The organism is Streptomyces sp. NPDC058231 (assembly GCF_042882275.1).
GTDB lineage: Bacteria > Actinomycetota > Actinomycetes > Streptomycetales > Streptomycetaceae > Streptomyces.
Genome location: NZ_JBHVWN010000019.1, coordinates 56,753 through 114,423, shown reverse-complemented (window position 1 = coordinate 114,423; position 57,671 = coordinate 56,753). Strand labels below are relative to the sequence as shown.

The window sequence follows — 57,671 nt, the reverse complement described above, 5'->3', positions numbered from 1 at the left end:
TGCGGAGTTGCCTCGGACGTCGATGTCATGATCTGAAGCGTGCGGCCGACCGCATACGGGTAACGAGAGCCCGCTGATGCTGGTATCGGCAGCACCTGGCAACTCCGGGGCGGGGCACCGACCATGGGGGTGTGACGACGGTGACGGCACAGCAGAACACACAGCACGCAGACGACCACCAGCGGCATACGGACCGGCAGGACCAGCGGGACCAGCGGGACCAGCGGGACCAGCGGGGCAGGCAGGACCAGCAGTCCCGGCAGAACGGGCAGGACGAGCGGCGGTACCGGTCGCCCCGGCGGCGCCCCGAACTCGCCGCCTTCCTGCGCAGCCGGCGGGCACGGGTGACCCCCGCCGACGTGGGCATGCCCCCGGGGCTGCGCCGTCGCACTCCCGGCCTGCGCCGCGAGGAGGTGGCCCAGCTCTCCGGGGTCGGCGTCACCTGGTACACCTGGCTGGAGCAGGGCCGCCCCATCAACGCGTCACCGCAGGTCCTGGACGCCGTGGCGCGCACACTCCGGCTGGACGGTCCCGAGCGCGAACATCTCTACCAGCTGGCGGGGGTGGCGTACGCGCCGGGCAGGCAGGCCGACGCGATCGAGGTCGGCCAGGAGATCCAGGGCATCATCGACGCCCTCGACCCGCACCCCGCGGTGGTCTACAACGCGAGGTACGACGTCCTCGCCACCAACGCGGCCTATCTCGATCTGTTCAACCTGCCCGAGATGGCGCAGTCGGGGATCCTCAATGTGCTGTGGGGCCTGTTCACGATGGATGAGGCGGAGTGCCCGGTCGTGCACCGGACACGGGAGCTGCCGATCATGGTGGCGACGCTGCGCGGGGCCTATGGGCGCCACACCGGCGAGCCGGCCTGGGAGTCGCTGGTGGACCGGCTCTCGGCGGCCAGCCCCTACTTCGCCGAGCTGTGGCGGAGCGGCGACGTCGCCCCGCCGGGTCCACGGGTGAAGACGTTCCGGCACCGGGCCGCGGCGAGCGAGATACGGATGACCTCGGTGTCGCTGTCCATCAACGGGCTGCCGGAGTGCCGGATCGTGGCGTACACCCCGGCCGACGAGGAGAGCGCGCAACAAGTGGCGGCGCTGCGGAGCAGCCGGGAGGGGTGAGCGGACCGGCCCATGCCGGAAACAGCAGAGCGGGAAACGCAAGGATCCCGCCCCCTGGTGGGGACGGGATCCTGATTGTGGAGCTAAGGAGAATTGAACTCCTGACCTCCTGCATGCCATGCAGGCGCTCTACCAACTGAGCTATAGCCCCGCTGTTCGCGGTTTTTCCCTGCGTTTCCGCGCTGCGAACAAGATGAACTTTAGCCTGTGACCAGCCAGAAAGTGAAATCCGGCCGACGCTGCCCGGAGGTGGCCTCCGGGCAGCGCCCGGGCCCGCCCCCGAAGAGCCCTCAGGCGTCGTCGCCGAGCACCGGTTCGGGCAGGGTGCCCGCATTGTGCTCCTGCAGGCGCCAGCCGCGCGCGCCCTCGCCCAGTACCGACCAGCAGCAGTTGGAGAGCCCACCGAGACCTTCCCAGTGGTGCGCCTCCAGGCCGAGCAGCCGCCCGATGGTGGTTCGGATGGTGCCGCCGTGGCTGACCACGACGAGCGTGCCGCCGTCGGGCAGCTTCTCGGCGTGACCGAGCACGACCGGGGCGGCCCGGTCGGCGACCTCGGTCTCCAGCTCGCCGCCACCGCGCCGTACGGGCTCGCCGCGCTTCCACGCGGCGTACTGCTCGCCGTACCGCTCGACGATCTCCTCGTGGGTGAGACCCTGCCAGGCACCCGCGTAGGTCTCGCGGAGTCCGGCGTCGTGGGCGACCTCGAGCCCGGTGACCGCGGCGAGCTCGGCCGCGGTGGCCGCCGCCCGCCGCAGATCGGAGGCGACGATGGCATCCGGCTTGAGCGAGGCGAGCAGCCGGGCGGCCCGGTGGGCCTGCCCGACACCCGTCTCGGTCAGCTCGATGTCCGTGGAACCCTGGAACCGGCGCTCCAGATTCCACGCCGTCTGGCCGTGTCGCCAGAGAACGATCCTGCGGCCCCTGCCGCTACCGCTGCCGTTCAGCTCTGGTCACCTTCCGTGCCGCCGGTGAGCTGGGCGTGCTCCTCGGCCTTCCCCCGGGTCTTGACGGCGTCCTCGGGCAGCGCGATCTCGGGGCAGTCCTTCCACAGACGCTCCAGCGCGTAGAAGACGCGCTCCTCGCTGTGCTGGACGTGGATCACGATGTCGACGTAGTCGAGGAGGATCCAGCGGGCGTCGCGGTCACCTTCGCGGCGCACCGGCTTGGCTCCGAGCTCCTTCTGGAGCCGCTCCTCGATCTCGTCGACGATCGACTTGACCTGGCGGTCGTTGGGGGCCGAGGCCAGCAGGAAGGCGTCCGTGATCGACAGCACGTCGCTGACGTCGTACGCAATGATGTCGTGCGCGAGCCGGTCGGCGGCCGCCTGAGCGGCGGCGTTGATGAGCTCGATGGAGCGGTCCGTGGCGGTCACAAGCAGGCTTTCGTCGGCGGTCAGATCAACCTCTAGGGTCTCACGGACCGCCGACAGCCCACGCAGCCATATTTCGAAGATCCTTCTCGAAGATCGTCCGGGCCGCTGGGCGCCACTTATTTGATCTTGTAGTCCTGGCCCAGGACGACGGAGACGTCGGCATTCGCGGCGGGCTTGCCCCGCTTCACCGCACTCGTCGGCAGGTCCAGGGTCTTGGCGACCTGGATCGCCTTCTCCTTGTCGGCCGCGTCACGGTAGAGGACCTGGGACAAGGCCTCGGTGCCGGTGTTCCCGCCGCTGACGAAGGCATAGCCGCCGTTGACCAGCTTGATCCGTGCGGACTCCGTACCGTCCGCGTTCCCGGTGCCGTTCCTGACGCCGACCCGCACGGCCGCGCCCGCGTCCGGTGCCTTCACGGTGCCGCCGAGAATGTCCTTGACGACGCTCTCGGTGGCCGTGTCGGTGAGGGTCCCGTCGGGCTGGACCGGCAGCAGGGCCGTCTTGTAGTCGCCGACCTTGGCGTGCTGGGCGAGCTTCGCCAGGGACGCGCCGAGGTCGCTCTCCGGCAGTGACGGATCAAGGATCTGCCCCAGCGTCTGCACGGTGGTCGTGGCGTTCTTCGGGTCGTCCGAGATCTTGCGCAGCACGCCGCGCATGACCTGTCCGAACCGCATGAGCTGCTTCACCTCGGCCTCGCCGGGAGCCCGGTACGTGGCGTACGCGACGGCCATCCGGCCGTTCAGGGTCTGCGTCCCGCCCTTCTTCACCAGCGGGGCCGCGCCCTTCTTGGTGTCGGGGACAGCGACGTCGGTGTCGACCTCGACGTTGCCGACCGTGTCGACGAGATTCTCCAGGAACGGCGTGTCGAGCCGCCACGTACCGGAGATCTTGGTGCCCAGCAGCCCGTCGATCGACTCGCGGGTGCCGGCCGAGCCGTCGTCGTCCACGGACTTGCCGAGGGTCGTCGTCCTGCCGTCGTCGTCCGCGACGGCGAGCGAATTGGGAAGCAGGACCGTGGTCCCCTGCTGAGTGGTGACGTTGTCCACCAGCAGCGCCGTGGAGGTACCACCCTGCTTCGTGTTGTGCAGATGGACCACGATGACGTCGCGCTGCTGCGGGCCCGTCGTCGCGGTGTTCTTCTTCTCCGGACCGCCGAGACCCGGGATCTTGCCCGCGGACCAGAGGTAGCCGACCCCGCCGACGACGACGAGGGCCGCCACGACGATCAGCGCGACCATCCGGTTGCGGCCGCGGCGCCGTGCCTCCTCGCGCCGCTCGCTGCGGCTCTCGGTGAACTTCAGCCAGTCGATGACGTCTTCGGAGTCCTCGTCGGGCTCCTCGATGAAGGAGAACTGCCCGGTGCCGTAGTCACCGTCCGCGCGACGCTGCTCGGGAACGGCGGGCTCCGGCTCCGAGGCGAACCGGGGCTGCGGTTCGGGCTGCTGCGGAGCGGATGCGGGTGCCGCCGACGCGGCGGCCTGCTGCGGGAAGTTCCACTGCGCCGTCGTGTCGACCGCGGCCGGCTGCTGGCCGGTGTCGTAGCCGTACCCGTCGTAGCCGTAACCCTGCTGCTGCTGCTGGGGAGCGTACGGGTCGTACTGGCCGGGCTGCTGGGGCGGCTGTGCGTACGGGTCGTAGCCGTACCCCTGCTGTCCCTGCTGCCCTTGGTACCCGTGCCCCTGCTGCGCATAGGGGTCGTACCGCTGCTGCTCCTGCTGCTGCGCGGGCTGCTGATACACCGGCTGCCCGTATTCGTCGTATCCGACGATCTGCGGGTGGTACGGGTCGTACGGGTTCTGTCGGTCGTTCACCGGTCCCCCCTCTCCGTGGCTCATTCGCCGCGGTACAGCTGGCGCTTGTCGATGTAGCGGACCACGCCGTCCGGCACCAAGTACCAGACCGGATCCCCCTTCGCGACCCTCTCACGGCAGTCCGTGGACGAGATCGCGAGTGCGGGGACCTCTACGAGGGAGACGCCGCCCTTCGGCAGCCCGTCGTCCGTGAGCACATGCCCCGGCCGCGTGACGCCGATGAAGTGGGACAGCGAGAACAGCTCCTCGGCGTCCCGCCAGGTGAGGATCTGGGAGAGCGCGTCGGCGCCGGTGATGAAGAAGAGGTCCGCGTCGCCGTGGACCGTGCGCAGGTCCCGCAGCGTATCGATCGTGTACGTCGGTCCGCCACGGTCGATGTCACTGCGGCTGACCGAGAACTGCGGGTTGGACGCCGTCGCGATGACCGTCATCAGATAGCGGTCCTCGGCCGCGGACACCTGCTTGTGGCTCTTCTGCCACGGCTGCCCGGTCGGCACGAACACCACCTCGTCGAGGTGGAACTGGGCGGCCACTTCGCTGGCCGCCACCAGGTGTCCATGATGAATCGGGTCAAACGTCCCACCCATCACGCCGATTCGGCGTTTCGCGGCACCGGTAGGAACTTTCTGCTCTCCCATGCGTGCAGAGCCTACTGGCACAGCTGTACGCCTCCGCCTCCGCCTCAGCGGTCGCGGTTGAAGCGCGTGGTGATCCACAGCAGGAGCAGCAGCACGACGAACGCGCCGCCACCTGTGAGATACGGGTTGAGACTTTCGTGGTTACCACCGTTCTCGCCACCCTCGGAGGCGAGAGTGACCAGCTGGTGCGCGGTGCTCGTGAGGCTCATCTTCGGCAGGACCTATCGATCGGGAGTCGGAAGGAAGACGTCGCGGACATCGTATGCGGGTGCCCCCGGCACGCTCACGCCGACTCAGTCGTTGTTGTCGTCGTCGCGGTATCCGCGGAGCAGGAACCAGGCCATCAGCGCCGCGCCGATGAGCGAGGCGAGCAGCACGATCCGGATGGTGTTGCCCGGGCCCTGATCCTCGGATGCGACGGCGAGCAGAGCAACGGTATGCGGCATGTCGGGCGTCTCCTCAGTTGTCCACAGCCCCCCGCACACCGTAGCCCCAGCACCTACGCTGGGATTTGCCAGGGGGCGAGCGACGTCTCGTACGAACAAGGGGGCCCATCCATGACCGACGGCAGCCACACGAGTCACGAAAAGGTGCCGAGCAGGCAGCGCAGGCGCTTCCCCGGCATCTCGTCCCGGGCGTACGAGCACCCGGCGGACCGCTCGGCCCTGGTGGCCCTGCGCAAGCTGAGCGGCTTCGACACCGTGTTCAAGGCGCTCAGCGGTCTGCTGCCCGAGCGCAGTCTGCGGCTGCTCTTCCTCTCCGACTCCGTCCGGGTGAGCGACGCCCAGTTCAGCCATCTCAACGACATGCTCCGCGATGCCTGCTACATCCTGGACCTGAAGAAGATCCCGCCCATGTACGTCACGCAGGACCCGAAGCCGAATGCCATGTGCATCGGTCTCGACGAGCCGATCATCGTGGTGACCACAGGGCTGGTGGAGTTGCTGGACGAGGAGGAGATGCGGGCCGTCGTCGGTCACGAGGTGGGGCATGCCCTCTCCGGTCATGCCGTCTACCGCACGATTCTGCTGTTCCTCACCGGTCTCGCGCTGAAGGTCGCCTGGATCCCGCTCGGCAATGTCGCGATCATGGCGATCGTGACGGCACTGCGCGAGTGGTTCCGCAAGTCGGAGCTGTCCGCGGACCGGGCGGGGCTGCTGACGGGCCAGGACCTGCAGGCGTCGATGCGCGGCCTGATGAAGATCGCCGGTGGAAATCACCTGCACGAGATGAATGTCGATGCGTTCCTCGCCCAGGCCGACGAGTACGAGAAGAGCGGCGACCTACGCGACTCCGTGCTCAAGATCCTCAACGTGCTGCCCCGCTCCCACCCCTTCACGACGGTGCGCGCGGCCGAGCTGAAGAAGTGGTCCGAGACCCGTGACTACCAGCGGATCATGGACGGTCACTACCCCCGGCGCGACGAGGACAAGGACACCTCGGTGACGGACGCGTTCCGGGCGTCCGCCTCGCACTACGCCGATTCGGTGCGCACCAGCAAGGACCCGCTGATGAAGCTCGTCGGCGACATAGCGGGCGGCGCGGGCGACCTGGGCGGCAAACTCCGCGACAAGTTCACCGGCAACGGCAGCGGTGGCGCAGCCGGCAAGGGTGGTGCTACGGGCGGCTCCGAAGGGACCCGGCCGTCGGGGCCGGAAGACCCGGAGAGCCCTCCGAAGCCTTAGCAGCGGACGGGCCGGTCTTGAACTGCAGCGCCCCGCAGAGCGCCGCCGTGGGCCGGCCCGTGGCGTACGGGTCGGTGCCCGCCGGAGCGCGGGAGACCGCGCGCTCGCCGGCGAGGAGGGGGCGCAGAGTGCCGGTCCTGTCGGCCGAGCAGGCCTGCGGCCCGGCCTGGACGTAGCTGGTCCGCAGCTCCAGCCGGTGCAGCCGCAGGTCCTCCCGGTCGAAGCGGAAGTGCAGCTCACGCCGTACGGTGAAGAGCGAGGCGCTGTCCGCCGGTTGGGGGCCGGAGACGGCCGGACGCAGCGCGTACGTGAAGGTGTGGTCCGACACCACTTCCAGGGTGTCGGCCCCTTCCTCGGCGTAGGCCAGCGTGCCCTGGACCCGGATCTCCGACCCCGCGAGCGCCACCTTCGCCGGGTCGAAGCGGACCAGCCACCCGGCCTGGGCGTGCCCCCCGTCGTCGTCCGGCCGGTTCATGCTCTGCTCGAACTGCTCCGTCTGATCCGGGTCGAGCAGCCGCTCCACCTGCCGCAGCGCGCCGCCGGTGAGGACGTCGGGGTCGAGGGAGGATGCCACCAGGTAGTCCTTGACCGTGGTCAGGGCGGTGAGCACCTGGCTGTCCGAGAAGTGGTCCGTCCGCCCGGTCATCGGGAAGTTGATGCCGGCTGCGCCCGTCCGGAACTGCGCGGCGGGACTGTTCGCGTAGAGACCGGCGGCCGTGCCGCCGGGCACGGCGCCACTGGGCGCCAGGGGTATGACGGTGGTCCGGAGTGCCTCCGCCCGTCGGCCGAGGGGCGTCTGGTACGGGTGCCGGAAGCCCAGGTAGACGGCCGCAGCGAAGGCGAGGGCCACCAGGACGATCAGGGCGAGGGCGGCCCGGGAGCCGCTGCGCAGGTGCCGCGCGGGGAGGCTGCGGACGGCGCGGGCGTGCTCGCCCATGCGTTCCTGCGCGGAGAACTCCTGGAGCCGGGCAGCGCGGACGAACGACTCGTCGAAGACGACGGACCGGTATTCGTCCTCGTCGCCACCGGCTGCGTTCCCCGATGCTCCTTCTGGTGGTTCTCCACGGCCTGTCATGACTTCTCCCGACTCCACGTCACCGGCCGGGGCCGGCACGCTACGCTCTGCGTCGGCCGATCGGCCTCGGGCAGGGCCTGTCCGTCACGGGTTCGCGTGGGCGGACGAGTGAGAAGCCCCCTCCGGGGAGGGGTCACACCTTCAGGGTAGGTCGAATGCCGCGAACGTAAACGCCCTGGCGGCCGGGAACTCGGGCCGGCCCCGCACGCGCGGGGGCGGCTTCGCCTCAGGGCGTGCGTGGCACCGCGGACACGGCGGGCCGGGGAAGAACGGCGGAGACGGACGGAACGGCGCCGGGGGCGCTGTCCACGCCGCTCGTGGCGGGCGACGGGACCTGGTCCTGCCGGTTGTCCGAGGCGCCGCGGTAGACGGCGCTGAAGGCCAGCGCGACCATGGAGATGCCCATCAGGAGGGCGAGGAGCCAGGCCACCGGGCGATGCCAACGGGCGGCGCCACGATAGGGGCGCAGCGCGCCGCCGTGCCGTCCGTACGGACCGCGGTCGTAGCCCCCCGGGCCGTCGGGGTCCGTCGGGTCGTCGTAGAGGCTCCCGGGGCCGTACCCGCTGCCCGGACCCCAGCCTTCGTCGTAGAGCTCGTCGTCGGCACTGCCGCCACCCGCTCGGGCCCGGGCCGCCTCGGCCTCGGCGCGCGCCTGAGCAGCGGCCAACAGCCGCTCCACCGCGGTGGGTTCATGGAACTCTGCAGCCTGTACGAAGTCCTCGTCGAATACCACGGAGGCGAAGTCCTCGTCCGCGCCCCCGCGGTCGTCGTCGGGCTCCCAGCCGTCCGGGAACGGCCTGCCCCCCACGTCGTCCGGCACAGCTTCAGCGTAGCCCCGGCGCGTGGTTTTGGGCAGGGAGACGGCACATTCGGCGGACGGACGATCACCGAATGTGACCGTCCCCCGTCACGATGTACTTCGTCGACGTCAGCTCCGGCAGCCCCATCGGGCCCCTGGCGTGCAGCTTCTGGGTGGAGATACCGATCTCCGCGCCGAATCCGAACTGCCCCCCGTCGGTGAACCGAGTGGACGCATTCACGGCGACCGTCGTGGAATCGACCAATTGGGTGAACCGGCGGGCGGCGGCCTGCGACGTGGTGACGATCGCTTCGGTGTGGCCCGAGGACCAGAGCCGGATGTGTGCCACCGCCGCGTCCAGGGAGTCGACGACGGCGGCCGCGATGTCGTACGAGAGGTACTCGGTCTCCCAGTCCTCCGGCGTCGCCGCCACGACGGTGGCCTTGGTCCCCGCGGCGAACTCCTGCACGCGCTCGTCGCCGTGCACGGTCACGCCGGCGTCGGCCAGCGCGTCCAGGGCCCGGGGCAGGAACCGTGCGGCGATGTCCCGGTGGACCAGCAGGGTCTCGGCGGCGTTGCAGACGCTCGGGCGCTGGGCCTTGGAGTTGATCAGGATGTCGACGGCCATGTCGAGGTCGGTCTGCGCGTCCACGTACACATGGCAGTTGCCGGTGCCCGTCTCGATGACCGGCACCGTCGACTCCTCGACGACGGTGCGGATCAGGGAGGCGCCGCCGCGCGGGATGAGCACGTCGACCAGGCCGCGGGCCCGCATCAGTTCGCGTACCGAGTCGCGACTCTCGCCCGGCACCAGCTGCACCGCGTCGGCCGGCAGGCCCGAGCCGCCGACGGCGTCGCGCAGCACCCGGACGAGTGCGGTGTTGGAAGCGTAGGCGGAGGACGAGCCGCGCAGCAGGACCGCGTTGCCGGACTTCAGGCAGAGCGCCGCGGCGTCCACCGTGACGTTGGGCCGTGCTTCGTAGATGATCCCGACGACGCCGAGCGGCACCCGGACCTGACGCAGGTCGATGCCGTTGGGCAGGGTGGAGCCGCGCACCACTTCGCCGACCGGGTCGGGCAGCGCGGCCACGTCCCGGACGTCGGCGGCGATGGCCCGGATCCGCTCGGGGGTGAGGGTGAGCCGGTCGACGATCGACTCGCTGGTCCCGGCCTCGCGGGCGCGGGCCACGTCCTCGGCGTTGGCCGTGACGATCTCGCTCGTCCGTACTTCCAGCGCGTCCGCGATCGCCAGCAGCGCGTCGTCCTTGGCAGCGCGCGGCAGTGGCGCGATGTCTGCGGCGGCGGCGCGCGACCGGTAGGCGGCCTGGGCGACCGGGGACATGTTGTCGTACGGCGAAAGCGTGGTCATGCCCGCAGAGTAGTGCGCACGCTGCGGACATCCCTCACGTATCCCGTGATGCGAGACACGCGTTCCGCGGCGGGGCTCAGTACGGGTGAACGCCGACCGGCGCCGCCGGGGGCGGTCCGTACCCCTCGGCGACGCGTTGGTGGTACGTCTCCCGGTCGATGACCTCAAGGCCGACGATCTCCCAGGGCGGCAGCTGGGCGCTGGAGCGGTGCTCGCCCCACAGCCGCAGTGCGACCGCCGCCGCGTCGTGCAGGTCGCGGGCCTCCTCCCAGTAGCGGATCTCCGCGTGGTCGTTGGCGTACCGGCTGGTCAGCAGGAAGGGGTGGTCGTGCGCGAGCTGTTCGAGACCGCGTCTGACCTCCTTCAGCGGGGTCTCGGCACCCGAGACGCTGAGCGTGATGTGCCACAGCTTCGACGGGGTGCGCTCCTCCTTCGCGGGCCCCGGCTCGGAGCCGGTGGCCCTGTCGTCGGTCGCGTCGACCGCCGTGTCAGCGGACCAGCTGCCGTCGAATCCGGCACCTGCTCCGACGCTCGTCAGGGTGCGGCCACCCGTTCCTCGGGGCGGCGACCCCGGGCGCGCTCGTCTCACCGGCGGCCTCCTGTGAATGCGTTGCTGTGCTGTCCCCGCTGTGTGCCCGTTACAAAGTTGACCAGTCCGGGGCCGGGCGTGGGGCGGTTTTCGCGAACCTCTCCGCCGGAAGTCCGGAGTTTCAGCCGTTTCGGGAGGCCGGTCAGGGGTGCAGAAGGACCAGATCGTCCCTGTGTACGACCTCGCGCTCGTACGCCGGGCCGAGTTCGCGTGCCAGGTCGCGGGTGGAGCGGCCGAGCAGCTTCGGGATCTCCTTGGCGTCGAAGTTGACGAGTCCGCGGGCCACGGACCGGCCCTGGAGATCGCGGAGTTCGACCGGGTCCCCCGCCGTGAACTCGCCCTCGACCGCGGCGATCCCGGCCGGCAGCAGCGAGCTGTGGCGCTCGACGACCGCCTGTACGGCCCCGTCGTCCAGGGTCAGCGACCCCTGCGGGGTGGAGGCGTGGGCCAGCCAGAGCAGCCGGTCCGCCGAGCGGCGTCCGGTGCGTCGGAAGTACGTGCCGGTGTCGCGTCCCGCGAGGGCGTCGGCGGCGCGGCTCGCCGACGTGAGGACGACCGGGATCCCGGCGGCCGTGGCGATGCGGGCGGCCTCGACCTTCGTGACCATGCCGCCGGTGCCGACGCCCGCCTTCCCCGCGCTGCCGATGGTGACGCCCGCCAGGTCGGCGGGGCCGGTCACTTCGGCGATGCGTGAGGTGCCCGGGGTGCTGGGGTCACCGTCGTAGAGGCCGTCCACGTCGGAGAGGAGGACCAGCAGGTCGGCGCGGACGAGGTGGGCGACGAGCGCGGCGAGCCGGTCGTTGTCGCCGAACCGGATCTCGTCGGTGGCGACGGTGTCGTTCTCGTTGACGACGGGCAGGGCGCCCATGTCCAGGAGCTGGTCGAGGGTGCGGTAGGCGTTGCGGTAATGGGCGCGGCGGCTGGTGTCGTTGCTGGTGAGCAGCACCTGGCCGACGCGTACGCCGTACCGCGCGAAGGAGGCGGTGTAGCGGGCGACGAGCAGCCCCTGGCCGACGCTGGCCGCGGCCTGCTGCCTGGCCAGGTCCTTGGGCCTGCGGAGCAGGCCGAGCGGGGCGAGTCCGGCCGCGATGGCTCCGCTGGAGACGAGGACGATCTCCCGCTCCCCGCCGCTCCTGACCTTGGCGAGCACGTCGACGAGCGCGTCGACCCGGTCGGCGTCGAGGCCGCCCGCCGCGGTGGTGAGGGACGAGGAACCGACCTTGACCACGATCCTGCGCGCCTCGGTCACGCCCTGCCTTGCCCCTGCCACGTGCCCTGTCCCCGTTCCTGCCGTCACTGCGCCCACTGGCCGTCAGGGTACGCGAGCAGGGCGGCACACCAGACCGAACAGGCGTTCCCGATAATCGGACTCCACTTCGGCGGCAGCGCCTTACACGGGCGGGCGCCCGTCCGATGTCATCACTGTTGCGGTCATATCAAATGGTTATCAAATTCTCCGCAAGGGCGGATGACCCGATCATCGCGCGCCGCCCGGGCAACCATCCGCACGTCTCGCTCATCTAACAGCCGATAGGGTGCGAGGCGGGCGGCACCCATCGCCATTCTCCGCAACGTTGACCCCCGCACCCGCCAACGGCTCAAGGGGCCTCTATCAGCCATGGGACAGTAGCGATGCCAGTGAAAGTAAGTGTCGTCATTCCGGTCTACAACCCGGGCAAGTACATCGACCCCTGCATCGATTCACTTCTCCGGCAGACGCTCCCCGCACGGGAGTTCGAGGTTCTCTTCGTCAACGACGGCTCGACGGACGACACTCCCGACCGGCTCAAAAGACTGGCGGTGGAGCACCCGCATTTCCGGGTGATCACCATCCCCAATTCCGGCTGGCCGGGAAAGCCCCGCAACATCGGGGTGACCGAGGCGAAGGGCGAATACGTCCAGTTCCTCGACCAGGACGACCATCTTGCCTCCGAGGCCCTGGAGAGGCTGTACGACATGGGCCGTCGCAATGGCTCGGACATCGTCATCGGCAAGGTGGCCAGCAACTTCCGCGGCGTCCCGCACGGCGTGTTCAAGAAGAACCGCGAGAAGTGCACCCTGCGTGACGCCCCGCTGTACGACAGCCTCACCCCGCACAAGATGTTCCGGACGGAATTCCTCCGTGAGAACGGAATCGCCTACCCCGAGGGAAAGCGTCGCCTGGAGGACCAGCTCTACATGATGCAGGCGTATTTCCCCGCCCAGGTCGTCTCCATCCTCGGCAACTACACCTGCTACTACTATTCCAAGCGGGACGACGGAAAGAACGCCGGGTCCGCCAGGATCGTCCCGTCCGGGTACTACGGGAATCTCCGCGAGGTCCTCGACGTCGTCGTGTCCCATACGGAGCCCGGGGAATTCCGGGACCGGCTGCTGCGCCGCTTCTACCGCGTCGAGATGCTCGGCCGGCTCAGCGAGCCGGCCGTGCTGCGCTACTCGCCGGAGTTCCTCGACGGGATGTGCGACGCCATCCAGCCGCTGGCCAGGGACTTCATGGGCGACGGCGTGCACAACGGGCTCGGCCCCCTGCTGCGGACACGGTCCGCGCAGCTGCGTGCGGACGACCGGGAGGGCCTCGTCCGGATCGCCCGTTTCGCCGCGTCCGTCACGGCGGCGGCCCGGCTGGAGACGTTCGCCTGGCAGCCGGACGGCCGGATCGCCGTCACCGTCAGCGGCCGGCTCGTCCACGAGGACGGGGCCCCGTTGCGTCTGGTGCGCCGCGACGGCCGCTACCACCTGGACCCCGAGCTGACCGGAGAATCGGTGGACGTCACCGACGACCTCGCCGGGTACTCCGCCGAGCTCACGCTCCGCAACCGCGAGACAGCCGTCGAATGGCCCTGCCCGGCGACCTTCACCACCTCGGTCGAGGAGCTCGCCGACGGCGGCTTCGAAGTCGTTTTGCACGGCAGCGGCCGGCTGACCGCCGAGGCGGTCAAGGGGCGCGGACGGGTGTCACGCGGCTTCTGGGACGTGTGGATGCCGCTGCGCGGCATGGGCCTGGTCCGCAAGGCCAGGATCGGAGCGGACCGCGCCGCCGAGGTGGACACGGCCTGCCGGCCCGCTTCGCTGGGCTCCCCCGCCCGCGCCGTCATCCCCTACTTCACCGACCCGCACGGCAATCTCACCCTGGACGTCGACGGGCGCAGCAAGAAACTGGCCGGCCATCTCGCCGGCCGCCCGGTCCTGAGGACACCGTCCGGCCGGCCCGAGCTCCGGCTGGATCTCGTCACCACCACCGCCACCGGCGACTCGGCCGCCCAGCTGGTCCTGAGCCCCGCCGACGGGACCTCCGGACCCGCACACACCCTGCGGACCGTGCTGCACCCCACGGAGGGACGGGCCCATCTGGCCGTGCCGGCGCGGGCGCACGGGGTCACGGAAGGCGGCTGGAAGCTGTCGGCCCGGCTCGACGGGGAGAACGGTCCCGCACTCCCGCTCTGCGACGTCACCGTCGACAGGCGCGGCCGGATCCACCTCGACCCGGAGCTGCCCGAGATCGAGCCCGCGCTCATGCGGAAAGTGGCCGTCGCGCGCCGGAAGGCGGCGCTGCGGCGCGTGCTGCGCGCGGTCGGTGGCCCGGTCGTCCGCAGGCTCCCGCCCTCGGGCCGCAAGCGGATGCGCCGCCTCGCCGTCCGGTTCACCGGCTGACCCGGGACCGCCCACCACCCCTCAGACAAGCAGCGGAACAAGGATGTGATCGCATGCGGCAGCTCTCCATCGAAGGGGCCTGGGTCCATGAGCCCAAGGTCTTCCCGGACAGTCGCGGCAGCTTCCACGAGTGGTTCAAGGCGTCCGAGCTCAGCGAGGCCGCCGGACACGGCCTGCAGCTCGCACAGGCCAACTTCTCGGTGTCCAGCCGCGGCACCCTGCGCGGTGTCCACTTCGCCGATGTGCCGCCGAGCCAGGCGAAGTACGTCAAGTGCGTGCGCGGCGCGGTGCTCGACGTCCTCGTGGACATCCGGGTCGGCTCCCCCACCTACAAGCAGTGGGAGGCCGTGCGTCTGGACGACGTGGACCATCACGCCGTCTACGTCGCCGAGGGGCTCGGCCACTCGTTCATGGCACTGACGGACGACGCGTCGGTGGTCTATCTGTGTTCCGAGGGCTACGCGCCCGGCCGCGAGCACGGCATCCACCCGCTCGACCCGGAGCTGGGCATCGAGTGGCCCGAGGGCATCACCCCGCTGCTCTCCGAGAAGGACGCCGCCGCCCCCTCGCTGGCCGAGGCCGAGCAGCGTGGTCTGCTGCCGTCGTACGAGGCCTGCCGGGCGTACTACGCGCAGCTGCGCGCCCGGGGCTGATCCGGGGGCCGGGCCGCCGGTACGACGGAAGCCCTCGCGGTCCGGAGACCGCGAGGGCTTCACCGCAGGCGTGGGCTCAGCCCGCGACCGCCTCGATCCGCCCGCGCAACGACGTGAACGCCGAGCGGGACCGGCGCAGGTTGCGGGCCCGGATCAGGGCCGGCCAGAAGTCGGCGCCGAGCAGTGTCTCGGGCTGGACGGCGGTCTTGCGCACCAGGACTTCTTCGGGCACGTCCTGCGGATCGGGTACGACGTACTCTTCGATGATCTTGTCGTACGCACTCTTCAGAACGGTGCTTTCCGGGTCGGCGCCGAAGACGGCGACCACGCCGGTCGGTGCCGTGTCGATCTCGACCACCACCAGATCGGGGCGGTAGCGGCGCAGCACCTGCACCACCTTGTAGACGTCGCCGGTCCAAAATTTCGTGTGCCGGTCCCGGGCCGCCTCGTCGACATTGCGCGGCAGCATGTCGTCCAGCACGATCACGCTCGACCAGCGCGAATGCCGCTCGACGTTCATGAAGTCGCGCAGCGCGTACTCGAAGAGGTGCATGCCGTCGATGAAGGAGAGCTCCAGCTTCGGATCCCCGCCGAGCACGTTGAGCGGATCCCGGCGGGCGAGGGCGCGGAACGGGTTGCGGCCGTTGCGCAGGTGGAGCAGCGGATCCTTGCGGGCGAAGAAGTCGTCGCTCGTCGCTTTGACCAGGTGGACGTCGCAGCTGATGTCCGTCACCACCCGGAAGGCCGGGTCGACGGCGACGGAGGGCACCCGTGAAAGGGCCAGGCTCCTGCCGTCGTTGACCCCGATCTCCAGATAGTTCCGGGGCCGGTAGACGCGGTGCATTTGACGCAGGAAGTCATGGCGGTTCACGTGGAGCGGCCCTTCGACAGAAATCAACTGGTCCGATTCCCGGCGAAGTTACCCTATGAGCGCGCGGTGCGGTAAGCGTTCTCCCATTTGTTGACGCCGGCGATCTCCCGCAAGGGAATGCGGGAGACCGCCACCGATCCGATCATTCGGCTGATCAGCCGCGTTCCGCGCGGAGCAGCGCCGGGAACGCCTCGCGCAAGGCCGGCTTCCAGTCGCGGACCGGTTCCATGCCGGCTGCCGCCCAGCGGTCGTGTCCGAGCACGCTGAACGCGGGCCGGGGTGCCGGCCGGAGGAAGGCTTCACTGGTCGTGGGGCGGACGCGCGCGGGATCGGCCCCCAGCAGCCGGAAGATCTCCCGGGTGAGGCCGAACCAGGTCGTCCCGCCGCCGCTGGTGCCGTGGTACACGCCCGGGGTCGCGGTGCCCGCCAGGGCGCCCTGTCCGAGCCGGACCAGGCGGTCGGCCAGGTCGACGGTCCAGGTGGGCTGCCCGCGCTGGTCGTCCACCACGTCCAGGGTGTCCTTGACCCCCTCCAGCCTGATCATCGTGCGGACGAAGTTGGGGCCGCCCGCTCCGTACAGCCAGGCGGTACGGACGACGTAGCCGCTGTCCGGGAGGGTCGCCAGTACCGCGCGCTCCCCGGCCAGTTTGGTCCGCCCGTAGGCGCTGCGCGGGCCCGTGGCGGCGTCCTCCGGGTACGGCTTCTCGGCGTCCCCCGCGAAGACGTAGTCGGTGGAGACCTGGAGGAGCACCGCACCGTGCTCGCGGCAGGCCGCGGCGAGGACCTCGGGACCCGTGCCGTTGACCCGGAGCGCTGCGTCCTCCTGGGACTCGGCGTCGTCGACGGCGGTCCAGGCGGCGCAGTTCACGACGACAGCGGGGCGGTGCCGCTCGAACCCGGCCCGCACCGAGGCGGGGTCGGCGACGTCCATGGCCGCACGGTCCGCGCCGACGGCGGCGACGCCTTCGCCGGCGAGCCGGGCCAGCAGGTCCCGGCCGAGCATGCCGGCGGCTCCGGTGACCAGCCAGACCCCGCTCACAGGGCGGCCCGGTCCTTCAGCGGCTCCCACCAGGAGCGGTTGTCGCGGTACCACTGCACGGTCTCGGCGAGCCCGGTACGGAAGTCCTTGCGGGGTTCGTAGCCGAGCTCCTCACTGATCTTGGTGCAGTCGACGGAGTAGCGACGGTCGTGGCCCTTGCGGTCCTCGACGTAGGTGACGCTGGTGTCCCAGTCGGCTCCGCAGGCCTCCAGCAGCAGGCCGGTGAGCTCCTTGTTGGAGAGTTCCGTGCCGCCGCCGATGTTGTAGACCTCCCCGGCCCGGCCCTTCGTGCGGACCAGTTCGATCCCCTGCACATGGTCGTCGATGTGCAGCCAGTCGCGGACGTTGGCGCCGTCGCCGTAGAGCGGGACCGTCCTGCCGTCCAGCAGGTTGGTGACGAACAGCGGGATGACCTTCTCGGGGAAGTGGTGGTGCCCGTAGTTGTTCGAGCAGCGGGTCACCCGGACGTCGAGTCCGTGCGTGCGGTGGTACGAGAGGGCGATCAGGTCGCTGGACGCCTTGGCCGCGGAGTACGGGGAGTTGGGCGCGAGCGGATCGGTCTCGGGCCAGGAGCCCTCGTCGATCGAGCCGTACACCTCGTCGGTGGAGATGTGCACGAAGGTCTTGATGCCCGCCAGATGTGCGGCGTGGATCAGGGTGTGGGTGCCGACCACATTCGTACGGACGAACTCGGCGCCGCCCTCGATGGACCGGTCCACGTGGGACTCGGCGGCGAAGTGCACCACCTCGTCGTGCTGCGCCATCAGTTCGGAGACCAGCCCGGTGTCGCAGATGTCGCCCTGTACGAAGGAGAAACCGGGATGGTCGCGGACCTCGTCGAGGTTGGCCGGGTTGCCCGCGTAGGTGAGCTTGTCGAGCACGGTGACGGCGACATCCCCGGCCCCCTGCGGGCCGAGCACCGTACGGACGTAGTGCGAGCCGATGAATCCGGCACCGCCGGTCACCAGGATGTGGGTCGTCATGACGAGATCTGCACCTTGCTGTGGTCGCCGAGCACGAGTCGGTGGGCGGACGGGGAGCGGGGCGCGGGGGTCACTTCGACGTCGTGGCCGATGAGCGACGCCTCGACGCGGCGGACGCCGGCGATGGAGGCGCCCCGCAGGACGATGGAGTACTCGATCTCGCTGTCCTCGATCCGGCAGTCCTCGGCGACGGAGGTGAACGGGCCGACGTACGCGCCGCTGATCACCGATCCCGCACCGATGATCGCGGGCCCGACGATCCGGCTGCCGGTGACCTTGGCGCCCGCCTCGATCCGCACCCGGCCGATGATCTCGCTGTCGTCGTCGACGTCGGCGCCCTCGAAGGACGGCTCGACGGACTCCAGCACCGTCCGGTTGACCTCCAGCATGTCGGTGACGTTGCCGGTGTCCTTCCAGTACCCGCGGATCGTGGTGGAGCGGACGTCGCGCTTCTGGTCGATCAGCCACTGGATGGCGTGCGTGATCTCCAGCTCGCCGCGCCAGGAAGGCTGGATCGAGCGGACCGCCTCGTGAATGGCGGGGGTGAAGAGATAGACGCCGACGAGCGCCAGATCGCTCTTGGGCTCCTTCGGCTTCTCCTCCAGGGCCACCACCCGGCCGGCGGAGTCGAGTTCGGCGACACCGAAGGAGGTCGGGTCGGGCACCTGGGTCAGCAGGATCTGCGCCTCGGGCCGGTCGGTGCGGAACTCCTCGACCAGTCCGCTGATCCCGCCGACGATGAAGTTGTCACCGAGGTACATCACGAAGTCGTCGTCGCCAAGGAAGTCACGGGCGATCAGCACCGCGTGCGCGAGCCCGAGCGGCTCGTCCTGCGGGATGTAGGTCACGTCGAGGCCGAACCGGGAACCGTCGCCGACGGCCTGGCGGATCTCGTCGGCCGTGTCGCCCACGATGATGCCGACCTCGTCGATTCCTGCTTCCGCGATGGCTTCCAGTCCGTAGAACAGCACCGGCTTGTTGGCCACGGGGACCAGCTGCTTGGCCGAGGTATGCGTGATGGGGCGGAGGCGGGTACCCGCCCCTCCGGACAGTACGAGAGCCTTCACGTGACCAGTCCTCAGAATGGGATGTCGGTCCTGTCGCACGCTGCGACCTTCCGGGCGATTTTACTGGGAGTGCCAGTGGAATTCGGGGGAATCGGTGGGCGGGGCGGCCGTTCAGCCCGTGCTCAGGCGCGACCTCCACCGCCGTAAGTCGCTGCGCATCCGGCGCGCCACCCGCCGCGGGAGCGAGGCCCGGTACGCAGCCGCCCCGGGCGGATCGACGCGCCTGCCGTCGTGCCGGTCGGGCACGGTGACCTCGAAGTCGCAGTCGCGGAACCCGGCCGAGGCGTCGCGGAAGTGCGGGTACCCGAGATAGAGCCTGTCGCCCCCGGGTGAACGGACCAGATCCGGAACCGTCTCCGCCCGGAGGTAGGTCAGGTGGTCGACGAGCAGGTCGGCACGGCCCCGGGCGACACAGACGAGCCGCAGCCGCTCCGCCACCTTGATCCGCCGCGCCACACCGTCGTTCCAGTACGCGTCCATGAGCGGCGCCGCGAGTTCCACCTTGTGGCGGCGCACCCGCTCGGAGTTCTTGAGGAAGCGGGGACCGAACTGCTGCAGCATGCCGACGGTGAAGGGCCGGACCATCAGGAAGTCGCGCTTCGGACCTGCGGGTTCGAGCCGGTGAATGAGCTCCATCATGGCCCGCATGGAATCGAAGCGCCATTCGTAGGTGCCGCTCTTGGTGGCGTGCTTTCCGTCGTCGCGGCCGACCAGGTAATAGCAGGTGTAATCGGAGATCACGGAGACACCGGCGCCGCACAGATAGGCCTCCATGGTGAAGAGGGCGTCCTCACCGGTTCTGAGACCTTCGTCGAACCGCAGGGCCAGGCGTTCCAGCAGCGCACGGCGGAACAGCTTCTGCGCGCTCAAGGTGTAAATGACCTTGGAGTTGTACACGTCGACCCGGTCCTCGGTGGCGGTCCACATCGACCGGGGCGCTCCCCGGTCGACGCCGACCACCTTCCCGAGCACCACGTCGGTGTGCGCCCGGTCGGCCATGGCGACCATGCGCGCCAGGGCCTCCTGGCCGAGATGGTCGTCCGCGTCGAGGAAGAAGACGTAGCGGCCGCGCGCCATGCCGAGACCCACATTCCGCGGGCCGCTCGGCCCTCCGGAATTGGCCTGGCGCACCACGGTGGTCGCCACCGCGGAACGGGCGGCGAATTCTTCGAGGAATTCGCCGGTCCCGTCGGTGGAGCCGTCGTCGACCGCGACAATTTCCATTCGATGGGCTCCGATGGACTGGGACTCCACCGATTCGAGGCAGCGGATGAGATACGGCATCGCCTCATATGCTCCGAGGATCACCGTCACATCAGGAATTGGCATCTCGTTCACACTCACAGAAGACAGCCGGAGTCATCCATTGGTTGTCCGGCATCTTCATGGTGCACGGTGACGCTCATCACAAAGGCCCGGTAAAACCCATCGGGGTTTTACCGGGCCTTGGTGAACCCAGGAGGTGATCCGCTTGTTTTCAGCCACTCACGGTTTCGCCGAGGCTCTTGGCCACACCGGTGTTCCGCGCCTCCGCCTTGGCCGAGAGCGCCGCCACGGCAGCATCGAAACGCACGATGGAGGTGGGCTCGTCCGGACCGAGCAGGTACGCCTTGAGCTCGCGCCTGGCGTCCGCCAGCGTGTCCGCGTTCTCGTCCACCACCGCGCTGAGCAGGGCATCCAGCTCGGTCGCCGCGTTGGAGAGGATCACCGCGGCGCGGACCGCGGTGTTCTGCCGGCGGAACTCCTCCACACCCAGCTCGGCGGAGTCCGTGACCGCGTACGGCTTGCCGCTCGCGATGAAGTCGGACACCACGCTGGAGATGTCCGAAACCATGGCGTCGGACTCGTTGAAGCAGTCGTACAGACGCATCTGGGCGCCGGTGATCACCTTGTGCTCCCACCAGCCCAGCGAGCGCCAGTACGCGGCGTTCCACTCGTTCTTCAGTTTCGCGGTCTCCGCCTCGCGCGCCGGGTCGGCGAGCGAGTCACGGGACAGCTCCGCCTCGTCCCGGGCCGTACGGCCGCCGGCCGCCAGCGCGGCCAGCTGCGCCTCGATGCGGGCCATCTCGGCGCGGGCCCCGGCGTGCTCGCCCTGCAGCGAGCTCGCCTGCTGCGCCCAGCGGGGGTCCGCCGCACGCTTCGCCGCGGCCTGCTCGATCAGAGCGGTGATGCGCAGGTGCACAGCCTTGGCCTCGCGGCTGCGCGTGCCGGTGAAGGGGTGCGGCTTGTACAGGAGCCGGATCGGCTGCTCGGCGTCCAGCAGCCGGCGGACGATGTTCTCGCCGGCCAGCAGCAGCGAGGTGTTGCCCGGGTTGTCGTCCCAGCCTTCCCAGGTGGGCGCGTACAGCACGGTCGGGATCGGGTTCTTCGGGGCACCGGTCCACGGCTCGATGGCGGCCAGCTGGGGGCGGCCCACCTCGGCGATGTCCTCGTCCCGCACGCCGACGTCGGCCAGCGCGTAACGGTCGCGGCCGGCCCGGCCCGCGGTCCAGACCTCGTCGTAGACCTTGCTGAAGGGGTTGACGCTGGCGAGCTTGTCGCTGTCGCCGTGGCCGATGAAGACGTGCTTCATGGTCGGCACCCGGAGCAGATGGATGTTCTTGCCGACGTTGGCCGCGTAGAGCGCGACCCGCACCGTCGACAGGTTCAGGTTCATCAGGTGCACGCCACCGGGCACGCAGAGCACCGGAACCGACGTGGTGGCGAGCTGGGAGACCAGACCGCGCTCACGCAACAGGATCAGCGGCCGGCCGCCGAGCTGCGCCATCGTCTCCAGCCACATGTTGACCTGGTAGGCCGAGTCCTTGGAGCCGGAGAAGTACAGCGCGACGGTCGGCCGGTACTCGTCCAGCCAGTCGCCCACGGCGTTGAGGACCTTGGTCTCCGGCGGGACGAGCCGGCTCGGCCGGACGTACGGCAGGAGCGCCGTCAGGTAGATGCCCGCGAGAGCGAGCGTGAGCGCGAGACCCGCGTACGCGATGCCGAACGTGCCGGTCTCGACCGCGGCCAGCACGCCGACCATCGAGAAGATGTCCAGGTGGAGCATCTTCTCCGCGGGGCGGTTCATCAGCCGCTGCGGCGGGGCGTCGGCGATCCGCACCGCGCTGAGGTCGATGTTGCGGGTGACCACAGGAAGCTTGCGGCGCAGCCGGATGAGGGTGACCATCGCGCTCTGCGGCGCCTGCAGCCCGTAGAAGGCCAGCAGGCAGGCGACCGTCACGTAGAACAGCGGCTGCCCGCCGTACCCCATACGGGAGAGCAGCAGGATCAGCAGCAGCTGGCGCACCAGGAAGCGGATCGACAGACCCGCACGGACGGCGGCGAGCCGGTTGACCAGATAGCTGCCGCAGTGGTGCAGATACCGGTCGGCCAGGTAGGTGGCCGCGGTCGCCGCGGCAAAGAACCACAGGTTGGGGATTATCGCCGCGAGCATGATGCACGGGAACCCCAGAGCCACGAAGAGCGCGGCGGCCAGCTCCGAACCGCTGCCCACACGAGCCAAGCGAATGGCTTTCGAAATCACGAAGTACCGCTTCCGAGGGTGCCGACTGATTACCTTGCGAGGGAAATGTGAAGAAGACCTTCACGAATTCGGACCCCTGTAGTTCGCACAAAGCGACGACAGGGGTCCGAATAGTCGATTGTCAAGCAGTATTACACATCGGCCTGTCGGTCCAGGACGGCGGCAAGTGCCTGCTCGAAGCCCGACGCCTCGGAGGCACCGCGGGTCGGATCCTGCTGGCGTACGTCGATGACATGGCCGGTCATCTCCGAGAGCAGGACGTCGAGCGAGGTGCGCGCGACGGCCTCGGAGGAGAGCAGCGAGCCCGCGGGCTCGTCGCCGAACGCCTTGGTCCGCATCGGGGTCGCGGTGCGCTCGGGGTTCACGCAGTTCACCCGCACGCCGTCGCCGGCCCATTCGTCGGAGAGCGCCTGGGTGAGATTCACCATGGCGGCCTTGGTCGACGAGTAGAGGCTGTACTCCGCGCGGCCGCGGGTGTAGCTGCTGGAGGTGTAGAGCAGCAGCTGGCCCTTGGTCTCCGCGAGGTACTTGTACGAGGCGCGGGCGATCTGGACGGGCGCCAGGTAGTTGACGTTCAGCGCTTCCTGGATGGTCGTGTTGTCCGTCTCGGCCAGCTTGCCGATGCGGAGCACGCCCGCGGTGTTGATCACGTAGTCGACGCGGCCGGTGTCGGCGTACGCCTTGGAGAGCGCGTCGTCGACGTGCTCCGGGTTCTCCACGTGCGTGCCGGTGGTGGAGCGGCCCAGCGCGTAGACGTTGGCGCCGTAGGACTCGGCGAGCGCCGCGATATCCGCGCCGATGCCGTACGAGCCGCCGAAGACGACCAGGGTCTTGCCGGTGAGCAGCTCGCGGTAGGCGGCGTCGTCGGTCGGCTGCGGAACGGCCGTGGAGGCCAGCTGGAAGAGCTTGTCCGCGATGAAGACGTCGACCGGCTGGGTCACCTTCATGTTGTACTCGTCGCCCGCCACGACGTAGATCGGCACGTCGGGGAGGTACTTCAGCACGACCGAGCAGTCGTCGGTGGCCTGGAAGTTCGGGTCACCCGAGGCGACCTCGTAGGCGCGGCGGATCGTGGAGAGCTTGAACGCCTGCGGCGTCTGGCCGCGGCGCAGCCGGGAGCGGTCCGGCACGTCGGTGATGAACTCGCCGTCGCCGCCGTGGGTGCGGGTCACGATGATCGTGTCCGCGGACGGGATGGCGACGTCGACGGCCTGGTAGCGGTCCAGGGCGTCCACGCAGTCCTTGATGACACGCTGGGACAGCAGGGGGCGCACGGCGTCGTGGAAGAGGACGTTGCGGTCCTCGCCCTCGGCGAGGCCCTCGCCGAGCGCCGCGATCGCGCGCTCGGTGGTCTCGTTGCGCGTGGTGCCGCCCTCGATCACCTTGATGACCTTGGTGAGACCGGCCTTGGCGACGATCTTCTCGACGTCGGGCACGTAGCCCGGGGCCATCAGGACGATGACGTCATCGATGGAGTCGGCCTGCTGGAAGATCGACAGCGTGTGCTCGATGACAGCCTTGCCTGCGATCTTCAGCAGCTGCTTGGGGATGGACAGGCCCACCCGCTGGCCGGTACCACCGGCGAGCACGACTGCTGTGGTTCGGGCTTTGGCTATGTGCTGAGCAGACACAGACGACCTACCTTGCGAGGGCTGGGAGATACACCGATGGTTGCACTCTCCGTTACCGTCTCGCAAGGTGGACGTCGGCCCCCGCATGCTGCGAGGACACCTGCCGTTCCCTTGCGATCAGGGCGAAGAGCGGAATTGACGCCCGACGGCCGGGTGACCGACACCACAGGGGCGGGACGGACGGGACACCCCGGACGGGGTCCCGGGTCACCGGCCGCGACGGGCGGCCACTCCGGGTACGGGCGGACCGCACGGGCGCGCCGGAGGTGGCGGACCGCCGGGGGCGGGCACGCCGCAGGGGGCGGCGGGCCCGGCGCTGCGGGCCCCACCACCCCCTGCGAGGCCGTTTAGAACGGGTCGAAGTCGTCGAATTCGCGCTGCACGTCATCGCGCTCCGACTCGCGGTCGCGACGGCGCTGGGCCGCCGGCCGGGGGGCTTCGAGACGGTGGTCCTCGCCACGCCGGCCGAGCATCTCCGCGCCCGCCGCCATGGTCGGCTCCCAGTCGAAGACGACCGCGTTGTCCTCGGCGCCGATGGCCACACCGTCGCCCGCGCGGGCACCGGCCTTCATCAGCTCGTCCTCGACGCCCAGGCGGTTGAGACGGTCCGCGAGGTAGCCGACGGCCTCGTCGTTGTTGAAGTCGGTCTGGCGGACCCAGCGCTCCGGCTTCTCGCCGCGCACCCGGTAGATGCCGTCCTCCTCCAGCGTGACGGTGAAGCCCGTGTCGTCCACCGCCTTCGGGCGGATGACGATGCGGGTCGCCTCCTCCACGGGCTTGGCGGCGCGCGCCTCGGCGATCACGCCGGCGAGCGCGAAGGAGAGCTCCTTCAGGCCGGTGCGCGCGACGGCGGACACCTCGAAGACGCGGTAGCCGCGCTCCTCGAGCTCCGGGCGGATCATGTCCGCGAGATCCTGGCCGTCCGGGATGTCGATCTTGTTGAGGACGACGATCCGGGGCCGGTCGTCCAGCCCGCCGTACTGCTTCAGCTCCTCCTCGATGATGTCGAGGTCGGAGACGGGGTCACGGTCGGACTCCAGCGTCGCGGTGTCCAGTACGTGCACGAGTACGGAGCAGCGCTCGACGTGCCGCAGGAACTCCAGGCCGAGGCCCTTGCCCTGGCTGGCGCCCGGGATCAGACCCGGAACGTCGGCGATGGTGTAGACGGTGCCGCCCGCGGTGACCACGCCCAGGTTCGGGACGAGCGTGGTGAACGGGTAGTCGGCGATCTTCGGCTTGGCCGCGGACAGGACGGAGATGAGCGAGGACTTGCCCGCGCTCGGGTAGCCGACCAGCGCGACGTCGGCGACGGTCTTCAGCTCCAGGACGATGTCCCGGGACTCGCCCGGCTCGCCGAGCAGCGCGAAGCCGGGCGCCTTGCGCCGGGCCGAGGCGAGTGCGGCGTTGCCGAGGCCGCCGCGGCCACCCTGACCGGCGACGAACGTGGTGCCGTGGCCGACCAGGTCGGCGAGCACGTTGCCGTCCCGGTCGAGCACGACCGTACCGTCGGGGACCGGCAGGACCAGGTCCTGGCCGTCCTTGCCGGAACGGTTGTCGCCCGCGCCGGGCTGCCCGTTGGTGGCCTTGCGGTGGGGGCTGTGGTGATAGTCGAGGAGCGTGGTGACGTCCTGGTCGACGACCAGGGTCACATCGCCGCCACGGCCGCCGTTGCCGCCGTCCGGGCCGCCGAGCGGCTTGAACTTCTCACGGTGAACGGAGGCACAGCCGTGGCCTCCGTTACCCGCGGCGGCATGCAGCTCGACGCGGTCCACGAAGGTGGTCATGGTGGAAACCTCCAGTTACATACGTGCAGAAATGTCTCAAGCTCATACCGTCCCCGCCGGGGACGGACTGGTCTCTCATAGGAGAAACACGCGAAAGGCGGACCCGCTTCCCGTACGGGAAGTGAGGTCCGCCTCCGCAGAAACCGCTCGACGAGCGCCGAAATTACTCGGCGATCGGAACGATGTTCACGACCTTGCGGCCACGGTGGGTGCCGAACTGCACCGCACCAGCGGCGAGCGCGAACAGCGTGTCGTCGCCGCCACGGCCGACGCCCGTGCCCGGGTGGAAGTGGGTGCCGCGCTGGCGGACCAGGATCTCACCGGCGTTGACGGCCTGGCCGCCGAAGCGCTTGACGCCGAGCCGCTGAGCGTTGGAATCGCGCCCGTTCCGGGTGGACGATGCGCCCTTCTTGTGTGCCATGTCTCCTCAGTCCCTTACTTCGCAGCCGCGGGGATACCGGTGACCTTGATCGCCGTGTACTGCTGGCGGTGACCCTGGCGACGGCGGTAGCCGGTCTTGTTCTTGTAGCGAAGGATGTCGATCTTCGCGCCCTTGTGGTGGTCCACGACCTCGGCCTGGACCTTGATCCCGGCCAGCACCCACGGGTCGCTGGTCACGGCGTCGCCGTCGACCACGAGCAGGGTCGAGAGCTCGACCGTGTCGCCAACCTGGGCAGTGGAAATCTTGTCAACCTCAACGATGTCACCGACAGCAACCTTGTGCTGGCGGCCACCGCTGCGCACGATGGCGTACACGCGGATCTCTCTCTCGCTCGGAACGGATCCCCTGATGCCAGCCACTCGCGCAGGCCGAAGCCCGCGACGATCCGGAAGGATGAGCGGCCTCTCCTGACGGACAGATCCGCCACGAGGGATGTGCTCAGGGGTGGGCGCGCATGGAAACACGCCGAGGGACAAGGCTACGGGGCCGCACCCCGGTGGTCAAACCGGGCTCCCCGGCCCTGTCGGCACCTCAGGACCGGGCCGCACCGGGCCGTCGAGGGCCGGCTCGTCGCCGTCGGCGACTCCCCCGGGGCTCCGGCGCCGACCCGGACGCACGGAGGGGCCGTCACCTTCCGCCGCCGGACGGGCACACACCGTAGGCTCCCGGTCGACACCGCGCTCCGGAAGGCAGAGCAGACGTGAATCACAGAGTCCAGCCCACCGCCCAGGTCGACGGGACCGCCGAGATCGGGGACGGCAGCAGCGTGTGGGAGCTCGCTCAGATCCGCGAGCAGGCCAGGCTCGGCACGAACTGCGTGGTCGGCCGCGGCGCGTACATCGGCACCGGCGTGCGCGTCGGCGACAACGTGAAGATCCAGAACTATGCGCTGGTGTACGAGCCGGCGGAGCTCGCCGACGGCGTCTTCATCGGGCCGGCCGTGGTGCTCACCAATGACCGCGCGCCCCGCTCGGTCGACCCCGACGGCAGGCAGAAACGCGGCGGTGACTGGGAGGCCGTCGGGGTGCGGGTCGCCGAGGGGGCGTCCCTGGGGGCACGGTCCGTCGCCGTCGCGCCGGTCCGGATCGGCCGCTGGGCGATGATCGGGGCCGGCGCCGTGGTGACCCGGGACGTGCCCGATTTCGCGCTGGTCGTCGGCGTTCCGGCCCGGCAGGTGGGCTGGGTCGGCCGCGCCGGGGTGAAGCTGGTGGCGTGCGCGGACGAGCCGGGACTGTGGGAGTGCCCGCAGACCGGCACGCGCTACCGCGAGACCGGCCCGGGCTCGCTCGCCGAGGTCTGATCCACCGGGTCCGATCCGCCGCACGGTGGGCCGGCGAGGCGCATCCGCCGGCCGCGCCCGGCGGATCAGCCGCCGATCACGATGCGGCGGACACCCTCCCAGCGGGCCGGGTCCGTCGTGCGGCGCCCGTCGACCAGGACGCGCACACCCGGCAGGTCTTCCGCCGACAGCTCCCGGTACTCGGGGTGGTCGGCCTGGAGGACCGCGGCGGTGACGGCCTCGCCGGTGTGCGGAGTCAGTCCCTGCGCGGCCAGTTCCTCCGCGGTGTACATCGGGTCGGAGACGTAGGCGTACGCCCCTCGTGCCCGTAGCGCCGCGACGGTCGGGAAGACACCGGAGAAGGCCGTCTCCTTCACCCCGCCGCGATAGGCCGCGCCGAGCACCAGCACCTCGGCGCCGGTCAGGTCCCCGTAGGCGGCGGCCAGCAGATCCACCGCGTACTCCGGCATGGCGGCATTGGCCTCGCGCGCCGAGCGGACCACGGTCGCCGTCGGGTCGTTCCACAGGTACATCCGCGGGTAGACCGGGATGCAGTGGCCGCCGACGGCGATGCCCGGCAGATGGATGTGGCTGTACGGCTGCGAGTTGCAGGCCTCGATGACCTTCAGGATGTCGACGCCCTGCCGGTCCGCGAACCGCGCGAACTGGTTCGCCAGCGCGATGTTGACGTCGCGGTAGGTGGTCTCGGCGAGCTTGGCGAGTTCGGAGGCCTCCGACGTGCCGAGGTTCCAGACGCCGTTGGGCCGCGGCAGATCCGCACGCTCGTCGAAGTCGAGGACCGATTCGTAGAACGCCACCCCGCGCGCGGCCGAGGCCGCGTCGATGCCGCCGACCAGTTTCGGGTAGCGGCGCAGATCGGCGAAGACCCGGCCGGTGAGCACCCGCTCCGGGGAGAACACCAGGTGGAAGTCGTCGCCGGCCTTCAGGCCCGACCCCTCTTCGAGCTCGGGCGCCCAGCGGGTGCGGGTCGTCCCGACCGGCAACGTGGTCTCGTAGCTGACGAGCGTGCCCCGCTTCAGTCCGGCGGCGATCGCCTTCGTCGCGGAGTCCATCCAGCCGAAGTCCGGTGTGCCCTCGGCGTCCACGAAGAGCGGCACGACGACCACGACGGCGTCGGACTGCGCGACCGCGGCGGTGGTGTCCGTCGTCGCGGTCAACAGCCCCGCCGCGACGGCCTCCTTGAGCCGGCCGGCGAGGCCGTGCTCGCCGGGGAAGGGTTCGACCGCGGCGTTGACCAGCTCCACGACCCTCTCGTCGATGTCGGCGCCGATCACCCGGTGCCCCTTGGCCGCGAACTGCACGGCCAGCGGCAGGCCGATCTTGCCGAGGGCCACTACGCAGATGCTCATGGGATCACTTCCTCCTGGGGCGTTCGGCGCCGGGCAGCTTGGACCGTAGCCACGAGACCGGCGTCGTCCTGGGCGGGCGGAGCGGGCCGGTACTGATCACCATGCGCCCCTTGGTGTTGCGGTGTGCGGCGGCCCGGTACGGCTCCTCGGCGCCGTGCCACCGCCGTGCCAGCGGCATCGGATGTCCGTCGGCGCGCACCGGGATCTCGTACGTCGATCCCGCCACGTCCACGTAGACCCGCACCCCGCAGGTGACCTCACGCGGCTCCAACGGGACCCGGGCGTGCAGCAGCGTGGCGTCGCCGTCCGCGGAGGCCTCCCTGCGGAACTTGCCGTACGCGGGGGGAAGCCGCTTTCCGGCGGGCAGCCGGCGGGCGCCCGCCTTGTCGGCGCTGCCGGGCATGGCGCCGTCGACGAGGCGTACGACGGCGGAGCCGGTGTCGCCGACGACGCCGATCCGTACCGTGACGGTGAAGGACAGCTCGTCGCCGTCCTGGACCCAGCCGGAGTCGATCAGCTCGGTCCCGTCGGCGAGCCGTCCCGGCACGCTCTCGCCGACCAGTTCGAAACTGCGGTCCGGCAGCCCGAGGCCCGCGTCGCGGAAGCCCGGGTACCGGGCGAAGGCGCGGCCGTCCTCCAGGTGGAACGGCGGTGCGCCGCGCTCCGCCTCCTCGGTCACGACACGGTGGAGCTCGTCCAGGGCGCCACGCTGCGCCAGCCGGAGCCTCACTCTCCGTTTGACCGTGAGCGAGTCGGCCAGCGGGTCGGTGAGATAGGTGTCGGCCAGCCGTCCGATACCGTCGCAGACCTCGCGCCCGGTCTGCGCGTCGAGTGCCGGGAAGTCGTCCTGCAGGAGCTTGGAGAGCTCCCAGGTGAAGTGGCGCTTGAAGACGGCGTCCCGCTTCGGCCCGGCCTCGATCAGCACCGCCGCACGGTCCATGATCTCCCCGGTGCAGCGCAGCCGCGCCAGGTGATCGGCGCGGTACGTGATGTTGCCCGCGTCGCCCCGCTTCACCGCGTAGTAACAGATGTAGCCGGCGAGCACCGAGATCCTGCGGGCGCGGACGCAGGCCTCGATGGTGAACGGCTGGTCGCTGCCGACCGGGAGTTCCTCGGGGAAGCGCAGCTTGTACTTCTCCACGAGCTCACGGCGGAACAGTTTGGTGTTGGACAGGGCGAACGGCAGATCCGGTCCGTAGAGGCTGACGTCCGCGTCGTCGGCCCGGTAGAGCGACTGGCGCACGTACCGGCCGTTGGTGCCGACCATCCTGCCGATCACGACATCGGAGCCGTTCGTGTCGGCGCAGGCCACCATCCGCTCCAGCGCCTCCTCACCCAGGTGGTCGTCGGAGCCGATGAAGTAGACGAACCGGCCCGTGGCCACCTCCAGCGCCCGGTTGCTCGGAGCCGCCGGGCCGCCGGAGTTGGGCTGGTGGATCACCGTGACCGTGTCCGGGAAGAGCTCGGCGAAGCGGTCGAGCTCGGCGCCGCTGCCGTCCGTCGAACCGTCGTCGACCGCCACCACCTCGAGCCGGTCCGGGCCGATGGACTGCCCCACGAGGGACGCGAGGCACTCGGTGAGGTACGGCATGGTGTTGTACACGGCCACGACGACCGTGACGTCGGGAACCCCGCGGCTGCCGGGGCCGCCGCTCACACGGTCACCTCGGGCGTTCTGCCGGCGTAGCTGCGCACGGCCCCCGGGAGCAGCCGCGCGTACACGGCGTCGAGCGTCGCCGCCTGGGCCTCCCAGGTCCACTGGCCGAGCAGCCCTGGTTCGTCGTAGACGGCCCGGTACTTCTCCGGCTGCGCGAGCACCGCCTTCGCCGCACGGACGTAGTCCTCGACGTCGTCGGCCGTGAAGACCTCGCCCTGCCCGGTCGCCGCCGCCATCTCCCCCATCGTCCTCACATCGCTGACCACGAGCGGCAGCCTCGCGTGCGCGTACTCGAAGAACTTGGTGATCAGGGCGATCTCGTGGTTCGGCCAGTGGTGGATCGGGATGACGCCGAAGTCCGCCGCCGCCAGGAACGGGACGACCTGGTAGTGCGGTACGTACGGGAGGATGTGCACGCGGTCGGCCACGCCGAGTTCCCGGGCGCGCCCGGCCAGCTCGGCCATGTACGGCGACTTCGGCCGGAGCACGACGAACGCGACGTGCAGCCCTGGCAGTTGCGGCAGCGACTCGACCATGACGTCGAGTCCGCGTTGGGGCGCCGCGGCGCCGCTGTAGACGGAGAGCGGTACGTCCGCCCCGATGCCGCACAGCTCACGCAGATCGGGTACCGGCTCCGCGGCGTGCTCGGGCGAGACCTCCGCCTCGGGGGCGTTCAGTACGACCGTGGGCGTCTCGGCCAGTCCGTGCCGCTCGGCCAGCAGCTCCGCGAGGGTGGCGGAGACCGTCGTCACGGCGTCGGCGTACCGGGAGTAGGCAAGCTCGTGGAGGCACTGCGCCACGTGCCAACGCGGGTGCGGGTCCCACGGCTTGATGCCCGGCAGGAACTCGTGCGCGTCCCAGACCAGCTTGACGTCGCGGTGCGCGGCCCGTGCCCGCAGCTTGGCCCGTGCACCGACCCCCAGCATCCGGAAGTCGTTGGCATGGATCAGATCGGGCTCCAGCTCACTGATCACCTTGCCGTAGGCCAGGTCGAGGTCGAGCAGATACGGGTCGAGCCTGCGCCAGGCCCGCTTCCCCATCAGGCGCAGCCAGAACGCGGTGGTGAACCGGTCGAGCGGGGCGTCCATCCGTTTGCGCCGCTGTTCCAGCGCCTGGGTCTGCCGCAGGCGCAGACGGACCCAGCGGTTCAGCACCTTGGCGCTCAGCCGCTCCGGAAGCAGTTTCGCCCGCGAAGCCGCCGAGCCCTCGGCGGCCGCCTCGGCCGCCCGGATGTAGAGATCGGCCCGCCACGCCTTCATCTGCTGCTTGCGGGAGGCGGCGAGCGGGCCGGGGTGGTAGGCCAGTGGTGCCCGCAGCCGGGCGCCCCGGTACTCGTGCCGGCGCCGCTGCATGGGACCGGGCACCTTCAGCAGCCGGACCTCGGCATCGCTGATCCGCCAGCGCTGCGGCGACTTGCCGGGCGCCTTGCCGAGCAGGATCACCTCCCAGCCCGCCTCGGCCGCGGAGCGCGCCTGCTTCTGCACCCGGGAGTCCCCGTTCACGCCGTTGTCGACCAGCATGACGATCCGTCCGCGGCTGCCGGGCTCCGGCGTCGGGCTGCTCTCAGGCTCCATGACCGACCGGCTCTCCCGCGGGGATGTCGACGGTGCGTCCGCTGCGGGCGGACTCCAGCACGGCGGCGGCGACCTCGACCGTACGGAGTCCCTCGCGCAGGGTGCAGATGTCCTGGGAGACGCCGAGCACCGCGTCCCGGAAGAGTTCGTGCTCGACCAGCAGCGGTTCGCGTTTGGGGATGGCGTACCGGATCATGTCGCCCTCGGAGACGCCGCGGAAGGCCTGGAGCATCTCCCACTCGGTGGCCACCGCGGCGTTCGAGTGGAAGGTCAGGTCGGCGGTGAGGGTGTCGGCGATGAAAGTGCCCCGCTCCCCGGTGACGGAGGTGAAGCGCTCCTTGAGCGGGCTCAGCCAGTTGACCAGGTGGTTGGCCATGCTGCCGTCACTGAGCAGACCGGCCACGGAGACCATGTCCTCGTGCGGGCGGCCGCTCTTGTGGACGGTGTGGGCGGCGACCGAGGCGTAGCTGCGGCCGGTCACCCAGCTGGTCAGGTCGATGTCATGGGTGGCGAGGTCCTTGACCACGCCGACGTCGGTGATGCGGTGCGGGAAGGGACCCTGGCGGCGGGTCACCACCTGGAAGACCTCACCCAGTTCGCCGGCGGACAGGCGGGCGAGCAGGGAGCGGAGCGCCGGGTTGCAGCGCTCGATGTGGCCGACGCCGGCCACCAGGCCACGCGTTTCGAAGGCCTCGACCAGGCAACGGGACCGCTCGACGGTGTCCGCGACCGGCTTCTCGATCAGCGCGCAGACTCCGGCCTCGGCGAGCTGGAGTCCGACCTCCTCGTGCAGCGCGGTGGGGCAGGCCACCACCGCGTAGTCGATACCGAGCGCGAGCAGGTCCTCCACCGTGGCGAGCACCGGGGCGCCCTGCGCCCAGCCGTTCCGGTCGCCCATCGGGTCGACGACACCGACCAGCTTCACCTCCGGCAGGCCGTTCAGCACCCGGGCGTGGTGGCGGCCCATGGAGCCGAGGCCGATCAGTCCCGCTCTCAGTCCTGTGGTCACTGACTGCCTCCCAGCGAGTTCACCGCGGCGACGATCCGGTCCAGGTCCCTCCGCGTCAGTGCCGGGTGCACGGGCAGCGAGACCACCTCGGCGGCGGCCCGGTCGGTCTCCGGCAGATCCCAGGTGCGGCCGGCCTTCTGGTCGTGCTCCCAGTACGGCTTCAGCCGGTGGATCGGGGTCGGGTAGTACACGGCACTGCCGACACCGGCCCGGGCCAGCCCGGCCGCGGCGGCGTCACGGTCGCCCCGCACCCGGACGGTGTACTGGTGGTAGACGTGGTGCGCGCCCTCGGCGACCGGCGGGACGGTGACGTTCGCCGCGGTGATGTGCCGGTCGAGGTACGCGGCGTTGGCGCGCCGCTGCCCGGTCCAGCCGAGGACCTTCCCGAGCTGTACGCGGCCGACGGCGGCCGAGACGTCCGTCATCCGCAGGTTGGCGCCGATGATCTCGTGGGCGTACCTCTGCTCCATGCCCTGATTACGCAGCAGGCGCAGGGTCCTCGCAACCTCGGCGTCGGCGGTGACGGCCATGCCGCCCTCAAGGGAATGCATGTTCTTCGTCGGGTAGAAACTGAACGCCCCGCCGGAGCCGAAGGCGCCGACCGGCGTGCCTCCCAGCGCCGCGGTGTGTGCCTGGCAGGCGTCCTCGACGACCGCGAGGCCGTACTTCCCGGCGATCGACATCAGTCCGCCCATCGGCGCCGGGTGTCCGTAGAGATGGACGGGCATGATCGCGGCGGTGCGCGGCGTGACGGCGGCCTCGACGGCCCGCGGGTCCAGGGCGAAGCTCGCCGGCTCGATGTCCGCGAAGACGACGTCGGCTCCGGCCAGACGGACCGCGTTGGCCGAGGCCGCGAAGGAGAACGACGGGACGACGACCTCGTCACCCGGGCCGATGCCCAGCGCGAGCAACAGAAGGTGGAGGGCGGAGGTTCCGGAGTTCACGGCCACGCAGTGACGTCCGCCGACCAGCTCCGAGAAACCCTCCTCGAAGGCGGCCACCTCGGGGCCCTGGACCACGCTGCCGCTGCGCAGTACACGGACCACGGCCTCGATCTCTTCGTCACCGATCACCGGCCGTGCGGCAGGGATCGGTTCCTCGGTACCGCTCGACATGGACGTCCTCCTTGAACACCGCACGCGCGCTGATCGGCAGGGGTCCGGGGCATACGGATGTCCGACGAGGCCCCGCCGCCCTGCACATGGCCGACTCCGTACCAACATCTTGCGGGCAAGTAGCCGTTTTGGCCCGGATTGATTCGCGTGGGGATTAAAAGATGGTTTGTCCGGGTCGAGCCGGAGTGCCGCGCCGTGCGCCGTCACCCCGGCCCCGGCGGGAGCGCGGGCAAGGAGACGGGTGCGCACATACGACGAGGTGCGGCCCTCCCGAAGGAGGACCGCACCTCGTCGACCGGTCTCTGACCGCGTGTTACACCTCGGAGCCTGCCGACTGCTCCGCCGCGACCGTCTTCTTCGCCGCCGCCTTCTTGGCCGTCGTCTTCTTCGCGACGGTCTTCTTGGCAGCCGTCTTCTTGGTGGCTGCCTTCTTGGCGGTGGCCTTCTTGGCGGTCTTGCGGGCCGTCTTCTTCGCCGGGGCCTCAGCCTCCGCGGTCTCCGCAGCCGGCTCGGTGGAGCCGGTCACGACGACCACCTCGGCGCCGTCCGCGCCTGCGGGCGAACCCGCGGGTGCGGTGACCTTGCGGGTCGCCCGGCGCCGGGCACGCGGCGGGGCGGCCGGCTCCTCGGCTGCGGCCTCGGGCTGCGGGGCCTCGACGACCGGGTCCTCCACGGCGACGGGCTCCGCGACGGCCACTGCCGCCTCGACCGTCTCGACCGGCGTGGGCGAGCCCGCCGGAGCGGTCGCCTTGCGGGTCGCCCGACGGCGCGTACGGCCCTGCGGGGCCTCGGCCACGGGGGCCTCGACCGCCACCGGGACCTCGACGGCCGGCTCGGGCTCGACGACCGGCTCCGGTTCCACGACCGGAGCGGAAGCGGCCTTCGGGGCACCGGCCGGGGCCGTTGCCTTGCGGGTCGCACGCCGGCGGCCACGGCCGCGCGAGGCGGCCGCCTCGGCCTCGGCCGGGCTGCTGTACAGCTCCTCGTCCGGCACGAACTCCGGCTCGGGCAGCGCCACCGGGGCAGCCACCTCAGCCGCCACCTCGGCCTCGGTCTCCGCCTCGGCCTCGATGTGCTCGTGGTCGGCGAAGTGCTCGTGCTCGGGCTGCTCACCGGCGCCGCCGCGGCCGCGCTTCTTCGAACGCTTGCCGTTGCCGCCGCCGCCGATCGCGCTCGGCTGCTCCATGTGCACGATCACGCCGCGCCCGTTGCAGTGGACACAGGTCTCGGAGAAGGACTCCAGCAGACCCTGGCCCACCCGCTTGCGGGTCATCTGGACCAGGCCCAGCGAGGTGACCTCGGCGACCTGGTGCTTCGTACGGTCGCGTCCCAGGCACTCCAGCAGGCGCCGCAGCACCAGGTCCCGGTTGGACTCCAGGACCATGTCGATGAAGTCGATGACGACGATGCCACCGAGGTCGCGGAGCCGCAGCTGACGCACGATCTCCTCGGCCGCCTCCAGGTTGTTCCTGGTGACGGTCTCCTCGAGGTTGCCGCCCTGCCCGGTGAACTTGCCGGTGTTGACGTCGACGACGACCATCGCCTCGGTCTTGTCGATCACCAGCGAACCGCCGCTGGGCAGCCAGACCTTCCGGTCCAGCGCCTTCATCAGCTGCTCGTCGATCCGGTACGTGGCGAAGATGTCGACCTCGGAGGTCCACTTCGACAGCCGGTCCGTCAGGTCGGGGGCGACATGGGCGACGTAGCCGTGGATGGTCTGCCACGCGTCGTCACCGCTGACGATGACCTTGGAGAAGTCCTCGTTGAAGATGTCGCGGACGACCCGGACGGTCATGTCCGGCTCGCCGTAGAGCAGCGTCGGCGCGTTGGCGCTGCCGTTGCTCTTCGCCTTCTTCTGGATGTCCTCCCACTGCTGCTGCAGCCGCTCGACATCGCGGCGCAGCTCGTCCTCGCTCGCACCCTCGGCCGCGGTGCGGACGATGACGCCCGCGTCCTCGGGAACGATCTTCTTGAGGATGGTCTTCAGCCGGGCGCGCTCGGTGTCGGGCAGCTTGCGGCTGATGCCGGTCATCGAGCCCTCGGGCACGTAGACCAGGTAGCGGCCGGGCAGCGAGACCTGGCTGGTCAGGCGGGCGCCCTTGTGGCCGATCGGGTCCTTCGTCACCTGGACGAGGACCGACTGGCCGGACTTCAGCGCCGTCTCGATGCGGCGCGGCCCGTGGGCCATGCCGAGCGCCTCGAAGTTGACCTCACCGGCGTACAGGACGGCGTTGCGGCCCTTGCCGATGTCGACGAACGCGGCCTCCATGGACGGCAGTACGTTCTGCACCTTGCCCAGGTAGACGTTGCCGACGTAGCTGGTGGCCTGCTCCTTGTTGACGTAGTGCTCGACGAGCACGTCGTCCTCGAGTACACCGATCTGGGTGCGCTCGCCGCTCTGACGGACGACCATCACCCGCTCGACGGCCTCGCGCCGGGCCAGGAACTCCGCCTCGGTGATGATCGGGACGCGACGGCGGCCCTGCTCACGGCCTTCGCGGCGGCGCTGCTTCTTCGCCTCCATACGGGTCGAGCCCTTGATGGACTGGACCTCGTCGAAGCCGGTGCCGGGCTCGCGCTCGGCATCCTTCTTGCGGGGCTCGCGGACCTTGACGACGGTGCGTTCCGGGTCGTCCGTGCCGGAGTCGGCCTCGGGCGAGGCGTCACCGCTGCGACGGCGGCGACGGCGACGGCGACGGCTGCTGCTGGAGCCGGAGCCGGACGCCTCGTGGTCCTCGTCCTCCTCCTCGTCACCCTCGTGACCGCGGTCCTGCTCGTCCTCGGAGTCGTCGGCGTGCTGCTCCGCGCCCTCGTCCGACTCGCTGGACTCTCCGCGACGGCGGCGACGGCCACCGCGACGGCGACGGCGCGAGGGCCGGTCCCCGTACTCGTCCGACTCGTCGCCCTCCTGCTCGGCCTCGCCGTCGGCCTCCTGCTCGGCCTCGTGCTCGTCCTCCGCCGGCTCCTCCTCCACCGGGGCGGCGGCAGCGGGCGTCCGGTCGGCGGCGGCAGGCTCGGGCTCCACGGCCTCGCCGCGACGGCGGCGACGGCGACGGGAACCAGCCTGCGGTGCGGCCTCGGCGGCGGGGGCCGCCTCCTCGACCTCGGGGGTCTCCTCGACCGTCTCGATCTCTTCCTCGTCCTCGTCGTGCAGCGAGGCGGGGCGAGCGGCCGCGGCGGCAGCAGCGGTCTCCGGGGTCTGGAACATCGGCTCGGAGAAGACCGGTGCCTGGAAGACGGCCACGGCGGGACGCGTCGCCCGACGGCTCTTGCGGGCGGGCTCCTCGACCTTGCCGGTGAATTCCGGCCGGCCCGCGGGAGCGGTGGCCCGGCGGCGCTGACGGCCTCGCGGTGCGGCGCTCTCCTCCGGCTCGGCGGCCGGCTCCTCCACGGCAACGGCCTCGGGCTCCGCCGGGGCGGCGGGCTCGACGGTCTCGGCAACCTGCGGGGCACCCGCAGGCGAGCTCGCCTTGCGGGACGCCCGGCGACGGCCGCGCGGGGCCGCCTGCTCGGTGGTCTCGACGGCGGGCTCGGCCTCCGCGGTCTCCACGGGGGCTGCGGCGGCCACGGTCTCCACGATCTCCGCGGGCTCGCTCGACGCGGCCTGCGGCGCACCGGCCGGGGCAGAGGCCCTGCGGCGGGTGCGCGTACGCGGCGCCTCGTCCGCGACGGGCTCGGCGGTGGCCGGCTGCTCGGGGGCGGCGGCCTCGGGGGCCGGCACCGTCTCGACGGCCTCGGCGGCCTGCGGGGCACCGGCGGGGGCGGTCGCCTTACGGGTCGCCCGACGACGGGCACGCGGCGCCTCCACGGGCTCCGCGGTCTCGGCAGGCTCCTCGGCCTCGACGGGCGCGGCGACGGCCTCGGCGGGCTCCTCGGCCTTCGGCGCCCCGGCGGGGGCGGTCGCCTTACGGACCGCACGGCGACGGGTGCGCGGCGCCTCGGCGGGCTCCGCGGCCTCGGCAGGCTGCGCGGCCTCGACGGGCTCCGCCACCTCGACGGCCTCGACGGCCTCGACGGCCTCGACGGTCTGCGGGGCCCCCGCGGGGGCGGTCGCCTTGCGGACCGCACGGCGACGGGTACGCGCCGGCGGCGCGGCTTCCGCCTCGGCGGCGGGGGTTTCGGACACTCCGGCGTCAACGGCCGGTATGGCCGGCGCGGCTGCCTCCGCGGCCTTGGCACCCGCCGTCGGCGGGCCGGCCGGGCGGGACGCCGCGCGGCGCCTGCGGCGCGGCGGCAGCTTGTCGCCGGGGGCGTTGTTCTCTTCGGCGTTCCCGGACGTACCGGGTTCGTTGTCGAGCATGCGGGCGGTTCTCCCGTCACGCTCCCGGGCGCCGCGCCTTGTTCCGGTCCGGCACGGTCCGCGTGAAGACGCGATACCGCCGTCCGGGGCGCGGGCGCCGCACGGGAGCTGAATGTCTGGCTCGCCGGTTCCGTCCGCGATGTACGGACGGCCTGGCGAAAGTCTTATGGGTCAGCGCGCGGCCCGGCCCAGGTGGCTCCCGAGTCCGAGGGCTGCGCTACAACGACCGCCTTACGCGGAACCTGCACCTTCCGGCGCCGTCGCGACGGCGGTCCCGGTGGCCGTGGATTGCGCGGCCGGGGCTGCCTCGCGGTCGGGCGCGAGCGGGTCGGTCACCGTGCCGGACTCCTCGTCGAAGAGCCCCTGCGCCAGCCTGGTCACCGCTGCGGGGACCGGCGGCGCCAGGTCGGCCACAACGCGAAGACCGGACAGGACGTCGTCAGGTCGTACGGCAGGTGTCACGTGCCGCACTACCAGCCGCAGTATCGCACAGGGCTTGTCCCCGGGCCTATCAGCGCCGGGATCGACGGCTTCGAGGCCCGCGACGGCTGCACGCGCGTCGAAGGTCCGCATGCCGTTCTTCGTACGGCGCTGCACCTCGACCGTCTCGGCGGCGAGGAACCCGGCGACGGCCTTCTCGGCGTCCTGGAAGGGAACCCCGTCGAGCCGCATCTCCCATACGGAGGCGGTCAGCCGGTCGGCGAGGCCCGAGGTGCGGGCCTCCACGGCATCGGTGATGTCGAGCCCGTCCGGGAGCGACGCGTCGAGCAGTTCGCGCAGCGTGTCGGGGTCCCGCGACTCGGTGAGGGCGATCTCCAGGAACTCGGCCTCGCTGCCCGTGCCGGTGGGTGCGGCATTGGCGTACGACACCTTGGGGTGCGGGGTGAATCCCGCCGAGTAGGCCATGGGCACCTCGGCGCGGCGCAGCGCCCGCTCGAAAGCACGCTGGAAGTCGCGGTGGCTGGTGAACCGGAGGCGGCCGCGCTTGGTGTAGCGCAGTCGGATGCGCTGCACCGCCGGTGCGGGCGGCGGGCCTTCGGGCTGTCGCTTGCCCAGTGGTTCTTCTCCTCGGTGCGGAGCGGACGCGGTGGCACGCCGCCCTCGAAATGCGGGTGGCCCGGGGGTGTCCGGTCCGGCTCACCCCTGCTTGCGCAGGGAGATCTCTGGTTCGGGCGCCGCGCTGGGCACAGTCGTTGTACTACCCAGAGTACGCGTAAGGGGGCTCACCGGTTCCCGCGGCTCCGGGACCGGCCCCCCGCCGACCAGTACGCGCCATGCGTCGCGGCGGGCCTGCCGCACGGTCGCGCGCGCGGTCCGCAGCGCCTCCCGGGCCGTGCGACCCGCTTCGACGGCGGCACGCCTGACCGGTGCCCAGACCGCGTCGCGCACGAAATGTCCGACGGGGGTGCACACCGTGCGGTAGATCCGGACCGCGGGCGCGCCGACGAGGTGCCACACCAGCCAGGCGATCACCCGGCCGACCGCCCGCGAGACGAACCCGGCCACGCGCCACCCGACGCCGACCGCGGCCGCGATCTCCCGGGCGACCGGGACGAGAACCCGGCGGCACAGCCAGGCCACCGGGGCGACGAGCAGGATCAGGAAGAGCCGGGCGACGGCCGCCCCCACACCGCGGGCGGCCGCGCCGGCGGCACGGACCAGCAGGGCGGCCAGCCAGGCGACGCCGTGGCCGAGCGGGGTGACCACCGCCCGGTGCACCCAGGCCAGCGGCAGGACGACCAGGTGTTCCAGCAGCAGGCGGGCGGCGGTCGCCAGCGGCGCCAGCACGTACCGGCGGATGCCGGTGACCGGCCGGACGATGAGCGTGGTGAGCAGCCAGGCGGTCGCGACGGCAAGGCCCCGTCCGGCGGGGACGAGCAGCTCGCGGTAGGCCCGTCGCAGCGCCCGCCCGAGCGGGACGAGGACCGACCGGCGCAGCCACCCGGCCGGGACGACGAACCCGTACCGGGCAACAGGCACCACGACGTACCGCCAGAGCGCCACCCACGGCCACACGAAGAGCGCCGCACCCAGCCACCGCAGTCCCTGCCCGGCCACGGCTCCCAGCCACCGCAGTCCGTGTCCGAGCGGGGTGAGGACCCATGCGTACAGCCGGACCGCCGGGACGACCACGAGCGCCCTGCCCAGCCAGGACAGCGCCCGCCCCAGAGGACGCAGCAGCACCCGGTCGGCGGCGCGAGCGGTGGCGACGAGCGCGTCCCAGACCATCCGTACAGGCAGGACGATCACCAGCACCACGATCCGTACCGGAATCCTGACGACGGTGACCAGGCAGCCGTCGCCGCCCGTGTAGGGCGCGGGTGCCTGGTGCCTGCCGTACGTCCGCGGCCGCTCGAACTGGTCCATGGGGGAAAGGACGCGAAAGGCCCGGCCCAGGGTTTCCCGGGCCGGGCCTTCGTCATCGAGCTGTCACCCGATCGGCGACGTCCGGTGCACCGGACGTCCCTGCAGGGCCGGTGTCACTTGACGACCGTCAGCGGAAGCAGCTTCTTGCCGGTCGGGCCGATCTGGATGTCCAGGTCCAGCTGCGGGCACACACCGCAGTCGAAGCACGGGGTCCAGCGGCAGTCCTCGACCTCGGTCTCGTCGAGCGAGTCCTGCCAGTCCTCCCAGAGCCAGTCCTTGTCGAGACCGGAGTCCAGGTGGTCCCAGGGCAGGACCTCCTCGTAGGTCCGCTCACGGGTGGTGTACCAGTCGACGTCCACACCGAACTCGGGGAGCGTCTTCTCGGCGGACGCCATCCAGCGGTCGTACGAGAAGTGCTCACGCCAGCCGTCGAAGCGGCCGCCGGACTCGTAGACGGCGCGGATGACCGAGCCGACCCGGCGGTCGCCGCGCGAGAGCAGGCCCTCGACGATGCCGGGCTTGCCGTCGTGGTAGCGGAAGCCGATCGAGCGGCCGTACTTCTTGTCACCGCGGATCTTGTCGCGCAGCTTCTCCAGCCGGGCGTCGGTCTCCTCGGCACCCAACTGCGGGGCCCACTGGAACGGCGTGTGCGGCTTGGGCACGAAGCCGCCGATGGAGACGGTGCAGCGGATGTCGTTCTGTCCGGAGACCTCGCGGCCCTTGGCAATGACGTTGACCGCCATGTCACCGATCTGGAGGACGTCCTCGTCGGTCTCGGTGGGCAGGCCGCACATGAAGTACAGCTTCACCTGACGCCAGCCGTTGCCGTACGCGGTGGCGACGGTCCGGATCAGGTCCTCCTCCGAGACCATCTTGTTGATGACCTTGCGCATGCGCTCGGAGCCGCCCTCGGGGGCGAAGGTGAGACCGGAACGGCGGCCGTTGCGGGTCAGCTCGTTGGCCAGGTCGACGTTGAACGCGTCGACCCGGGTGGAGGGCAGCGAGAGGCCGATCTTGTCCTCGGTGTACCGGTCGGCGAGCCCCTTGGCGATGTCACCGATCTCGGTGTGGTCCGCGGAGGAGAGCGAGAGCAGACCGACCTCCTCGAAACCGGTCGCCTTGAGACCCTTCTCGACCATTTCGCCGATGCCGGTGATGCTTCGCTCCCGCACGGGGCGCGTGATCATGCCGGCCTGGCAGAAACGGCAGCCGCGGGTGCAGCCGCGGAAGATCTCGACGGACATCCGCTCGTGGACCGTCTCGGCGAGGGGGACGAGGGGCTGCTTCGGGTACGGCCACTCGTCCAGGTCCATGACGGTGTGCTTGGACACCCGCCACGGCACGCCCGACTTGTTCGGCACGACGCGGCCGATGCGGCCGTCCGGGAGGTACTCGACGTCGTAGAACCGCGGTACGTAGACGCCACCGGTCCTCGCGAGCCGGAACAGCACCTCCTCGCGCCCGCCGGGGCGGCCCTCCGCCTTCCAGGCGCGGATGATCTCGGTGATCTCCAGGACCGCCTGCTCGCCGTCGCCGATGACCGCGCAGTCGATGAATTCCGCGATCGGCTCGGGGTTGAACGCGGCGTGGCCGCCCGCGAGAACGATCGGGTCGTCGAGACCGCGGTCCGCGGCGTCCAGCGGGATGCCCGCGAGGTCCAACGCGGTGAGCATGTTGGTGTAGCCGAGCTCGGTGGAGAAGCTCAGCCCGAAGACGTCGAACGCCTTCACCGGGCGGTGGCTGTCCACGGTGAACTGGGGCACCTGGTGCTCGCGCATCAGCTCTTCGAGGTCCGGCCACACGCTGTACGTGCGCTCGGCCATGACGCCCTCGCGCTCGTTGAGCACCTCGTAAAGGATCATGACGCCCTGGTTGGGCAGCCCGACCTCGTAGGCATCCGGGTACATGAGCGCCCAGCGGACGTCGCATTCGTCCCACGGCTTGACGGTGGAGTTCAACTCACCGCCGACGTACTGGATGGGCTTCTGCACATGCGGGAGCAGAGCTTCGAGCTGTGGGAAGACCGAATCGACAGACATCGCGAACTTTCGAGAGCCGGCAGAGGTGACCATCCAGCGTACCCCGACGCTCAGCCGGTCAGCGCCGCCCGCAATTTCGGCCGGGACGCCCGCTCCCACACCTCGGGCAGTTCGCGTTCGCTGGCGGCCGCGTCCGCCTCCTCCTGCCCGTACAGCAGCCCCCAGGTGAAGGCGGACTCCCCCGCGGCGTGCGCCTGGGCGGCCAGGACGCGCAGGGCACCGCGGGCGACGACGCTGTCCTGGTGGTCGCCGAGCACGCTCTGTACGCCCTTCATCCGCTTGGCGAACTTCTTCGCGGGGCGCCCCAGCGCGGGGACGGCCGCCTCACCCGCGTAGCGAGCACGCTTCGCGGCCTTGCGGGCATCGTGCATCGCGAGGTCCCGGTCCCGGCCGGCCGGGAGGTCCATGGCGTGGCCGATCCGGGTGGCCAGGCGGGCGTAGTCCTTCAGGACGGCGCGCGGCAGGGCGTCCTGCGGACTGCGGGCCGCGGCGGGCAGCAGCGGCGGGTCGGCGAGGAACGTGTCGAGCGACACCAGGAGCGCCAGATACCGCTCCCCGTCGAGCACGCCGATGGTCCGCTGCCGGGAACCCGAGCTGCGGGCGGTGGACCAGACGCGCAGACGGCTGTGGACCGGGCCGAGGACGAGGGTGCGGGAGAGGTCCGCGATCCGGGTGCGGAACCGTGCGTCGAGGACCTCCTGGTCCCGGTCGACGCCGAGCTCCGCGGCCAGCCATTTCAGCTCACCACCGATCGGCCCGGTGACGGCCCGGTCCAGGATCTTCCTGTACGTCCTGAAGGCGCTGCGCAGCCTGCGCGTGGCGACCCGCATCTGGTGCACGGAGTCGGGCAGATCACGGCGTACGGCGGGGTCGAGGGCGATGATCGCCGTGATCTGCTCGCGGACGTACGCCATGATGTGGTCGCCCGCCGTCCGGAGCCGCGGGGTGCCGTCCCCCTTCGGGCGCCGCCTCTCCTCCGGAGCCGTCTCGTCCAGCGCCCTGGCCAGTTTGGACGCCGCCTTCGACGGGCGTACGCCCCCCTTGCGCAGCCGGCGTTCGACGGCGTCGAGGAAGGCGGGGTCGCCGTCGTCGGCGAGTTCGACCTCGATCTCGGTCCAGGCGGCGGTGGCGCTGCCGCCCGTGAGCCGCTCGGCCAGCACCTCGTCGACGCTGAGTTCGGCGAGCAGCGCGCCGTCGGCGTCGAGCAGGTGGTGGACGTCACGGGCCGAGAGCAGCCGGACGACGGGGACGAGCTCCGCCTCGCGGACCCGGGAGCGGAGCAGTCCGGCGAGGCTGTCCGGGAGGGTGTCGGAGAGCGGGGCCCGGATCTCGTCGCGGATGCCGGAGGCGACCGGGAACTTCAGATGCCAGCCGGCGTCGGCGCCGCCGGTGCGGCGGCGCAGGGTGAGCGAGTCGGCCGCGAGCCGGTGGTCCTCGGTGTCGTAGTAGACGGCGTCCAGCTCCATGACGCCGCGGTGGTCCACGGCCGCGACCCCGGACACCCGGTTCAGATCGGGGAGCCGGGTGTCGACGGTGGCCTCGTACTTCCGCTCGATCTCGCGCTTCGAGTCCGTCATCGGACCTACTTTCGAGTCAACCGTCGGCTCCACCGCGGCCGCGAGGCCGAGGCGTGTTTCAAGTTGTACACCCGTCCCGGGGCGACGGTCAGGGCCCGGCCGTCGGAAGGTCCGTCCGGCCGACGGGTCCGCCCCCCTTCCACGGTGCGGAAGGGGGGCGGACCGGGCCAGGGTGCGGAGAGGACTAGGCGGACATCGGACGCTGCACACGGATGGACTGGAGCAGCCCGATGGCCACCCAGACGGCGAACATCGACGACCCTCCGTACGACACGAACGGCAGTGGAAGTCCGGCGACCGGCATGATGCCGAGCGTCATCCCGATGTTCTCGAACGACTGGAAGGCGAACCAGGCGATGATTCCGGCGGCGACGATCGTGCCGTACAGCTCGGTGGTCTCGCGGGCGATCCGGCAGGCGCGCCACAGGATGATGCCGAGCAGGACGAGGATCAGCCCGGCGCCCAGGAATCCGAGTTCCTCGCCGGCGACGGTGAAGACGAAGTCGGTCTGCTGTTCCGGGACGAACTGGCCGGTGGTCTGGGTGCCCTGGAAGAGGCCGGTGCCGGTGAGCCCGCCGGAGCCGATCGCGATGCGCGCCTGGTTGGTGTTGTAGCCGACACCCGCCGGGTCGAGCGCCGGGTTGGCGAAGGCGGCGAAGCGGGCGATCTGGTACTCGTCGAGCAGGCCGAGCTGCCAGACGGCGACGGCGCCGGCCACGCCGACGCCCAGGAGGCCGAAGATCCAGCGGTTCGACGCTCCGGAGGCCAGGAGCACGCCGAGCACGATGACGGCCATCACCATCACGGAGCCGAGGTCGGGCATCCCCATGACGATCACCATCGGGAGGAGCGCGAGACCGAGGGCCTTGGCGACGGTCCGGTGGTCCGGGTGGATCTGGTCGCCGGCGTCGACGCGGGCGGCGAGGATCATCGCCATGCCCAGAATGATGGTGATCTTGGTGAACTCGGACGGCTGGAGGGAGAAGCCGCCGCCGATGATGATCCAGGCGTGGGCGCCGTTCACGGTGGCGCCGAGCGGGGTGAGGACCGCGAGGACGAGGACCACCGAGAGCCCGTAGAGGATCGGGACGGCGCCGCGCAGGGTGCGGTGACCGAGCCAGATCGTGCCGATCATCAGGGCGATGCCGATACCGGTGTTGAGGGCGTGGCGCAGCAGGAAGTAGTACGGATCTCCGTGGGTGAGCGAGTCGCGACCGCGGGTCGCCGAGTAGACCAGGGCCATGCCGATGAACGACAGCGCGATCGCGGAGCCGAGCAGCGGCCAGTCGAGCCTGCGGACGACGGAGTCACGGGCGGTGAGCCGGCCCCAGACACCGCGGTCGGGGGCGTACCGGGAGACGGAGAAGCCGGCCATCAGTCACGCCTCCCGAGCACCGCGGCGAGCGTCTGGTCCTCCGCCGGGGCCTTCTGCGAGTCCGGGTCGTAGGGCTTGATCTCCGGGGCGTAGATCGACCCGTCGTGCTGGATCCTGGGCAGGGACTTCTGCGGGGTGGGGAGCAGCGCCTTCTTCTTGTCGATCTTGCCGCTCTCGTCGACGCCGTAGAGCGCGTTGTAGATCTTGCGCACGGCGGGTCCGGAGGCGCCGGAGCCCGTACCACCCTGGGAGATCGTCATGACGATCGAGTAGTCCTTGGTGTACGTGGTGAACCAGGAGGTCGTCTGCTTGCCGTAGACCTCGGCGGTGCCCGTCTTGGCGTGCATCGGGATCTTGTCCTGCGGCCAGCCGCCGAATCGCCAGGCGGCCGTACCGCGGGTCGCGACTCCCGCGAAGGCTTCGTCTATTTTGTTGCGCGTCTTCCGCGAGATCGGCAGCTTGCCGTGGGACTTCGGCTTGATCTCCTGGACGTGCTTGCCGTCGGAGCTGATGATCGCCTTGCCGACGGTGGGGTCGTACAGGGTGCCGCCGTTGGCGACCGCCGAGTAGATCGTGGCCATCTGGATCGGCGTGACGAGGGTGTCACCCTGGCCGATGGAGTAGTTGATCGAGTCACCCTCGCGCATGATGTTGCCTTCGAGGCAGTTCTCGTACGCGATCTTCTGGACGTAGGTGCCGTTCTTCTTGCCCTCCTTGCACCAGGCGTCCTTGTTGACCTTGTAGTAGTCCTTCTTCCACTGGCGGTCGGGGACCCGGCCGCTGACCTCGTTGGGCAGGTCGATGCCGGTCTCCTTGCCGAGGCCGAACTCGTGGGCGGTCTTGTAGAACCAGTCCTTCGCGTTCTTCTTCGGGTGGATGCCGCCGTCCTTCTTCCACTGGGCGTCCGCGAGCCCGTAGAAGACGGTGTCGCAGGAGACCTCCAGCGCCCGGCCCAGGCTGATGGGGCCGAAGTTCTCGGACTCGAAGTTCTTGAAGACCTGGCCGCCGACCGAGTACGCGCTGGTGCACGGGTAGTGCCCGTCGAAGTCGTAGCCCGCCTGGACCGCGGCTGCCGTCGAGATCACCTTGAAGGTGGAGCCGGGTGCGGAGAGCCCCTGGATCGCGCGGTTGAGCAGCGGGTAGTTGGCCTTCTTGCCGGTGAGCCGGGTGTAGTCCTTGCCGGAGATCCCGCCGACCCAGGCGTTGGGGTCGTAGTTCGGCAGGGAGGCCATCGCGACGACCCGGCCGGTCTTGGCCTCCATCACCACGACGGCACCGGAGTCGGCCTTGTAGTTCTCGTTGGTGTTGGTGTCGAACTGCGTGCGGGCGACCTTCATCGCGTCGTTCAGTTCGTACTCGGCGAGGGCCTGCACCCGCGCGTCGATGGAGGTGACGACGCTCGCTCCGGCTTCCGCCTCGTCGTTCTTGGCCTGGCCGATGACCCGGCCGAGGTTGTCGACCTCGTAGCGGGTGACGCCCGCCTTGCCGCGCAGTTCCTTGTCGTACGTGCGCTCCAGGCCGGAGCGGCCGACCTGGTCGGAGCGGAGATACGGCGAGTCGGTGTTCTGGGCCTTGGTGATCTCGTCGTCGGTGACGGGTGAGAGGTAGCCGAGGACCTGTGCGGTGTTGGCCTTGCCGGGCGCGGGGTAGCGGCGCACGGCGGTGGGTTCGGCGGTGATGCCGGGGAAGTCCTCGGCGCGTTCGCGGATCTGGAGCGCCTGCTGGGTGGTGGCCTCGTCGGTGACCGGGATCGGCTGGTAGGGCGAACCGTTCCAGCAGGGCTGCGGGGTCTTCGCGTCGCAGAGCCGGACCTTGTCCATGACGTCCTGCGGCTTCATGCCGAGGACGTCGGCGAGCCGGGTGAGGACGCCCTTGCCGTCGTCGTCCATCTTCAGCAGCTCGGTGCGGCTGGCGGAGACGACGAGGCGGGTCTCGTTGTCGGCGAGCGGCACACCGCGGGCGTCGAGGATGGAGCCGCGGACGGCGGGCTGGACGACCTGCTGGACGTGGTTGTTCTTCGCCTCGTCGGTGTACTCCCGGCCGTTGCGGATCTGCAGGTACCAGAGGCGGCCGCCGAGCGTCAGCAGCAGGGAGAAGACGAGGACCTGGATGACGATGAGCCGGATCTGGACCCGCTGGGTCCGGCCCGTCTCCGGAATGTTGGTCATGGGGCGCCCCCGGTGGTGGTCGGGCCGGGGGTCCGGCGGGTGTCCCCCGGGAGATGAAGCCTCACAGTCGCTTGACTCCCTTGATCCGTCCGGCTCGTGAGGCGCGGTTGCGGGCGGCCCTGATACGCAGTCCGCCGCGCTGGCTGCCGATCCGCAGTCCGGTGCCGGAGGCGAGCCAGCCGCCGGCCACGTCGCCGCCGCTGGAGGACTCGGAGATCGGGTCGTTCACGGTACGTCTGGCCAGGCCCATGATCAGCGGCACGGTGAACGGCGCGAGCAGCAGATCGTAGACGGCGGCCGTGAAGAGCAGACTGCCCAGGCCCACATGGCGGGCGGCGGTGTCCCCGACGAGGGCGCCGACGAGCGCGTACAGCAGCGTCGATCCGATCGCGGCGGCCACGACCACGGCCATCGGGGCGAACGCGGACTTGAGCCGGCCGTTCTCCGGCCGGGCGAGTCCGGCGAGGTAGCCGACGACGCAGAGGACCAGTGCGTAGCGTCCGGCGGCGTGGTCGGCGGGCGGCGCCAGGTCGGTGAGGAGCCCCGCACCGAAGCCGATCAGGGCGCCGGCGACATGTCCGTAGACCATGGCCAGCCCGACGACGACGAGGAGCACCAGGTCGGGTACGGCGCCGGGCAGCTGGAGGCGGGCCAGCACGGAGACCTGGATGACGAGGGCGATCACGACGAGGGCGATGGAGAGCAGAGTCCGGTTGAAGCGCATGGGGATCAGCTCTACCTCTGCTCGTCGGCCGCGTTGCCGGTGGTTCCGCTGGGGTTCGGGCTGCCGCTGGGACTGCCGCTCGGGGTCCCGTTGACGTTCCCCACGACCTTTCCGTTGGTGTCCACGATGTCGCCGTTCGGCGAGATCGTGACGGTCACCGTCGGGGTCGGGACGGGCTTCGGCTTGGCGGGCTGCTTCGGGAGGACCATGTCGCGCGGGTCCTCCCGGGGTGCCTGGACGACGATGCCCACGATGTCGAGCCGGGTGAAGCCGACGTACGGGCGGACGTAGACGGTACGGGTGAGGCCGCCGCCGGACGGGTCGACGCGGACGACCTCGCCGACCGGGACGCCGGGGACGAAGGGCCGGCCCTTGCTGGAGCCGAAGGTGACCAGCCGGTCGCCCTTCTTCACCTTGGCCTTGCCGTTGAGGAACTGGACGGAGAGGGGCCGGTCGCCCTGGCCGGTGGCGAAGCCGAGTTCGTCGGTCTTCTCCATCCGGGTGCCGACGGTGAAGTCGGGGTCGTTGGCCAGGAGCACCGTCGCGGTGTCCGGTCCGACGGTGGTGACGCGGCCGACGAGTCCGTCACCGTTGATGACGGTCATGTCGCGCTTGATGCCGTCGTGGGAGCCCGCGTCGATGGTGACGGTCCAGGAGAAGCCCTGGGCCGCTCCTATGGCGACGACCTCGGCGGCCTTGATCCCGTACTGTCCGGCGGCCGACTTCTTGAGCATCTTGTCGAGTTCGCGGACCCGGTTGCGGTTGCGGTCGTCGCTGCCGAGCTTCGTCTTCAGCGCGGCGTTCTGCTGCTCCAGGGCGGCGATCCGGTCGTGCCGGGCACCGGAGGCACGGATCGCCCCTATGGCGTTGCCCACCGGGTCGACGGCTGCCGCCACGCCGTTCTCGACCGGCCCGAAGGCCGTTGCGGCGGCCCGCCGGGCGCCGTCCACCGGTGACTCCTCGCCGCCGCGGATGTCCACCGTAATCAGTGCGAATGCGATGGCGATCAGCAGCACCAGGAGCAGCCGGCTCTCTCGTGTGTCCCTCACGTGCGGCGGCCGTGCCTTCCTCGTCGGAATGTTCGTGCCTGTATATCAACGATCCGCCGTACGGGGCAGCTGCGCCCGTACGGCGGACCCCTGTGTTGTCCTGCCCCGTACTACCGGCGGGGCTGGGCGTCCAGCACCTGCTGGAGTGCCTCGAACTCCTCGACACACTTGCCGGATCCGAGTGCCACCGAGTCCAGCGGGTCCTCGGCGATATGGATCGGCATGCCGGTCTCGCGGCGGAGCCGCTCGTCCAGTCCACGCAGCAGCGCGCCGCCGCCGGTGAGGACGATGCCGCGGTCCATGACGTCGCCGGAGAGTTCCGGCGGGCACTTGTCGAGCGTCGTCTTCACGGCGTCGACGATCGCGTTGACCGGTTCCTCGATGGCCTTGCGGACCTCGGCGGCGGAGATGACGACCGTCTTGGGCAGTCCGGAGACCAGGTCGCGGCCGCGGATCTCGGTGTGCTCGTCCTTGTCCATGTCGTACGCCGAGCCGATCGTGATCTTGATCTGTTCGGCGGTGCGCTCACCGAGGAGGAGCGAGTACTCCTTCTTGATGTGCTGGATGATCGCGTTGTCCAGCTCGTCGCCGGCCACCCGAATGGACTGAGCAGTGACGATTCCGCCGAGCGAGATCACCGCGACCTCGGTGGTGCCGCCGCCGATGTCGACGACCATGTTGCCGGTGGCCTCGTGGACCGGCAGACCCGAACCGATGGCGGCGGCCATGGGCTCCTCGATGATGTGCACCTGACGGGCGCCGGCCTGCGTCGACGCCTCGATGACGGCGCGCCGCTCGACCCCGGTGATACCGGAGGGCACGCAGACGACGACCCGCGGACGGGCCAGGTAGCGACGCTTGTGGATCTTCAGGATGAAGTAGCGGAGCATCCGCTCGGTGATCTCGAAGTCGGCGATCACGCCGTCCTTCAGGGGGCGTACGGCAACGATGTTGCCGGGCGTACGCCCGATCATTTTCTTGGCCTCGGATCCGACCGCCAGGATGCCGCCGGTGTTGGTGTTGATGGCCACGACGGACGGCTCGTTCAGAACGATGCCGCGCCCCCTGACGTACACCAGCGTGTTGGCAGTCCCGAGGTCGATAGCCATGTCACGGCCGATGAACGACATTGAGTTCCCCTTGTTCCCCATGAGGATGCGTCGGGCCTTCCAATAAGCGGTGATGGCTTGTTTGGCAGGCGAGGTGGGCGCTGCGGGCGTGGAAGATTCCATCGTAGTGCCGTATGCACGGACACCGCGCGAGGGTCCTTCGCCTTTGTGGGCGGAACGGGTTGCCGTTCCACTCATGGTGACGTTACGTCGGAGGGATGCGTTCCCGCGATCGGGGACCCTATGCCGAAGGGCGACCGAATTACTTCGGTCGCCCCGGGTCATGAGCGCTGTTCGGCTGATCCGAGGTCAGGAAAGTCCCGGAAAGAACAGCTTCAGTTCTCGCTCCGCGGACTCCTCGGAGTCCGAGGCGTGGATGAGGTTCTCCCGGGTGATCGTGCCGAAGTCGCCACGGATCGATCCGGGCGCGGCGGCGATCGGGTCGGTGGGGCCGGCCAGGGCGCGCACGCCCTCGATGACCCGCTCGCCCTCGGCCACCAGGGCGACGACCGGTCCGGACTGCATGAACTCGATGAGCGGCTCGTAGAACGGCCGGCCGACGTGCTCGGCGTAGTGCTGTTCCAGGGTGGCGAGGTCGAGCGTGCGCAGCTCCAGCGCGGTGACCTGCCAGCCGGCCTTGCGCTCGATCCGGCCGACGATCTCGCCGATCAGCCCGCGCCTGACGGCGTCGGGCTTGAGAAGGACGAGGGTGCGCTGAGTCATGTACGGCTCCTTGGGGGCATGCAGGTCGGTGAGGCGAGGCTACAGGGCTACGGGGACGGGCCGGCGGCCGGGTTTGCCCGCGGCCCCCGGCCTCAGCCGCCGGCGGGGGCCTGGGCCGCCTCCTGCGCGGCCCAGCGTGCCTTCGCCTGGTCGATCTTGCGGCCGTAGTGCACCGAGGCCCACCACAGTGCGCCGAAGACGAGACCGAGGATGTACATCATCGGGACGAAGAACCCGCTGGCGACCAGCGCGATCTGCAGCGCCCAGCCGAGGGCGGTGCCGCCCGGGCGGGTGATCATCCCGCAGAGCAGGACGGAGAGCAGCATGCCGATGCCGCAGACCGTCCAGACGGTGGTGTCCGACAGGTCGTCGGACTTCATCGCGACCAGTCCGGCGAAACCGATCACGAAGAATTCGCCGATCAGCGTCGACGCGCAGAGCGTACGCACAGGGGTCAGTGCCTTCCCAGAAGCAGCCGGGCCTCGCCGACCGTGATCACGGAGCCGGTCACCAGGACGCCGGCGCCCGCATACTCGTCCTCCTCCTCGGCGAGGGTGATCGCCGCCTCCAGCGCGTCGTCGAGGCGCGGCTCGACCTGGACGCGGTCACCGCCGAAGACCTCGACCGCGACGGCGGCCAGTTCGTCGGCGTCCATCGCGCGACCGCTGGAGTTCTGGGTGACGACGACCTCGGCGCAGATCGGCTCGAAGGCTTCGAGGAGCCCTCGGACGTCCTTGTCGCCGCTGGCGCCGACCACCCCGATCAGCCGGGAGAAGCCGAACGCCTCGGACAGGCCGTCGGCCGTGGCCCGGGCGCCCGCCGGGTTGTGGGCCGCGTCCAGGACGACGGTCGGGCTGCTCCGTACGACTTCGAGCCGGCCGGGCGACCGCACCGATGCGAAGGCCCGGCGGATCGTGTCGATGTCCAGCGAGCCGGGCCGCTCGGCGCCGATACCGAAGAACGCCTCGACCGCGGCGAGCGCCACTGCCGCATTGTGCGCCTGGTGGGCGCCGTACAGCGGGAGGAAGATCTCCTCGTACTCGCCGCCGAGGCCGCGCAGTTTCAGCAGCTGGCCGCCGACCGCGATCTCACGGGCGACGATGCCGAACTCCATGCCTTCGCGGGCGACCGTGGCGTCGACCTCGACGGCCTTCTTCAGCATGACCTGTGCGGCGTCGACCGGCTGCTGGGCCAGGATGACGGTCGCGCCCTGCTTGATGATCCCGGACTTCTCGACCGCGATCTCGGCGGGCGTGGAGCCGAGCCGGTCCGTGTGGTCCAGCGAGATGGGGGTGACGACGGCGACCGAGGAGTCGATCACATTGGTCGCGTCCCAGCTGCCGCCCATGCCGACCTCGACGACCGCGACGTCGACGGGCGCGTCGGCGAAGGCCGCGTACGCCATGCCGGTCAGCACCTCGAAGAAGGAGAGCCGGTAGGGCTGCTGGGCGTCGACCATCTCGACGTACGGCTTGATGTCGTTGTACGTCTCGATGAACCGCTCGGCCTCCATCGGCGACCCGTCCAGGCTGATCCGCTCGGTGATCGACTGGACGTGCGGCGAGGTGTAGCGGCCGGTGCGCAGGTCGAAGGCGCCGAGCAGGGCCTCGATCATGCGGGCGGTGCTGGTCTTCCCGTTGGTGCCGGTGATGTGGATCGAGGGGTACGCGTGCTGCGGCTCGCCGAGCACGTCCATCAGCGCGGCGATGCGCGCCACCGAGGGCTCGAGTTTGGTCTCGCCCCAGCGGCCGGCGAGCTCCTGCTCCACCGCGCGCAGCGCCTTCTCCACCTCCGGGTCGGCGGGGCGGGCGGGGACCTCGTCGCCCTGGACCGGTCCCGAGGCGGTGCGCAGGGTACGGCTGCCGGCCTCGATCACCGCCAGGTCGGGGTCGCGTTGGGTCGCTTCGTCGACGATCTCCGCGAAGGTGTCGTCGGACTCGGACGCGTCGTGCCGGTCTGAAGGGCGGGGCTCACTCACGGGGCCCAGTCTACGGATCGGAACGGACATCCGGCGCGGGGCCCGGCCACGGTCACGCATCGTCCGCGCCGGGCCGCCGCGCGCCATGGGCCGCCCGGGCACCCGCGGTCCGGCTGCCCGCCGCCGTTCCTCCTGATCGCGGCAGGGAACGGCCTCGGGTCCGCAGGCGCCGGAGTGCCGCATCGTGGCGGTCCCCCGGCACGGCGAAGCCCCCGTGCCCCTGGTCGGTCAGGGGTACGGGGGCTTCGCCCTCAGGTCATCAGCTCTGCGGCAGGTTCGCCAGCTGAGCGGTGATCCGCGCGATGTCCGCGTCGGCCTTGGTGAGCCGGGTACGGATCTTGTCGACCACGTTGTCCGGGGCCTTGGCCAGGAACGCCTCGTTGCCGAGCTTCGCGTTGGCCTGGGCCTTCTCCTTCTCGGCGGCGCCCAGGTCCTTCGTCAGGCGCTTGCGCTCGGCCGCCACGTCGATGGTGCCGGACAGGTCGAGCGCGACGGTGGCTCCCGCGACCGGCAGCGACGCGGTGGCGTGGAAGTCCTCGCCTGCGGGCTGGAGACGCAGCAGCTGGCGGATGGCCGCCTCGTGCGGGGTGAGCGCCGTACCGGTCAGGGTGATCTCGGCCGGGACCTTCTGGCCGGGCTGCAGGCCCTGGTCGGAGCGGAACCGGCGGACCTCGGTGACGACCTGCTGGACGAGCTCGATCTCCTGCTCGGCGGCCTCGTCACGGAAGCCGGAGTCCTTCGGCCACTCGGCGACGACGACGGACTCCCGGCCGGTCAGCGTGGTCCAGAGGGTCTCGGTGACGAACGGGACGACCGGGTGGAGGAGCCGCAGCATCACGTCGAGGACCTCGCCGAGGACCCGGCCGGAGACCTCGGCCTGCTCGCCGCCCGCGAAGAACGTGGTCTTCGACAGCTCGACGTACCAGTCGAAGACCTCGTCCCACGCGAAGTGGAAGAGCGCCTCGCTGAGCTTGGAGAACTGGAAATCGTCGTAGAACGCGTCGACTTCGGCGACTGTCTTGTTGAGCTTCGACAGGATCCAGCGGTCCGTCGCGGACATCTGCGACGGGTCGGGCAGCTCGCCCTCGATCGTGGCACCGTTCATCAGCGCGAAGCGCGTGGCGTTCCAGATCTTGTTGGCGAAATTACGCGAACCCTGGACCCAGTCCTCGCCGATCGGGACGTCGACACCGGGGTTGGCGCCGCGCGCCAGGGTGAAGCGCAGCGCGTCGGAGCCGTACTTGTCCATCCAGTCCAGCGGGTTGACCGCGTTACCGAAGGACTTGGACATCTTCTTGCCGAACTGGTCGCGGACCATGCCGTGCAGAGCGATGGTGTGGAAAGGCGGGGTGCCGTCCATCGCGTACAGGCCGAACATCATCATCCGGGCGACCCAGAAGAAGAGGATGTCGTAGCCGGTGACCAGGACGGAGTTCGGGTAGAACTTCGCCAGGCTCTCGGTCTGCTCCGGCCAGCCGAGCGTCGAGAACGGCCACAGGCCGGAGGAGAACCAGGTGTCGAGGACATCGGTCTCCTGCGTCCAGCCCTCGCCGCTCGGCGGCTGCTCGTCGGGGCCGACGCAGACGGTCTCCCCGTCCGGGCCGTACCAGACAGGGATGCGGTGGCCCCACCACAGCTGACGCGAGATGCACCAGTCATGGAGGTTGTCGACCCAGTCGAAGTACCGCTTCTCCATCTCCTGCGGGTGGATCTTGACCCGGCCGTCGCGGACCGCGTCGCCCGCCGCCTCGGCCAGCGGGCCGACCTTGACCCACCACTGCATGGACAGACGCGGCTCGATCGTCGTCTTGCAGCGCGAGCAGTGGCCGACGGAGTGGACGTACGGGCGCTTCTCGGCGACGATCCGGCCCTCGGCGCGCAGAGCGCCGACGATGGCGCTGCGCGCCTCCAGCCGGTCCAGGCCCTGGAAGGGACCGTGCGCCGTGATGATCGCGTGCTCGTCCATGACGGCGAGGCTCGGCAGACCGTGCCGCTGGCCGATCTCGAAGTCGTTCGGGTCGTGCGCGGGCGTGACCTTGACGGCGCCCGTGCCGAACTCGGGGTCGACGTGCTCGTCGGCGACGACCGGGATCCGGCGGCCGGTGAGCGGCAGCTCGATCTCCTTGCCGACCAGGTGCTTGTAGCGGTCGTCCTCCGGGTGGACGGCGACAGCCGTGTCGCCCAGCATCGTCTCGGCACGGGTCGTCGCGACGACGATGGTGTCCTCGCCCTCGCCGTACCGGATGGAGACGAGCTCGCCGTCGTCGTCCTGGTACTCGACCTCGATGTCCGAGATGGCCGTGAGACAGCGCGGACACCAGTTGATGATGCGCTCGGCCCGGTAGATCAGCTCGTCGTCGTAGAGCTTCTTGAAGATGGTCTGGACGGCCTGGGACAGACCCTCGTCCATGGTGAAGCGCTCACGCGACCAGGCGACACCGTCACCCAGGCGCTTCATCTGCCCGGAGATCTGTCCGCCGGACTCGCCCTTCCACTGCCAGACGCGGTCGATGAAGGCCTCGCGCCCCAGGTCGTGGCGGGACTTGCCCTCCTTGGCGAGCTCCCGCTCGACAACGTTCTGCGTGGCGATACCGGCGTGGTCCATGCCTGGCTGCCACAGCGTCTCGTAGCCCTGCATCCGCTTGCGGCGGGTGAGGGCGTCGATCAGCGTGTGTTCGAAGGCGTGCCCCAGGTGGAGGCTGCCCGTGACGTTCGGCGGCGGGATGACGACGGTGAACGGAGGCTTGTCGCTTGTCGCGTCGGCTTCGAAGTAACCACGTTCTACCCAGCGCTCATACAGCTTCCCCTCTACCTCGGCCGGTGCGTACTGGGTCGGCAGTTCGGGGTTGCTGGCTGGCGTCTGCTGAGTGTTCTCGGTCACGAGGGACAGTTTAGGGCCGTCACAGTCGTGCACTGAAACCGGTTTGTTCAGTAACGGTGCGGCGCCCGATGCCCCATGCCGGCGGGGCTTCCGCCAGGATGTTCGGAACGCATAAGCATTCTGGAGGGGACAGCGCAGATGAGCTACAACCAACCCGGACCGTACGGCCAGCAGCCGCCGCAGGGCCAGCCCGGACCGTACGGCCAGCAGCCGGGCCCCTACGGCGGTCAGCCGCCGCAGGGCGGACAGCCGGGTTACGGGTACCCGCAGCAGGCCCCCCAGGGTGTTCCGCCGCAGCAGCAGCCCCAGCCCGGCTACGGCTACCCACAGGCCCCGCAGGGCGGCCCGTACGGCCAGCCGCCCCAGAATCCTTACGGCCAGCCGCCCCAGGGCCCTTACGGCCAGGCCCCTTACGGCGGCCAGGTCCCGATGCCGCCGGCCGCCCCGAAGAAGAAGACCGGCCTGATCATCGGCGCGGTCGTGGTGGCGCTCGCGGTGGTCGCGGGCGGGGCGTACTTCCTGACGTCGGGCGGTTCCAGCAACAGCGACGTCGCGGACAGCACCAAGGGCTACAAGCTGACGCCGGCCGCCACGCTGGACGGTTACAAGAAGAGCCCCAGCGGTTCGGCGGGGTCGATGACCGCGGGCGACAAGGCCAAGCTCGAAAGCCTGGGGATCAAGGACCCCAAGCAGGTGGGCGCTTCGTACCAGGCGGGCTCCAAGGACAACCCGCTCGCCGTCAAGTCCGTGACCCTTTCGGGCATCTGGGGTGACGTCACCGACCCGGCGAAGGTCGTCGACAACTCCTTCAACAACGCGGAGTCGGACTTCAAGAAGAGCGACGGCATGGAGGCCAAGCTCCTCGGAAGCCCCGAGGCCGTCAAGCCGGCCGGGTTCGACGGCGCGCTGATGAAGTGCCAGACCATGCAGGTGGTCAACAAGGACGGGGACGGTACCGCCGCGAAGGGCCCCAAGCAGTTCGAGATGCCCATCTGCGTCTGGGCCGACTACAGCACGGTCGGCATCGTCACCGGCATCGACGTGGCGCTCTCCATGGCGGGCAAGGGCATGTCCCAGGACGACACGGCCGCCCTGGCGGCCAAGCTCTACAACACGTCCCGCACCAAGCTCTGATCACGCGGTGACACGGAAGGGGCGCGCCGCCGCGGGACCGCCGGGGGCCCCCACCGGTTAATGCTGGTGGGGAACCACCAACCCGCCATATACAAGGCGCCGCACCCCAACATTACAAGACAGCCCCGCGCACCCAC

Annotated in this window: 47 protein-coding genes and 1 tRNA gene (1 of these 48 cut by a window edge); 6 read left to right on the top strand and 42 right to left on the bottom strand. The window is 70.4% G+C overall.

From position 1 onward, the window contains the following. On the bottom strand, window positions 1-29 hold the 5' portion of the coding sequence (locus ACFVXE_RS16310) for an MFS transporter (protein WP_389671797.1). It extends 1,462 nt beyond the left edge of the window; only the first 29 of its 1,491 coding nucleotides appear in the window; it begins with the start codon at window positions 27-29; its stop codon lies beyond the left edge, outside the window. A gap of 315 nt (window positions 30-344) precedes the next feature. On the opposite strand from ACFVXE_RS16310, the gene ACFVXE_RS16305 reads away from it, so the two are divergent. Further along, entirely contained in the window at window positions 345-1,124 is a 780-nt protein-coding gene (locus ACFVXE_RS16305) for a helix-turn-helix transcriptional regulator (protein ID WP_389671804.1), read from the top strand. Between the two features lie 78 nt (window positions 1,125-1,202). Here ACFVXE_RS16305 and ACFVXE_RS16300 read toward each other — a convergent pair. The 7 genes from ACFVXE_RS16300 to ACFVXE_RS16270 all read right to left on the bottom strand — a co-directional run bounded on the left by ACFVXE_RS16300 (window position 1,203) and on the right by ACFVXE_RS16270 (window position 5,391). Then, a tRNA-Ala gene (locus tag ACFVXE_RS16300) sits at window positions 1,203-1,275 on the bottom strand. A gap of 139 nt (window positions 1,276-1,414) precedes the next feature. Further along, window positions 1,415-2,068, bottom strand: coding sequence for a histidine phosphatase family protein (locus tag ACFVXE_RS16295; protein WP_389671803.1), 654 nt, complete (start codon window positions 2,066-2,068; stop codon window positions 1,415-1,417). After that, complete coding sequence (gene rsfS / locus ACFVXE_RS16290) at window positions 2,065-2,496, bottom strand: ribosome silencing factor (RefSeq protein ID WP_389671796.1); 432 nt, start codon at window positions 2,494-2,496, stop codon at window positions 2,065-2,067. The genes ACFVXE_RS16295 and rsfS overlap by 4 nt, the downstream gene beginning before the upstream one ends. Before the next feature lie 116 nt (window positions 2,497-2,612). Next, window positions 2,613-4,307: an LCP family protein gene (locus ACFVXE_RS16285; protein WP_389671795.1), complete on the bottom strand. Its 1,695-nt coding sequence runs from the start codon at window positions 4,305-4,307 to the stop codon at window positions 2,613-2,615. Window positions 4,308-4,327: 20 nt separating this feature from the next. Continuing rightward, window positions 4,328-4,945, bottom strand: a complete 618-nt coding sequence (gene nadD, locus ACFVXE_RS16280; RefSeq protein WP_389671794.1) for a nicotinate-nucleotide adenylyltransferase — start codon at window positions 4,943-4,945, stop codon at window positions 4,328-4,330. A gap of 44 nt (window positions 4,946-4,989) precedes the next feature. Next, window positions 4,990-5,154 (bottom strand): hypothetical protein, encoded by a 165-nt coding sequence (locus ACFVXE_RS16275; RefSeq protein WP_037697690.1) that lies wholly within the window; start codon window positions 5,152-5,154, stop codon window positions 4,990-4,992. 84 nt (window positions 5,155-5,238) lie between these two features. Further along, window positions 5,239-5,391, bottom strand: coding sequence for a hypothetical protein (locus ACFVXE_RS16270; protein ID WP_389671793.1), 153 nt, complete (start codon window positions 5,389-5,391; stop codon window positions 5,239-5,241). Between the two features lie 111 nt (window positions 5,392-5,502). Here ACFVXE_RS16270 and ACFVXE_RS16265 point away from each other — a divergent pair, with 111 nt between their 5' ends. Beyond that, entirely contained in the window at window positions 5,503-6,630 is a 1,128-nt protein-coding gene (locus ACFVXE_RS16265) for a M48 family metallopeptidase (protein WP_389671792.1), read from the top strand. On the opposite strand, the gene ACFVXE_RS16260 is transcribed toward ACFVXE_RS16265, so the two are convergent. The 5 genes from ACFVXE_RS16260 to proB all read right to left on the bottom strand — a co-directional run bounded on the left by ACFVXE_RS16260 (window position 6,563) and on the right by proB (window position 11,711). Continuing rightward, on the bottom strand, window positions 6,563-7,705 hold the full coding sequence (locus ACFVXE_RS16260; RefSeq protein WP_389671791.1) for a hypothetical protein: 1,143 nt from the start codon (window positions 7,703-7,705) through the stop codon (window positions 6,563-6,565). The two genes, ACFVXE_RS16265 and ACFVXE_RS16260, sit on opposite strands and share 68 nt — an antisense overlap. Window positions 7,706-7,931: 226 nt before the next feature. Then, entirely contained in the window at window positions 7,932-8,525 is a 594-nt protein-coding gene (locus tag ACFVXE_RS16255) for a hypothetical protein (protein ID WP_389671790.1), read from the bottom strand. A 64-nt stretch (window positions 8,526-8,589) separates the two neighbouring features. Next, window positions 8,590-9,873: a glutamate-5-semialdehyde dehydrogenase gene (locus tag ACFVXE_RS16250; protein ID WP_389671789.1), complete on the bottom strand. Its 1,284-nt coding sequence runs from the start codon at window positions 9,871-9,873 to the stop codon at window positions 8,590-8,592. Between the two features lie 76 nt (window positions 9,874-9,949). After that, complete coding sequence (locus tag ACFVXE_RS16245; protein WP_389671788.1) at window positions 9,950-10,462, bottom strand: hypothetical protein; 513 nt, start codon at window positions 10,460-10,462, stop codon at window positions 9,950-9,952. Window positions 10,463-10,604: 142 nt separating this feature from the next. Beyond that, window positions 10,605-11,711: a glutamate 5-kinase gene (gene proB / locus ACFVXE_RS16240; protein WP_389671802.1), complete on the bottom strand. Its 1,107-nt coding sequence runs from the start codon at window positions 11,709-11,711 to the stop codon at window positions 10,605-10,607. 383 nt (window positions 11,712-12,094) lie between these two features. Between proB and ACFVXE_RS16235 the strand changes: the two genes are divergently transcribed. Continuing rightward, window positions 12,095-14,113 carry a glycosyltransferase family 2 protein gene (locus tag ACFVXE_RS16235; RefSeq protein ID WP_389671787.1) on the top strand — a complete coding sequence of 673 codons (2,019 nt, stop codon included), beginning with the start codon at window positions 12,095-12,097 and terminating at the stop codon, window positions 14,111-14,113. 53 nt (window positions 14,114-14,166) lie between these two features. Next, on the top strand, window positions 14,167-14,766 hold the full coding sequence (gene rfbC / locus ACFVXE_RS16230) for a dTDP-4-dehydrorhamnose 3,5-epimerase (protein WP_389671786.1): 600 nt from the start codon (window positions 14,167-14,169) through the stop codon (window positions 14,764-14,766). A 76-nt stretch (window positions 14,767-14,842) separates the two neighbouring features. Here rfbC and ACFVXE_RS16225 read toward each other — a convergent pair whose 3' ends face one another. The 10 genes from ACFVXE_RS16225 to rplU all read right to left on the bottom strand — a co-directional run bounded on the left by ACFVXE_RS16225 (window position 14,843) and on the right by rplU (window position 26,420). Then, entirely contained in the window at window positions 14,843-15,637 is a 795-nt protein-coding gene (locus ACFVXE_RS16225) for a class I SAM-dependent methyltransferase (RefSeq protein WP_389671785.1), read from the bottom strand. A gap of 154 nt (window positions 15,638-15,791) precedes the next feature. Beyond that, window positions 15,792-16,676 carry a dTDP-4-dehydrorhamnose reductase gene (rfbD, locus tag ACFVXE_RS16220; RefSeq protein ID WP_389671784.1) on the bottom strand — a complete coding sequence of 295 codons (885 nt, stop codon included), beginning with the start codon at window positions 16,674-16,676 and terminating at the stop codon, window positions 15,792-15,794. After that, window positions 16,673-17,659 (bottom strand): dTDP-glucose 4,6-dehydratase, encoded by a 987-nt coding sequence (gene rfbB, locus ACFVXE_RS16215; protein ID WP_389671783.1) that lies wholly within the window; start codon window positions 17,657-17,659, stop codon window positions 16,673-16,675. Before rfbB ends, rfbD begins: the two co-directional genes overlap by 4 nt. After that, window positions 17,656-18,726, bottom strand: a complete 1,071-nt coding sequence (locus tag ACFVXE_RS16210; RefSeq protein WP_389671782.1) for a glucose-1-phosphate thymidylyltransferase — start codon at window positions 18,724-18,726, stop codon at window positions 17,656-17,658. The genes rfbB and ACFVXE_RS16210 overlap by 4 nt, the downstream gene beginning before the upstream one ends. Before the next feature lie 111 nt (window positions 18,727-18,837). Continuing rightward, window positions 18,838-20,055 (bottom strand): glycosyltransferase family 2 protein, encoded by a 1,218-nt coding sequence (locus ACFVXE_RS16205; protein ID WP_389671781.1) that lies wholly within the window; start codon window positions 20,053-20,055, stop codon window positions 18,838-18,840. Between the two features lie 148 nt (window positions 20,056-20,203). Further along, a complete protein-coding gene (locus ACFVXE_RS16200) occupies window positions 20,204-22,249 on the bottom strand; it encodes a hypothetical protein (RefSeq protein ID WP_389671780.1) in 2,046 nt (681 codons plus the stop codon). Between the two features lie 131 nt (window positions 22,250-22,380). Beyond that, window positions 22,381-23,880, bottom strand: coding sequence for a D-ribitol-5-phosphate cytidylyltransferase (locus tag ACFVXE_RS16195; RefSeq protein ID WP_389671779.1), 1,500 nt, complete (start codon window positions 23,878-23,880; stop codon window positions 22,381-22,383). Window positions 23,881-24,227: 347 nt separating this feature from the next. Then, complete coding sequence (gene obgE / locus ACFVXE_RS16190; RefSeq protein WP_389671778.1) at window positions 24,228-25,664, bottom strand: GTPase ObgE; 1,437 nt, start codon at window positions 25,662-25,664, stop codon at window positions 24,228-24,230. A gap of 163 nt (window positions 25,665-25,827) precedes the next feature. Further along, window positions 25,828-26,085 carry a 50S ribosomal protein L27 gene (gene rpmA, locus ACFVXE_RS16185; protein ID WP_116211787.1) on the bottom strand — a complete coding sequence of 86 codons (258 nt, stop codon included), beginning with the start codon at window positions 26,083-26,085 and terminating at the stop codon, window positions 25,828-25,830. 14 nt (window positions 26,086-26,099) lie between these two features. Next, window positions 26,100-26,420 (bottom strand): 50S ribosomal protein L21, encoded by a 321-nt coding sequence (gene rplU / locus ACFVXE_RS16180; protein ID WP_030921216.1) that lies wholly within the window; start codon window positions 26,418-26,420, stop codon window positions 26,100-26,102. A 386-nt stretch (window positions 26,421-26,806) separates the two neighbouring features. Here rplU and ACFVXE_RS16175 point away from each other — a divergent pair, with 386 nt between their 5' ends. Continuing rightward, window positions 26,807-27,406 (top strand): acyltransferase, encoded by a 600-nt coding sequence (locus tag ACFVXE_RS16175; protein WP_389671777.1) that lies wholly within the window; start codon window positions 26,807-26,809, stop codon window positions 27,404-27,406. 65 nt (window positions 27,407-27,471) lie between these two features. On the opposite strand, the gene ACFVXE_RS16170 is transcribed toward ACFVXE_RS16175, so the two are convergent. The 19 genes from ACFVXE_RS16170 to ACFVXE_RS16080 all read right to left on the bottom strand — a co-directional run bounded on the left by ACFVXE_RS16170 (window position 27,472) and on the right by ACFVXE_RS16080 (window position 56,400). Then, window positions 27,472-28,755: a nucleotide sugar dehydrogenase gene (locus ACFVXE_RS16170; RefSeq protein ID WP_389671776.1), complete on the bottom strand. Its 1,284-nt coding sequence runs from the start codon at window positions 28,753-28,755 to the stop codon at window positions 27,472-27,474. Between the two features lie 4 nt (window positions 28,756-28,759). After that, window positions 28,760-30,346: a glycosyltransferase family 2 protein gene (locus ACFVXE_RS16165; protein ID WP_389671801.1), complete on the bottom strand. Its 1,587-nt coding sequence runs from the start codon at window positions 30,344-30,346 to the stop codon at window positions 28,760-28,762. A 62-nt stretch (window positions 30,347-30,408) separates the two neighbouring features. Then, the gene (locus tag ACFVXE_RS16160) at window positions 30,409-31,986 is read right to left on the bottom strand and encodes a glycosyltransferase family 4 protein (protein WP_389671775.1); all 1,578 of its coding nucleotides are present in this window, start codon (window positions 31,984-31,986) and stop codon (window positions 30,409-30,411) included. Beyond that, the gene (locus tag ACFVXE_RS16155) at window positions 31,976-32,995 is read right to left on the bottom strand and encodes a Gfo/Idh/MocA family protein (protein WP_389671774.1); all 1,020 of its coding nucleotides are present in this window, start codon (window positions 32,993-32,995) and stop codon (window positions 31,976-31,978) included. Before ACFVXE_RS16155 ends, ACFVXE_RS16160 begins: the two co-directional genes overlap by 11 nt. Next, the gene (locus ACFVXE_RS16150; protein WP_389671773.1) at window positions 32,992-34,110 is read right to left on the bottom strand and encodes a DegT/DnrJ/EryC1/StrS family aminotransferase; all 1,119 of its coding nucleotides are present in this window, start codon (window positions 34,108-34,110) and stop codon (window positions 32,992-32,994) included. The genes ACFVXE_RS16155 and ACFVXE_RS16150 overlap by 4 nt, the downstream gene beginning before the upstream one ends. A 313-nt stretch (window positions 34,111-34,423) precedes the next feature. Further along, window positions 34,424-38,410 (bottom strand): Rne/Rng family ribonuclease, encoded by a 3,987-nt coding sequence (locus tag ACFVXE_RS16145; RefSeq protein WP_389671772.1) that lies wholly within the window; start codon window positions 38,408-38,410, stop codon window positions 34,424-34,426. 231 nt (window positions 38,411-38,641) lie between these two features. Next, window positions 38,642-39,424, bottom strand: coding sequence for a TIGR03936 family radical SAM-associated protein (locus ACFVXE_RS16140; RefSeq protein WP_389671771.1), 783 nt, complete (start codon window positions 39,422-39,424; stop codon window positions 38,642-38,644). A gap of 123 nt (window positions 39,425-39,547) precedes the next feature. Then, complete coding sequence (locus ACFVXE_RS16135) at window positions 39,548-40,777, bottom strand: hypothetical protein (RefSeq protein ID WP_389671770.1); 1,230 nt, start codon at window positions 40,775-40,777, stop codon at window positions 39,548-39,550. Between the two features lie 113 nt (window positions 40,778-40,890). After that, the gene (locus tag ACFVXE_RS16130) at window positions 40,891-42,816 is read right to left on the bottom strand and encodes a TIGR03960 family B12-binding radical SAM protein (RefSeq protein ID WP_389671769.1); all 1,926 of its coding nucleotides are present in this window, start codon (window positions 42,814-42,816) and stop codon (window positions 40,891-40,893) included. Between the two features lie 50 nt (window positions 42,817-42,866). Further along, on the bottom strand, window positions 42,867-44,393 hold the full coding sequence (locus tag ACFVXE_RS16125) for a CHAD domain-containing protein (RefSeq protein WP_389671768.1): 1,527 nt from the start codon (window positions 44,391-44,393) through the stop codon (window positions 42,867-42,869). A 184-nt stretch (window positions 44,394-44,577) separates the two neighbouring features. Then, a complete protein-coding gene (gene rodA, locus ACFVXE_RS16120) occupies window positions 44,578-45,768 on the bottom strand; it encodes a rod shape-determining protein RodA (RefSeq protein ID WP_389671767.1) in 1,191 nt (396 codons plus the stop codon). Beyond that, window positions 45,768-47,936, bottom strand: a complete 2,169-nt coding sequence (mrdA, locus tag ACFVXE_RS16115) for a penicillin-binding protein 2 (protein WP_389671766.1) — start codon at window positions 47,934-47,936, stop codon at window positions 45,768-45,770. The genes rodA and mrdA overlap by 1 nt, the downstream gene beginning before the upstream one ends. Before the next feature lie 61 nt (window positions 47,937-47,997). Continuing rightward, on the bottom strand, window positions 47,998-48,660 hold the full coding sequence (gene mreD, locus ACFVXE_RS16110) for a rod shape-determining protein MreD (RefSeq protein WP_389671765.1): 663 nt from the start codon (window positions 48,658-48,660) through the stop codon (window positions 47,998-48,000). Window positions 48,661-48,671: 11 nt separating this feature from the next. Next, window positions 48,672-49,709 (bottom strand): rod shape-determining protein MreC, encoded by a 1,038-nt coding sequence (gene mreC, locus ACFVXE_RS16105; RefSeq protein ID WP_389671764.1) that lies wholly within the window; start codon window positions 49,707-49,709, stop codon window positions 48,672-48,674. A 110-nt stretch (window positions 49,710-49,819) separates the two neighbouring features. Next, window positions 49,820-50,839: a rod shape-determining protein gene (locus ACFVXE_RS16100; RefSeq protein WP_124268240.1), complete on the bottom strand. Its 1,020-nt coding sequence runs from the start codon at window positions 50,837-50,839 to the stop codon at window positions 49,820-49,822. Between the two features lie 288 nt (window positions 50,840-51,127). Further along, window positions 51,128-51,541 carry a nucleoside-diphosphate kinase gene (gene ndk / locus ACFVXE_RS16095; protein ID WP_389671763.1) on the bottom strand — a complete coding sequence of 138 codons (414 nt, stop codon included), beginning with the start codon at window positions 51,539-51,541 and terminating at the stop codon, window positions 51,128-51,130. Between the two features lie 92 nt (window positions 51,542-51,633). Beyond that, on the bottom strand, window positions 51,634-51,990 hold the full coding sequence (locus tag ACFVXE_RS16090; protein ID WP_389671762.1) for a DUF4233 domain-containing protein: 357 nt from the start codon (window positions 51,988-51,990) through the stop codon (window positions 51,634-51,636). Between the two features lie 5 nt (window positions 51,991-51,995). After that, window positions 51,996-53,519 (bottom strand): bifunctional folylpolyglutamate synthase/dihydrofolate synthase, encoded by a 1,524-nt coding sequence (locus tag ACFVXE_RS16085; RefSeq protein ID WP_389671761.1) that lies wholly within the window; start codon window positions 53,517-53,519, stop codon window positions 51,996-51,998. 259 nt (window positions 53,520-53,778) lie between these two features. Beyond that, the gene (locus tag ACFVXE_RS16080; RefSeq protein ID WP_389671760.1) at window positions 53,779-56,400 is read right to left on the bottom strand and encodes a valine--tRNA ligase; all 2,622 of its coding nucleotides are present in this window, start codon (window positions 56,398-56,400) and stop codon (window positions 53,779-53,781) included. Between the two features lie 138 nt (window positions 56,401-56,538). On the opposite strand from ACFVXE_RS16080, the gene ACFVXE_RS16075 reads away from it, so the two are divergent. Continuing rightward, window positions 56,539-57,534: a hypothetical protein gene (locus ACFVXE_RS16075; RefSeq protein WP_389671759.1), complete on the top strand. Its 996-nt coding sequence runs from the start codon at window positions 56,539-56,541 to the stop codon at window positions 57,532-57,534. The last annotated feature ends 137 nt before the right edge of the window (window positions 57,535-57,671 follow it).

Coding starts and splice junctions, on each gene's coding strand:
- ACFVXE_RS16100 (WP_124268240.1), bottom strand. CDS start 50,839: ATGTCGTTCATCGGCCGTGACATGGCTATCGACCTCGGGACTGCCAAC.
- ACFVXE_RS16150 (WP_389671773.1), bottom strand. CDS start 34,110: ATGTCGAGCGGTACCGAGGAACCGATCCCTGCCGCACGGCCGGTGATC.
- ACFVXE_RS16170 (WP_389671776.1), bottom strand. CDS start 28,755: ATGAGCATCTGCGTAGTGGCCCTCGGCAAGATCGGCCTGCCGCTGGCC.
- rodA (WP_389671767.1), bottom strand. CDS start 45,768: ATGGCCGGCTTCTCCGTCTCCCGGTACGCCCCCGACCGCGGTGTCTGG.
- ACFVXE_RS16160 (WP_389671775.1), bottom strand. CDS start 31,986: ATGGAGCCTGAGAGCAGCCCGACGCCGGAGCCCGGCAGCCGCGGACGG.
- ACFVXE_RS16265 (WP_389671792.1), top strand. CDS start 5,503: ATGACCGACGGCAGCCACACGAGTCACGAAAAGGTGCCGAGCAGGCAG.
- rpmA (WP_116211787.1), bottom strand. CDS start 26,085: ATGGCACACAAGAAGGGCGCATCGTCCACCCGGAACGGGCGCGATTCC.
- rfbB (WP_389671783.1), bottom strand. CDS start 17,659: ATGACGACCCACATCCTGGTGACCGGCGGTGCCGGATTCATCGGCTCG.
- nadD (WP_389671794.1), bottom strand. CDS start 4,945: ATGGGAGAGCAGAAAGTTCCTACCGGTGCCGCGAAACGCCGAATCGGC.
- ACFVXE_RS16275 (WP_037697690.1), bottom strand. CDS start 5,154: ATGAGCCTCACGAGCACCGCGCACCAGCTGGTCACTCTCGCCTCCGAG.
- mrdA (WP_389671766.1), bottom strand. CDS start 47,936: ATGACCAACATTCCGGAGACGGGCCGGACCCAGCGGGTCCAGATCCGG.
- obgE (WP_389671778.1), bottom strand. CDS start 25,664: ATGACCACCTTCGTGGACCGCGTCGAGCTGCATGCCGCCGCGGGTAAC.
- mreD (WP_389671765.1), bottom strand. CDS start 48,660: ATGCGCTTCAACCGGACTCTGCTCTCCATCGCCCTCGTCGTGATCGCC.
- rfbC (WP_389671786.1), top strand. CDS start 14,167: ATGCGGCAGCTCTCCATCGAAGGGGCCTGGGTCCATGAGCCCAAGGTC.
- ACFVXE_RS16075 (WP_389671759.1), top strand. CDS start 56,539: ATGAGCTACAACCAACCCGGACCGTACGGCCAGCAGCCGCCGCAGGGC.
- ACFVXE_RS16205 (WP_389671781.1), bottom strand. CDS start 20,055: ATGCCAATTCCTGATGTGACGGTGATCCTCGGAGCATATGAGGCGATG.
- ACFVXE_RS16135 (WP_389671770.1), bottom strand. CDS start 40,777: ATGGACCAGTTCGAGCGGCCGCGGACGTACGGCAGGCACCAGGCACCC.
- ACFVXE_RS16270 (WP_389671793.1), bottom strand. CDS start 5,391: ATGCCGCATACCGTTGCTCTGCTCGCCGTCGCATCCGAGGATCAGGGC.
- ACFVXE_RS16235 (WP_389671787.1), top strand. CDS start 12,095: ATGCCAGTGAAAGTAAGTGTCGTCATTCCGGTCTACAACCCGGGCAAG.
- ACFVXE_RS16250 (WP_389671789.1), bottom strand. CDS start 9,873: ATGACCACGCTTTCGCCGTACGACAACATGTCCCCGGTCGCCCAGGCC.
- ACFVXE_RS16130 (WP_389671769.1), bottom strand. CDS start 42,816: ATGTCTGTCGATTCGGTCTTCCCACAGCTCGAAGCTCTGCTCCCGCAT.
- ndk (WP_389671763.1), bottom strand. CDS start 51,541: ATGACTCAGCGCACCCTCGTCCTTCTCAAGCCCGACGCCGTCAGGCGC.
- ACFVXE_RS16165 (WP_389671801.1), bottom strand. CDS start 30,346: ATGCCGTACCTCACCGAGTGCCTCGCGTCCCTCGTGGGGCAGTCCATC.
- ACFVXE_RS16125 (WP_389671768.1), bottom strand. CDS start 44,393: ATGACGGACTCGAAGCGCGAGATCGAGCGGAAGTACGAGGCCACCGTC.
- ACFVXE_RS16145 (WP_389671772.1), bottom strand. CDS start 38,410: ATGCTCGACAACGAACCCGGTACGTCCGGGAACGCCGAAGAGAACAAC.
- ACFVXE_RS16260 (WP_389671791.1), bottom strand. CDS start 7,705: ATGACAGGCCGTGGAGAACCACCAGAAGGAGCATCGGGGAACGCAGCC.